The organism is Aeromonas sp. FDAARGOS 1419, assembly GCF_019047045.1.
Taxonomy (GTDB): domain Bacteria; phylum Pseudomonadota; class Gammaproteobacteria; order Enterobacterales; family Aeromonadaceae; genus Aeromonas; species Aeromonas veronii.
This window is the reverse complement of sequence record NZ_CP077209.1, coordinates 2,293,826-2,349,641: the sequence shown is the minus strand read 5'-3', so window position 1 is coordinate 2,349,641 and position 55,816 is coordinate 2,293,826. Positions and strand designations below refer to the sequence as shown.

Sequence of the window (55,816 nt, the reverse complement as noted above, 5' to 3'; positions counted from 1 at the left end):
GCAAAAGCCAGCGTGGTAACCAGGTGCTCCGAGATGGTGGGCCAGGTATGAAACAGTGCGATGGAGGTGCCAAGGTCGACGAGGGTAGCCCCCCCGCCGACAAAACCGAAACGTACCAGCCGCCAGAATTCCTCGCGGGAGATCATTGAGGCGCCTGCTCCTGCTGCTCTTGCGGGTTGCTGTCAGCGCTCTGCGGTTTGCCCGCATCCTGCTTGGCATACTGGCCATAGACCCCTTCAATGAGGTAGACCGGGCGCTGTTTCACTTCCACGAACATGCGGCCGATGTACTCGCCGATGATGCCGAGCGACAGCAGCTGGATACCGCCGAGGAACAGCACTACGGACATCAGGGAGGCGTAACCGGGCACGTCGATGCCGAAGAAGACCACCTGGGTCACGATCTTGAGGATGTAGAGGAAGGCGACGAAGGAGACGCCGACACCCACATAGCTCCAGACCCGGAGCGGCCAGCTGGAGAAGCTGAGCAGACCGTCGAGGGCGAAGTTCCACAGTTTCCAGTAGTTGAATTTGGTTTCACCGGCGTGACGGGCCGGGCGCTCGTAGGGGACGCCAACGGCACGGAAACCGGCCCAGGCAAACAGACCCTTCATGAAACGGTTGCGCTCTGGCAGCAGCTTGATCGCCTCGACCACGCGACGGTCGATCAGGCGGAAGTCACCGGCGTTCTCCGGTAGCTTGGTGCTGGTGGAGAGGGCGTTGAAGAAGCGGTAGAAGCCACCGGCAGTCAGGCGCTTCATCGGGGTATCGGCGCTGCGATCGACGCGGATGCCGTAGACGGTGTCATAGTCACCGGTCTGCCACAGTTTGACGAACTCCAGGATCAGGGCAGGAGGATCTTGCAGATCCACGTCCATCGGCACGATGGCATCCCCTTTGGCCTGATGCAGACCGGCGGTCAAGGCGGCTTCTTTACCGAAGTTGCGTGCCAGGTTGACCAGGGTAACGCGCGGGTCACGGGCGATGGCCTGCTCGACCACTTCACGGGTGCGGTCACGGCTGCCATCGTTGACGAATACAATTTCAAGCTGGTCTTTCAGCGGGGCCAGTTCGTTGTCTATCGCGTTGATGAAGGCATCGATGCTCTCTTCCTCGTTGTAAACGGGAACGACCAGAGAGAGTCGAAAATCTGGATGCGACATAAGAACGTCCTTATTTGGGATAGTTGTTTTTATAAAATGGTATTCGGGGCAAGAATCACTGGGCTACGGTCAAACGTACCGACTGCACATTGATGGGAGTTGGTGCCGAGAGCGCCAGAAAATTGGGGCGCTTGGGATCTGCCGTGAGTGAGTCGCCGGGCAGACTGAGGCGAATTTCGTTGATGCCCGCTTTGGCCAGTTTCACCGTGGTGGTGAAGTCGTGACCCAGCGCCACTTTCAACAGGGCACCGGCTTCCGGGCTGTTGATGCGGGCCTGTACGGTAAGCTGATCCGGATTGGCCGCCTGCTTGGGTAGCACAAAGTAGAGACCGCCCTGACCGCTGAGCAGGGTACCTTCGTCGCTCGGCTTCTTGGCCCAGCCTTCGCTGGATAGAAAGCGGCTTGGCTTGGTCAGATTGAGCTCGTTACCCGGCTGATAGGTCATGCTGGAGTTGTGTTCCCAGAAGCGTGTCTTGCCTTCCAGATAATAGAGTTTGTAGGCCAGGCTCACGTTGGGGTGAGCAGCCAGATAGAGGGTGTAAAGATAAAAACCGCTTAACGCCAGAATGGCAGTCAAAAAACCGAACTTTTTGTACGTCATATCACTCTCTATGCCTGACAGAATGGGTAGGCCGATGTCGCGCATATGCTAATCCAATTGCAAAAAAAGCATAGTGGATCACAAAAAAATATTTGGTCACATATTAACCCCTTTTTACCCCTGTTCCAAACGTTGCTGTTTCCCGGTTAAACAGGTCTGGCGGGGTGCCGGTTGCCAATGGTGCTCCGGCAAGGTATTTGGCAAATAGCAGTGCTTTGCTGCGTCATTTTCTAGCGGATGCGATAGTCATCTGGCTTCTATCGCCATTTTGCAGGGGGCGATTTATGATGACTCACTTATTCGTCAAGGATGACATATGAAGTGGCTCTCTTGCTGTCTGTTGCTTGGATTATGGGCGCCAATGGCATTGGCCAAGGCCCTGTGTCCCGAGCCCATTCAGGTCGGTTACGATAACTGGCCCCCCTACCATTATTACGAAGCCGACTCACCGCAAGAGGTGCGCGGTTATGCCGCCGAGGTGCTGACGGCTGTGCTCACCGCCATGCACTGCAAGGTCCACTATGTGGAGCTGCCCTGGAAGCGGGTACTGCACGAGATGGAGCATGGCGAGATAGACATGGCGATGGAGGCGAATATCAATGATGAGCGCGCTCGTTATGCCTGGTTTTCCGACTCCTACAATCCGGGTCGCACCTTGCTGTGGGTCCGCAAGGGTAGCCACTACCCCGAGCAGGATCTGGCGAGCTGGCTGGCCAGTGGTTACTCCCTCGGTGTCACCAAAGAGTACTTCTATGGTGATGAAGTGATGTCGCTGCTCGCTCGCTATGCCAAACAGGTGAGTGCGGTGAGCGACCAGCAAAATTTTGAGAAGCTGGCCCGCGGGCGGATCGACGGTTTCCTCGGTGACATGCTGGCTACCCCCAGCGCCCTTAACAAGGAGGGGATGAGCGGTCTGTTCACCAGCCACCCCATGGTGGTATCTGAATCGCCAAGCTTCTTTATGTTGGGCAAGCGCAGCTTTTCGCCGCAGTTCTTGCAACAATTTAATCAGGCGTTGGCGCGATTCAAGGAGACAGATGCGTATGACATTATCTGGCAGCGTTATGCCCCCGGGCGCTAGCAAAGTATTGGCCGTTCACGCATCATGAGCGGCCTGAGCATCGGGTCTGCTTGTCAGGCCCGACAGAGTGAACAAACCGTTTTGAGGTACCCATGGGGATGAAGTATTGGCTGGCCCTTGCCAATCTGGTGTGGCTGGGATGTTTGCCCGCTGGTGCGGTACATGCGACCGAAGCACAAGTCGTGGTGGCGGCCAGTGAAACCGGACACGACTGGTATCAGGGCAGTCAGGCCGAACAGGCCCGTGTCGAGCTGGAGCAGCAGTTGCAAGAGGCTGTGCTTGCCCAGCTGCATCCCGATTTTTTCACGCTGTGGAAGCGCCTGCAGGCCACCCCTGCAGACAAGCGTGGTGCCATCTATGACGACATTTTTACCAAGCTGAGCCGTTTCCAGCACGCCTGGCGGGGGATGGATCTGGTCTCGCGCGAGCAGATGAAGACTCTCAAGCTCGATTTGAACCGCCTTGTAGTGACCCAACCCAGCGATGATGACCTGCTCACCCAGGTGAAATCCCTGCGCCCCCAGGTGGCGGAATACGAGGCGGTGCGGGCCAAGGTGCACAAACTGCTGGCGATGCCGATGGCCAGCAAGTGGCCAACCCTCGATATGCCGACCCTGCGTGCCGGAGAGAGCTCCGCCGAGCTCGGCCAAATCCGCGCCATGCTCAACGAGCTGGGCGACAGCGCCCCGAGCCATGGTGATCAGATTTACGATGGTGATACCGAGCAGGCCATCAAGCAGTTCCAGCGTCGTCATGGTCTCACCGCGGACGGCATTATCGGTCGTCAGACCCGCTCCTGGCTCAATACCGGCCCGCAAGTGCGCGCCAGCCTGCTGCTGCGCAACCTGTGGCGTCGTGATCTGGTGGATCAGCTCGCCGGTGGCCGGTACGTGCTGGTCAATATTCCCGACTACCGTCTGAGCGTGGTGGAGTCCGGCAACGAGGTGTTTACCAGCCGGGTCATCGTCGGCAAGGAGCAGCGCGCCACGCCCATTCTGGCCAGCGAAATTCGCTCCATCGTGCTCAATCCCTCCTGGCATGTGCCGCGCTCCATCCTGAGCAAGGACATCCTGCCCAAGCTGGGTCGCGATCCCGCCTACCTGAGTCGCGAGCAGTTCGAGGTGATCGACAGCGAGGGCAATCCGGTCCAGTTCACCGAAGAGGGGTGGCATCAGGCGCTGGCCGCCGGTTTCCCCTATCGCCTGCGGCAAAAGCCGGGTGATCACAATGCCCTGGGGCGCTACAAGTTCTACCTGCCCAACAATGACGCCATCTATCTGCACTCCACTCCGCGCAAGGCGCTGTTCGAACAGGGGGCGCGCGCCTTCAGCTCGGGCTGCATCCGGGTGGAACATGCGGACGATCTGGCCGAACTGTTGCTGGCGGACTCCCGCTATCAGCCGGACAAGGTGGCCAATATCCTCAAGGAGAGCCAGACCAAATGGTTGCCGCTCACCACGCCGATCCCGGTCTTTACTGTCTACTGGAGCAGCTGGCTCGACGAAAATGGTCGCCAGCAATTGCGTAACGATATCTACGGATTTGATCGGGTCAGCTTCCAGAGCCGCCTGCTGTGATCCCTGCCACAGAGTGAAAAGCCCGGCCTGTGCCGGGCTTTTCTATGGGCGATTGAGGTTTGACAGGGCCCCCCGCCGGAGGGTAGTTTCAAGCGCCTGTATCACATTCAATCAGTGATCTAATTCAACTGTTTTCGCTTGAATCTGCGATGGACGAACCCCTTATGCTGGAACAAGAGATAAGTCGACGTCGCCTGTTGCTGGGAGCCGGTTGCCTGCTGGGCAGCTCGCTGATCTCCTTCCCTGCACTGGCCAGCCGCAGTACCACCGGGCGTGAACTCAGTTTCTTCAATCTCAATACCGGCGAGCGGGTGCGCGCCAGCTATTGGGAAAATGGCCACTATCTGAGCGACGGGTTAGCCGAGCTCAACCACATCTTCCGCGATTACCGGCGCAATGAAGTGTTCAACATCGACAAGAAGCTGTTTGATCAGCTGTTCCTGTTGCAGCACAAGCTGGGTCGGCGCAGTGAAATTCAGCTGATCTCCGGCTATCGCGCCCCGGCGACCAATCGTCAGAAGCGCCACAAGAGCCGCGGCGTGGCCAAGCACAGCTACCACACCCTGGGGCAGGCGGTGGATGTGCGGATCCCCGGCGTACAGCTGGCCCATCTGCGCAAGGCGGCGCTCCAGCTCAAGGTGGGTGGGGTCGGTTACTATCCCCGTGATAACTTCGTTCACCTCGATACCGGCCCGGTGCGCAGCTGGTAAAGGGGTTGGCAAGCTGCCAAGCTCTTCCCACCAGAGAGGAGATAGCGATGAAAAAGATAGTGATTGGCGGCCTGATCGCCCTGTTGTTGACCGGTTGCAGCAAGCTCAACCGTGAAAATTACGACCAGTTGAAGATGGGGATGAGTTACGCCGAGGCCAGCACCATTCTGGGCAAGGCGGAGCGTTGTGATGATGCCTTGGGCACTACCAGCTGCCTCTGGGGCGGGGAAGGGAAGAACATCAAGATCCGCTTTATCGCCGATAAGGCGACCTTCTTCAGCTCGGAAGGGATTAACTGAGTCGCAGACCGTCCATGAAAAAAGCGCCGCTCGGGCGCTTTTTTGTTGCTCGCAATCCAACCCGCCTCGCCAGAAGCTGGCGTACTCAGTGGGTCGCGTACTGGTAGTTGAAGGTGGGCAGACCCCACTTGAAGCGTACCGCCAGCAGCCGCAGGACAAAGCCGATCCCGATGGAACCGAACGCGGCCCAGTTGGTCGGCAAGCCCTGATCCAGCGCCAGACAGTAGAGGGCTGCGGTGATCAGCGAAATGGCTGCATAGAGCTCGCGACGAAATACCAGTGGAATGCGCTGGCAGAGCAGATCCCGCAGCACCCCGCCAAAGACCCCGGTCACTACCGCCATGATGCAGGCAATACCGGCGCCGTGGCCCATATCCAGCGCTCGGGCCGCACCAAAGATGGAGAAGACCACCAGCCCCAGGGCATCAAGGGCCATGAACAGCTTGCCGAGATAGCGCATCAGGGGGGCGGAGACCACACCCGCCATCGCGGCGGCGGCAACCAGCAGCACGTATTCCGGATGCTCAATCCAGAGCAGCGGATAGTGGCCGAGCAGCACATCGCGGATGGTGCCACCACCGATGGCCGTCGCCGAGGCGATGATCACCACACCAAACAGATCCATCCGTCGCCGACCCGCGGCCAGCGCGCCGGTCATCCCTTCGGCCACCAGGCCCACCAAGAAGAGTGCATGTAACATGAGATATCCCAGGGAATGAGAAAGGCCAGAATCCTACCAACTCGTGTCATATGGGACAAGCTATCGAATGCATGCATTAATTTAATTCATGCTAAATACGAAAAAGGCACCGTTTCGGGTGCCTTTTTCTAATCAATGTTCAAGAGTTAGCGCCCCAGCTGCTCCTGCCGGTAGTGATCGACCCACATGGCGGTGGCGCCACAGATGGCGACCGGCATGACAAAGAGGTTCACCACCGGAATGGCGGAGAAGAGGGTCACCAAAGCGCCGAAGCTGAGGCACTTGCTGCGGCGTTGCTTCAAGGCATCGCGCATGGTGATGAAGTCGATCTTGTGGTTGTCGAACGGATAATCCACATACTGGATCGCCATCATCCAGGCGCTGAACAGGAACCAGAGCACTGGCGCCAGGGTCTGGCCCACCACAGGGATCAGGAACAGGATCAGGCAGCCAATGGCCTTGGGCAGGTAATACTTCAGCTTGGTCCATTCGCGGCCGAAGGTGCGTGGCACATCCTTGACGATATCCAGCACACCGCTGTCATTGGCGGGCTGGCCGGTGAGGATCTGCTCCACCTTCTCCGCCAGCAGGCCGTTGAAGGGGGCGGCTACCCAGTTGGCAACCGAGCTGAAGATAAAGGAGAAGACCACCAGTATGGTGATGAGGGCGATGGGCCAGAGCAGGTAGTCCAGCCAGTCGAGCCAGGCGGGGATCTGCTGGTGGAGCCAGGCGAACAGGCCGTCCAGTTGTAGCAACAGGGCATAGAAGGCCCCGGCAAACAGCACGAAGTTGACCAGCAGGGGGATCAGCACAAAGGTGCGGATGCCCGGTTGGCGAATGAGGGAAAAACCGCGCAGAAAGTAGTCTGCACCGCTGATTGAATCTTTGACCATATGGGGTGATTGGCTCATGTGAGCTCCATCTATGCATGGGAGAACTGCCAGCATATTACAAACAAGCCTTTGATTTGGTAAAGTCGCCGACTATTCCTTATTTCGTGCCATGGCGACCAAAAATCGGGCATTGAATGGGGATGATGCCTGCATATTACAAACAAAGCCGGGTCTGGATTTGGTAAAATCGCCTGCCCGCCTCCTCTTTATTTAGCCACTGATACAGGTCGCCATGCGTCTGAAACTGATCAAACTCGCCGGCTTCAAGTCGTTCGTCGAGCCGACCCGCATCGAACTGTCGGCAGACATGACCGCCGTGGTGGGCCCCAATGGCTGTGGCAAATCCAACGTCATCGACGCGGTGCGCTGGGTGCTGGGGGAGAGCTCCGCCCGCCATCTTCGCGGCGAGAACATGACCGATGTCATCTTCAACGGCTCAATCAACCGCAGTGCGCACGGGCGCGCCTCGGTGGAGCTGGTGTTCGACAATCCCCACAACCGGGTGCCCGGCGAGTTCGGTCGCTTTACCGAGATTTCGGTGCGCCGCGAAGTGCTGCGCGATGGCTCCAACCACTATCAGATCAACGGCCAGAAGTGCCGCCGCAAGGATGTGACCGACCTCTTCCTCGGCACCGGTCTTGGCCCTCGAAGCTACGCCATCATCGAACAGGGCACCGTCAGCCGACTGGTGGAGTCACGTCCGGCCGATCTCAAGCTCTTTATGGAAGAGGCCGCCGGGGTTTCCCGCTACAAGGAGCGGCGCCGCGAGACCGAGCAGCGCATTCGCCACACTCAGGAGAATCTGGAGCGCCTCGGCGATATTCGCGGCGAGCTGGGCTCGCGCCTCGACCACCTCAAAGCCCAGGCCGAAACGGCCGAGCGCTACAAACAGCTCAAGAGTCGTTCGCGCGCAGCTCGCGCCGAGCTGATTGGCTCCGAGTTGTGGGCGTTGGAGACGCGCCTTGGCGAGGCCAAAACCGAACTGGCGCAGGCCGAGCAGGCGCTGGCGGCGCTCGATGCCAAGCGCACCGCCGATGAGGGGCGCCACGTCACCCTGTCGGTCGCCAGACAAGAGGCGCAAGCCGAGCAGGCGAGCCGTCAGCAACAGATTTTTCTCGGTGGGCAAGCCATCGCCCGCCTCGAACAACAGCAACTGCACCAGAGTGAACTGGGGCGCGACTGGCAGGCCCGTGCAGAGGCGCTGGGCGAGCGGATCGCCACTCGCAAGGCGCAGCTTGCCAGCCAGCAGGATCAACTGACCGAAGGGGTATTGCGCGCCGAGCAGGAGAGTGCCCGGCTGGAGCAGTGTGAGCAGTTGCTCACCGAGCAGCAGGAGGCCCGCCAGCACGCCAGCGAGCAGTTGGAACAGGCCCGCTTGCGCCAGCAGCAGTGGCAGCAACAGTTGGCCGGGTTGCAGGGGCAGCTCAACCAGACCCGTACCCGGTTGGGTGGCCTGCAGGAGCTGCAAGCCAAGACCCGGCTGGCCCGCCTCAAGCTGGAAGATGAACGCGCTGGCCCCCTCGGTACAGAGGCCGACGATCTGCAACCGGACCTCGATGCCCTGAGTGGTGAGCTGGAGCTGACGCGGGCGGCCAATGGCGAGCTGACCGAGCAGCTGGCGCAGGCGGTCGACACCCATGAACAACTCAAGCAGCAGCATGGCCAGCAGTTGAGCCTGCAACGGGAGCTGGAGGCGCGGCTGGCGACCCTGGATCAGATCCTCGGCGAACAGATGGAGGGGGCGACTCTGGCCGACCGGTTGCAGGTTGCCCCCGAATGGGCACAGGCGCTCGATAAAGTGCTGGGTCGCTGGCTCACCGCAACGCCGGCGGACGAGTGCGATCTGATGCAAGAGGGGCTCTGGATTGGCCCGGCGCAACCGGCGGTTGCCGGTACGCTGGCGGCGCAACTGGGTGGTGAGCACATTCCCGCCTTCCTCAATGCCATCTGGCTGGTGGAGAGCCGGGAGGCCGCATTGGCCCGCCAGCCAAGCCTTGCGGCCGGTGAGTCGGTACTGACTCCTGCTGGCGACTGGCTGGGGCCAAACTGGGCAGATTTGGGACAGGGCGCGGCGCTTGGCACCATGGCGTTGCTGGGTGAGCGTGAGCGGTTGCATACCGAGCAGGAGAGGGTTGCCGCGGGGCTGGCACAGCTGAGCGAGCAACTTGTCTCAGCCGATGCCCGGCGCGCCCAGCTTGCCAGTGCGCAGGAGTTGTCGCAGCGAACCTTGCGCGAGCAAGAGCAGAAATGGCAACAACTGCGCGAAGCCTGGAGCCTGCAACAGGGTCAGCGGCAGGAGCGGTTGCAGCGGCTCGGTCAGCTCGGTGAAGAGCTGATCCGGCTAGATCAGGAGCAGGCCGAAGAGGCAGAGCGGCTGGCCAGCGCCCGTGAACAACTGGAACTCGATGAGGCGCGCCTTGCCGAGTTGCAGGAGCAGGGGGAGCCGCTGACACAAGCGCTGCAGGTCGCTCAGGATCAGCTGACCCGCTGCGAGCGGACGGTCGACGAGGCCCGTGTGCGCCGCGAGCAGCAGCAAGCGGCCTGCCAGCGTTTGCAACTGGAGTTGGGCAATCTGCGCCAACTCATTACCCTGGGCGAAGAGGAGTTGGCGAGGCTCGGGCTGGAGCTGGCCGGGCTGAAAGGGCCGGATAGCAAGGCCGTGCCGGATCTGGCGCCCCTGCTGGCTGAGCAGCGCAATCTGGAGGCGCAGCAGCTCGCCTGCCATCAACGGCTTGCGGAGCTGGAGCGCCAGTTGGGTGAGCTGGAACAGGCCAGAAGTGCCGATCACAAGCAGCTGGTGACGTTGCAGGAGAAGCTGGCAACCTTGCGCCTTGAGCGCGAACGCAACCTCACCCGTCGACAAGGCCTGCACGAGCAGTTCGAAGAGTTGGGGGTTCGACTAGTGGATCTCGATCAGGCGGTGCTGATCGCCGCTGATCGCGGCAAGCTGCGGCAGGAGATCCAGACCCTGGAGGCGCAAGTGGAGGCGCTCGGCGCCATCAACCTGGCGGCGCTGGAGGAGTACGAAGAGGCGAAAAAACGGGCAACCTATCTTGAAAATCAGTGCCAGGATCTCGAGCAAGCGCTGGAAACCTTGAGCCAAGCCATTAAAAGAATTGATAAAGAGACACAAATACGGTTCCGGGACACTTTCGATAAGGTCAACGAAGATTTAAAATCCCTGTTTCCAAAAGTGTTCGGTGGGGGCAGTGCCTGGCTTGAGCTCACCTCCGATGATCTTTTGGAGGCCGGAGTGAGCATCATGGCGAGACCTCCGGGTAAGAAGAATGCTACCATTGCCCTGCTTTCCGGGGGGGAGAAGGCGTTAACCGCGCTTGCGCTGGTTTTTGCCATCTTCAGACTCAACCCAGCACCTTTTTGTCTGCTGGATGAGGTGGATGCACCGCTCGATGAAGTGAACGTCGGTCGCTTCTGTTCTCTTGTCAAAGAGATGTCGAGCACAGTACAGTTCGTTTACATCAGTCATAATAAGGTCTCCATGGAGATGGCTGAGCAGCTGGTTGGCGTCACGATGCAAGAGCCCGGGGTTTCTCGCATTGTGTCGGTCGATATCGGTGAAGCCGTCGCTTTGGCTGAGCAAAACTAGAAAGAGAAGCAGCTAATGCAGGAATTGCGTTACATCTTGGTTGCCCTGGGCGGTATTGCTATTGCGGCATTGCTCATTCACGGGTTGTGGAGCAACAAAAAGAATCGTCAGGCACCGATCAAAGAGAAACCGATTGGACGGATGGACTCCAAGTCGCGGGATCGTGATAACGATGCCTTCGACAGCGATGGCATCGGCCAGGTACGCGTGGTCAGTGGTGGTCGTCGTGCCGAGCCCAAGCTGCGCAGTGAAGAGAGCCGCCAGCCGGAACTCGGTCGTCGCCCTGCCGTCCCCGCCTTTGATGATGAAGATGACGAGGACGATCTGCCGCCGCCCGTAGTGCGCAAGCCTGCTGCCCGCCCGGTTCCGCCGCCTCCTGTCTATGAAGAGGAGGAAGCGTTCGACGAACCGCTGCCCGAGGAGATCGACGAGGCGCCCGCCGCGCCGGTGCGCAAACCTGCTCAGGTCAATCGTCGTACCCCGGTCTACCGTTCCCGTCCCCAGCGCGAGCCCATGATGCAGTCGCTGGATGACGAGCCGCTGGTCGAGCCCGCTTACGCGACCGCCCCGACTTTTGGTGCCCGTGCAGAGACAGTCCGTACCGCCGACACCGTTCGTGCCGAGCCGGTGCGTGCTCCCGAGCCGGAATATCAGCCGCAGCCCCGTCATGTGGCTCCCGAGCCTGTTTATGAAGAGCCGGCCTATGTGGCACCTGCACCTGTGGTTGAAGAGCCGCGCATGGCGCCCCAGCCGGTCGAGAAGATCTGGCAGGATGTCTATGTCATCAACCTGATGGGCCGTCCGGGTCACGACTTGCAAGGTGCAACCCTGCTCTCATCCCTGATGGCGCTGGGCTTCAAGTTTGGCGAGATGGATATTTTCCACCGTCACGAAGATCCCAACGGCAAGGGTGAAGTGCTCTTCTCCATGATCAACATGGTCAAGCCAGGCACCTTCAATCCGTACCGGATGGAACAGTTCACCACGCCGGGTGTCTCCCTGTTCATGCAACTGCCGCTGCGCAGCAATGCCGCGTTTGCCTTCGAGGATATGCTGCAGGCTGCCGATCAGCTGGCCAGCGATCTCGATGCCATGCTGACAGATATGGATCGCAGCCCGCTGAGCGACGAGACCATTGCCCGTTACCGTCACGAGCTGGCTGCCTACGAGGCCAGTCGCGACTAATACGCCATGCGGGTCGAGTGAAGAAAAAGTGCGGTACCCTGGTACCGCATTTTTGTTTCTACCCCGGCCGTATGTTCAATCACACTTCGAGACTTTTTCATGAGCGACACCCTCTCCCGCCACCGTCAATTGTGTGAACTGCTTACCGAATATGGTCACCAGTACTATGTGCTGGATGACCCTACAGTGCCGGATGCCGAATACGATCGCCTGATGCGCGAACTGATTGCGCTGGAGGCCGAGAATCCCGAGCTGAAAACACCGGCGTCACCCAGCGTGCGGGTCGGCGGTCAGCCGCTGACCGCCTTCAAACAGGTGCGTCACGAGATCCCCATGCTGAGTCTGGACAACGTCTTTAGCAGCGAAGAGTTGCAGGCGTTCGAACAACGGATGAGCGATCGCCTCAAGCGTGAAGTGCGTTTCACCTTCTGCTGCGAGCCCAAGCTCGATGGCCTGGCGGTGAGCCTGCTCTATGTAAATGGTCAGCTGGTGCAGGCTGCGACCCGGGGCGATGGCGCTACCGGTGAGGAGATCACCGAGAACGTGCGTACCATCAAGACCATTCCGCTCGCATTGCGGGGCTCTGGTTGGCCCGAGCGGTTGGAAGTGCGTGGTGAAGTCTTTATGCCCAAAGCCGGTTTCGAGGCGATGAACGCCAAGGCGCTGGCCGCAGGCGAGAAGGTGTTCGTCAACCCGCGTAACGCCGCCGCCGGCAGTCTGCGTCAGCTCGATTCACGTATCACTGCCAGCCGTCCCCTGAGCTTTTACGCCTACGGCGTCGGTGTCGGCGGCGAGCAGCTCGGTGGCTCTCACTTCGGTCGTCTCAATCAGCTCAAAGAGTGGGGGTTGCCACTTAGTCCCGAGGTGAAACTCAAAGAGGGGGCCGCCGGTTGTCAGTCGTTCCACGACGACATTCTGGCCCGCCGTGGTGAGCTCCCTTACGAGATCGACGGCGTGGTCTACAAGGTGGATGCCATCGCCCTGCAGGATGAGCTCGGCTTTGTGGCCCGCGCCCCGCGCTGGGCGACCGCCCACAAGTTTCCAGCGCAGGAGGAGATGACTCTGCTTGAGAACGTCGAGTTCCAGGTCGGCCGCACCGGCGCCGTGACCCCGGTAGCCAAGCTCAAGCCGGTGTTTGTCGGCGGCGTGACTGTCTCCAACGCCACCTTGCACAACGCCGACGAGATTGAGCGCCTTGGCGTCATGATTGGCGATACCGTGATCGTGCGCCGGGCAGGGGATGTGATCCCGCAGATCGTCGCCGTGGTGGAGGCGCAGCGCCCAAGCGATGCCCGCGCGATCCTCTTCCCGACCGAGTGTCCTGTCTGTGGTTCTGCGGTGGAGCGGCTGGAAGGGGAATCGGTTGCCCGCTGCTCCGGCGGCCTGTTCTGCGAGGCGCAGCGCAAGGAGGCGATCAAGCACTTCGCCGCCCGTCGCGCCATGGATGTGGACGGCCTTGGCGACAAGATTGTCGAGCAGCTGGTGGACAAGGGGCTGGTGAAGACCCCCGCCGATCTCTTCAGCCTCAATGCCATCCAGCTGGCCGGTCTTGAGCGGATGGGGCAAAAATCGGCCCTCAATCTGGTAGCCGCCATCGATGCGGCGCGCAGCACCACCCTGCCGCGTTTCCTGTTTGCTCTGGGGATCCGCGAAGTGGGGGAGGCGACTGCGCTCAACCTTGCCAACCACTTCCTCACCCTGGATGCCCTGCGCGCGGCCTCGGTGGAGCAACTGCTCGAAGTGGCTGACGTGGGCGATGTGGTGGCCAAGCATGTCTACTACTTCTTGCGTCAGCCCCACAACGTGGAGGTGCTGGAGGCCTTGCTGGCTGCCGGCATCCAGTGGCCGGCCATCGAGAAGAAAGAGGCCGCGGAGCAACCCTTTGCCGGCAAGACCTTCGTGCTGACCGGCACCCTGACCACCCTGTCGCGCAACGACGCCAAGGCTGCATTGCAGACGCTGGGGGCCAAGGTGGCGGGTTCGGTATCTGCCAAGACCGATGTGCTGGTCGCGGGGGAAGCTGCCGGTTCCAAGCTGATCAAGGCGCAGGAGCTCGGCATTACCATTTGGACCGAAGAGGAGCTGCAACAGGCGTTGCAGGGCTGATAGCCCTCACCAAGCCTGCTAACCGCAACACCCGATAAAAGAGAACCCGGCATGGCCGGGTTCTCTTTTTTGTTTCGGCGGTTACTCACGCCAGAGGATCTTGTGGCGCCATTTGTCGGGCACGGTGAGCTGCCAGCGGGCCAGCTCGCTCTTGCTGAAGACATATTCGCCGCGCAGGGCCGCGCGCGGGGAGATGGTACGGGGCAGCGTGCCCGCCAGTATGGTGTTGATGAGGCTGGCTGCCTGTATCCCCTGATCGTGGCCGTCCAGCACCAGTCCGCCGATGGCCATCCCCTTGCCGACGGTAAATTCCCAGAAACAGAAGAGCGGCACCGGCGTGTTGGCACTGGTCCACTCCAACACCGTCTTTTCGCTCACATGCTTGCCATTGTCATCGACCAGCGTGTGGTAGAGGCCGAGGAAGATTGCCTGATAGCCGTTCTTTTTGGCGTTGAGCACCGCCTCTTGCCAGAGGCTGTAATCCCCCATCAGCTGGCTGTTGACCCGGGTCTGGCCGACCCGCAGCTCGGTCTGGGTCTTGAATTCATCCTCGATGGCGGTGAGGGCCACATTGCTGGAATCAAACAGTACCAGCGCCTTGTCGAGCCCTCCCATCATCTGGCTTATTTCGCTGATGTTGCGCTTGAGCAGGGGACGCTCCAGCACGCCGGTGATCTTGGGGTGGCCGACAAAGCCCTTGAGGCGGGGGTTCTCGTTCATGCCGAGAAAGACCACTGGAGTGCCCAGCGAGGCGATCTCGTTGGCCAGATAGTTGATGGCATTGTCATCCCCCAGTACTACCAGATCCGGTTTGCTCTTCAGATAAAAGGCGATGGCTTGCTGGGCGATCTCGTCGAACTTCTCCCGTGGATGGCGTTTGGTGTCCATATAGAAGTGGGTGATCTTGTGCTCCCCCTGCAAGCCATCGAGCAGCCCTTTGTTGTAGCTTTGGTCCCACAGGTATTCGGGATGGTAGCTGCTGATCACCAGAATGTTGGCGGCCCAGAGCGGCAGAGAGAGGGTGGATAACAGTAGCAACAGCAGAGAGGTGCGCATGGGTTGTCCCTTGTCGAGGGGGAGAGAGTTCTTGTTCAGTATGGGCGGTTTTGGTTGGCGCTGTCATCTCGAAACCTGTGCGGCGGGGGGCGATTTTTTCGGGTGGGTGGATCGGACGCCAGCCCGCACCCTGCTTGAGGTTGGATTTGAACGGGGCTCTTTTGGGTTGGTCGTGAACTGTCCCGCTCGCTGAAAAACCTGTTCTGGATCAAGAAATGAGGCTGCGCTTTGGTGCCTAATAGACACCACATATAGGGACGCATTCGTTTTTAATCCCTATATGTTGTGTTATTAAGCTGTGTATAAGCTGTTCCCCTCCTATCTTCAGCCCAGGCTTGTCAAGCCTCGGCTGAATTTATTTGCGTCCAGGACGAGATGCCGAGAGGGGGGCCCAACAAGGGTGAGCCAGAGGCAAATGCCTGGCCTTTTAACGGGGAAAATTCATGAAACCGGTTGTGATCAAACGTGACGGATGTCGCGCACCATTCAATGCCCAGCTGATTGCAGAGGCGGTCAGCCGTGCGGCGGAAGCGGTCAATCAGGCCAATCCGGCTCTCGCCTCCCGCATTGCCAATGCGGTGAGTCAGGAGCTGGAAGGGCGTGGTGAAGTTGATATCCACGAGATCCAGAACCGGGTCGAAAACCACCTGATGGCTTCCGACGACAAGGCCATCGCCCGTGCCTATATCGAATATCGCCACGACAGGGATCAGGCTCGCGAGGCGCGCGGCCGTCTGGCGCAGGAAATCCGCGGTCTGGTCGAGCAGACCAACGCCGCCCTGCTCAACGAGAATGCCAACAAAGACTCCAAGGTGATCCCGACCCAGCGCGACCTGCTGGCCGGTATCGTCGCCAAGCACTATGCCACCAGCCACATGCTGCCCCGTGATGTGGTTCAGGCTCATGAGAGCGGTGATCTGCACTTCCACGATCTCGACTACTCGCCTTTCTTCCCGATGTTCAACTGCATGTTGATCGATCTGAAAGGGATGCTGACCCACGGCTTCAAGATGGGCAATGCGGAGATCGATACCCCGAAATCCATCAGCACCGCCACGGCGGTGACCGCCCAGATCATCGCCCAGGTGGCGAGCCATATCTATGGCGGCACCACCATCAACCGCATCGACGAAGTGCTGGCCCCCTATGTGACCATCAGCTGGCAGAAACACCGTGAAGTGGCCGAAGAGTGGGGCATTGCCGATGTGGAAGCCTATGCCATGGCCCGCACCGAAAAAGAGTGCTATGACGCCTTCCAGTCGCTGGAGTACGAGGTCAACACTCTGCACACCGCCAACGGTCAGACGCCGTTCGTCACCTTCGGCTTTGGCTTGGGGGACAGCTGGGAGTCGCGGATGATCCAGCGTGCCATCCTCAGCAACCGTATCGCTGGTCTTGGCAAGAACAAGAAGACCGCTGTGTTCCCGAAACTGGTGTTCGCCATCAAGGATGGCCTTAACCACAAGCAGGGCGATCCCAACTACGACATCAAGCAGCTGGCGCTGGAGTGTGCCTCCAAGCGGATGTATCCGGACATCCTCAACTACGACCAGGTCGTGAAAGTGACCGGCTCCTTCAAGACCCCCATGGGTTGCCGCTCCTTCCTCGGTGCCTACGAGGAGAATGGCGAGCTGATCCACGAAGGTCGCAACAACCTGGGTGTGGTGAGCCTCAACCTGCCGCGCATTGCCCTGAAATCCCGTGATGAAGCGGACTTCTGGGATCGTCTCGATGCCTCCCTGCGGGTCGCCAAGAAGGCTTTGATGTACCGCATCACCCGTCTGGACGGGGTGAAAGCACGGGTTGCTCCGATCCTCTATATGGAAGGGGCTTGCGGCGTGCGCCTGAAGGCGGACGACAACGTCAGCGAGATCTTCAAGAACGGTCGTGCCTCCATTTCCCTCGGTTATATCGGGGTTCACGAGACCATCAACGCCCTGTTTGGTGACAAGGTGCACCTGTTTGACAGCGCCGAACTGCAACAGAAGGCTATCGCCATCATCGCCCGCCTCAAGGCGGCCATCGATGAGTGGAAAGAGGAGACTGGCTACGGTTTCAGCCTCTACTCCACCCCGAGCGAGAACCTCTGCACCCGTTTCTGCCGCATCGATGCCAAGGAGTTTGGCGTGGTATCCGGCGTGACTGACAAGGGCTACTACACCAACAGCTTCCACCTTGATGTGGAGAAGCAGGTCAACCCGTACGACAAGCTGGACTTCGAGGCGCCCTATCCGCCCATCGCCAGCGGCGGCTTCATCTGCTACGGCGAGTACCCCAACATCCAGCACAATCTGGAAGCGCTCGAAAACGTCTGGGATTACAGCTATGACAAGGTGCCCTACTACGGTACCAACACTCCCATCGACGAGTGCTACGACTGCGGCTTTACCGGCGAGTTCGAGTGTACCTCCAAGGGCTTCACCTGCCCGCGCTGCGGCAACCACGACCCGGCCAAAGTGTCGGTGACCCGCCGTGTCTGCGGCTACCTCGGCAGCCCCGATGCGCGCCCCTTCAATGCGGGCAAGCAGGAAGAAGTAAAGCGCCGCGTCAAACATATGTAAGCGCACAGGCGATGAAGAGCTGGCCCCTGACTCAAGGGGCCATTTTCATTGGAGGGCGGCAGTTATGCCGCTGTCCCGTGAACGAGGCAGGAAACAAGCGATGCACTACCACCAATACTACCCGGTCGATGTGATTAACGGCCCCGGCACCCGTGCCACCCTGTTTGTCTCGGGCTGCGAGCACCAGTGCCCGGGTTGCTACAACCAGAGCACCTGGCGGCTCGATGGCGGCAAGCCGTTCGATGAGGCGATGAGCGATCGCGTCATTGCGGATCTCAACGACAGCCGCATCAAACGGCGAGGTCTGTCGCTTTCCGGTGGCGATCCGCTCCACCCTGCCAACGTGCCCCACGTGCTGGCGCTGGTGAAACGGGTGCGCACCGAGTGTCCGGGCAAGGATATCTGGTGCTGGACCGGTTATCTGCTCGGCGAACTGTCAGAGGCCCAGCGCGAGCTGGTGGCCTTGCTGGATGTGCTGGTGGATGGCAAGTTTGAAAAGGAGTTGGCAGATCCGGGCCTGCTATGGCGTGGCAGCAGTAATCAGCAGATCCACGACCTCAACGCCTGGCGTGATGCGGGTGAGCGAATTCCCTGTCTGGTTTGCAGTTGAAGTCCGGGATGTTTATGGTTAGCCCATTCCAATCCTGACGACATTTTTGAAAAGGAGAGCCGAGATGAACAATCTGCTCAAGATCCTGCTGGCCATTTTCCTGCCCCCTGTGTGCGCGTTTATCCAGGTGGGCTTTAGCCTGCACTTTTTAATCAACATAGTGCTGACCCTGCTGGGCGGTCTGCCGGGCATGGTGCATGCGCTCTGGTTGGTGGTGAGCGACAAGCGTGGCTGATCCCATCGGCTGGTTAGTGAGCTTATTGACGATAAAAGGGCCAACCTCTCGGGGTTGGCCCTTTTGTTAATGTTCATACGAATACTTTTTCGTTAGGATGGGTGACTGACCAAGCGGGCCGCGTTGAGCGCCCTGCAGTCCGGCAACAAGCACCGGCAGAGAACAAGGAGCGTTACATGAAGTGGAAAGTCGCAGTATGGTCAGGTCTGGCAGTGACACTGTTGCTGGGGTGCTCATCCCATCAGGAGGTAGCGCACGAGCGCGCTCCGATCGCTATCCCTCTCGAGCAGTTGTCCAGCTACTGGGTTCAGGAGAAGCAGTGGTCATGGCTTGGCAATGACGAGCCCGCCCTGCCGGCCAAACCGGTCAAGGGGTATGTGGAAGTGCGCTATCAAATTGACGCCAGCGGCACGCCGGTCAAGCCGGAAGTGGTGGCGGCCGAGCCCCCCGGCGAGCTGGAGCAGAGCGCGCTGGCGACCCTCTCGCGGATCCGCTACAGCCCGGCAGAGGGCAACCCGGATGCTATTCCGGTCGAGGTGACCAACCGCTTCGAGATCGAGATCAACTGATCCCCCATCACTCTGATGCCAGAGAAAGAGAGACCCCGGCCAGGCCGGGGTCACGTTTATTGCTGTTTGCAGTCGTTGTAGGCGGTCTGCCACTCGCCATCCTGATCCCGCAGCTCGACAAAGCCCTCATCCCCCTTGTTCCACCAGACGGCCTCGTGTTCGTCCGTGTAGCGGGCACCGGAGGCCGAAATGGCCTGGGGCAGGGTGTAATCCTTGCCGTCCGGCAGAGACAGCTTGATAAAGTTGAGGCTCTCGTCAGAGAGGGAGAAGTAGCGCACCTGCACCTTCTTGCCCTGTTCGCACTGGTAACTGACCGGTTCGCCACCAGTGACTGAGAGGGTATTGCCCTGATTGCAGCCGGCGAGCAGGCCGAGGGCCAGCGCACCAGCGGCCATCATATGTGCCTTATTCATGATTACAGCTCCATTGGTGTCATACGGGCGTGAGCCTAACAGGTTGCCGTTATTGTGCAATCAGCGGGGCCATTCGGTGCGTCGCTGGCTGTCCGGCATACCGCGCGAGTATGAGGGGGCGCAATCAGGAAGGCATCGTCAATCAGTAGAGGCCAAGTCTGGTTTCAAACTGGCGGATCAGCGTCTCATAGATGCCGTTGTTCTTGATCTTTTGCAGCCCCTGCTCGAACTGTTTGGCCAGCGCTTCCCCTTGCGGGTGGTGGCGGGAGAAGGCGAGCCAGAAGCCATCAGTGGAGAGCTTGCCAACCTTGACCACCTTGCCGGTCAGCTGTTTTTGCTGGATCTTGAGGTAGCCCGGCATGCCGTTCATCAGGATGTAGTCGACCCGGCCACGTACCAGCATCTCGAGGATCTGGGCATCGGATTTGGCCTGAAAGCGGGTGATCCTGGGGTTCTCCATAAAATCGGTAGGGTAGGTGTAGCCGAGGGTGATGCCCACCCGCTTGCCTTCCAGCGAGGTGAGCTTGAGATCCCGTTGCGGGTCGCTGGCAAGGGCGAAGATGGCAAGATCCTCCTCGAACATGGGGGTATCGTGCCAATGGTACTGGTAGCGGTTCTCTTCGGTGATGGTGGCGTTGAAGCACCCCGCAAGTTTGCCGCTTTTCGCATCGTGCATGCAGCGGGCGAAGGGGAGGGTGCGAAAGACAATCTCGATCCCTTCGGCGGCGAACACCGCCTTGACCAGCTCAGGCGCCAGTCCGTGGGGCTGGTCATCCTCATTGTCCTTGTCGCGCTCGCAGTAGGGGGCCCAGTCATCTTCGGCACCAATGACAAGCGGGGTGGCCCCGAGCGGGCTGGTAGCCAACAGCATCAGACAAACCAGCCATTTTTTTAACAACGCGACCATAGGTACACCTCATCGACAGCAGCCTTACAAGCATAGCCACTCTTCTGCGCTGACTTGTAGTGGCAGGATTATTGGTGAGGGAGGTAAACGAGGGCGAGAAAAAACGCCCCGGCAGGCGATGGGGCAAAACGAGCTCATCCATGGGCTGACAACAGTGCTTACAACAGGAAATCAATAACCGAAGCGGGTCGCCTCGAAGCGATTGAGCAGCCGATGGACGAGGTAGCAGGCCAGCAGGGTGACCACGATGGCAAACAGTATGCTGCTCACCCGGTAGAGGGCGCTGAACACCAGATCGTTGCCCGGGGTGAGGTACTGGCCAAACAGGATGCCGAGGGTGGTGAGGGCGCCAAAGCCGACCCCGGAGCCGCCTGCCTCCTTGACGTGGGCATGGCTGAACAGCATGGCGCCGAGCCACAGTAACGGGGCGACAAGCAGCAGTTGCCCTGACCAGTCATAGAGCAGCAGTTGGCCGAGCAAGCCGAAGGTGACCCCCAGCAAGGTGCCCATCGCCCGTTTGCGGGCATAACTGAGGGCGCCGTTCCAGTGCATGGGGAACAGCACCAGCAGGGTCGTAGCCTGGGCAGACATGGAGTCGCGCAGGTCAAACACCTGAAATACCAGAAACGACAGGGTGGCCACAGTGGCCCCCAGCAGAGCTTCATGGCGCATCCGGTGCGGCGCCTTGGGGGCCGAGGCTGGCTTGGGTCTGGCTTCCACATCCGGGATCAGCATGGTCATCAGGTAAGCGATCAGCACCGACAGCACGCTCGCCCAGATATTGTTGAGGATCAGGTCGTTGAGGTCGGTCTGCGGATAGCTGGCAAAGTGCAGCATGATGCTGAGGCTCAGCACCCCGTTGGCCCCGAACAGAAACAGGCTGCCCCGCGACATGGCGGCGAAACGGTAGAGAAACAGCATGAAGGCGATAGGGGTCATCAGCGCCGGATGGCTGCCAAACAGTCCCCCCAGCAGCCCGACCTCCACCCCACAGACCACCGCAGCCGCGATCAGCTGGCGTGCTGCATGGCCATTCATCACCGGCACCATTCCCAGCAGCAGTACCGGTGTGACCGTATAGAAGACCCCGTAACTCCAGCCAAACAGCTTGCAGAGCAGAAAGCCCGTGGTGCAGCCAAAGGCGATGCGCAAGCACTGGCGCAGCTCGTTGCCGGTGAGGGGCCGATACCAGAGGTGGGTGGCAGCACCACCGGCGGGGTGGGCTGGGGCGGTATTGGCCGACGGGTGAGTGGCGTGGTTAGTAGACATAATGGAGCAGGCTGAGCAGGTGGATCTGGCCCCGTGCCAGCATGGCGGTCAGGGCATTGTCCGGCAGCAGTTGTACCGTGGCCCGCGCCCCGGCTGGCAGATGGTCGGGGAGCTGCTTCAGCTCGAGGTGCAGTCGCATCCGCTGGGCATCCCGTACCCAGCGATCCGACTCCACCGGCGCCGCCAGTCGACCGTTGGCATCAAATTGACCGGCACTCACCCCGGCATCCAGACTGCTCACCCGAGCAGGATATAGCTGACCCGGCTCGCCATCGAAGGCCACCAGTGCGCGGGTTTGCTCGCCAACATGGCGCAGGCTCTTCTCCCGAAAATCGGCAATGACGTCCACCTGTTCCGACACCAGCGCCAGCAGCGGGCTGCCCGCGCTGGCGATACTGCCTGGCTTGAGCTGCAGGTTGGTGATGGTGCCATCCTGATCCGCGTGGACACGGCTGTAAGAGAGGGCCAGCTGCGCTTGTGCCAGCTTGTTGCGGGCCTGGCGCAGCAACAGATTATCCTCACCGGTCACGCCACGACTGGCCTTGATCTGGGCCAGTTTGGCCTGACTGGCGCGCAGGTTGGCCTGGGCGCTGCGCAGGGCGCTGTCAGCCTCATCTTTTTGTTGCAGCGAAACCATGTGACGTTGGTAAAGCGCATCGATCCGCTCAGCCTCGCGCCACTTCTGGCTGGCCAGGGTCTCCTTGGCGTTGATCTCGGCAACGGCGGCGGTCAGGGCGGCATCCAGTTCACTGTTCTGCTGCTCTGCCTGCGCCAGCGCAAGGCGGGCCTGCTCCACTGCCAGTTCAAAAGGGGCCGGATCCAGCCTGAACAGCAGCTCTCCTTTCTTGACCTGCTGGTTGTTGTGAACGGCGACCTCGATCACCTTTCCGCTCACCTGGGGGGCCAGCTTGGTGACCACCCGGGTCGCCATCGCCTGAGGGGTGAGGGGCATCAGCAGGTCGGCTATCAGAAAATAGGCAAACAGGGTGGCAAAGCCAGCCATGGACCATTTGATCCAGCGGGTAAATTGTTGATCCGGTGTCATTTTATTCTCTCTCTGTGTCGGCCTCGGGAGGGCTTGTATCGCCTCCGGCTTGTCGGTCGTGGTGTTGTTCAATTTTGCTGAGGGCGTTGGCCGAGATCCGCTGCACCGTTGCTTCAAACAGCTGCAGGGTCTGCTCGTCAATGCCCCCCAGCAGCTCGCGGCGGATATTCATGATGCGGTCGGCGATCTGATCGAGCAGGGTCTGGCCAGCCGGGGTCACGCAGACGATGCGGGCCCGCTTGTCCTGACTGCAACAGTGACGCTCAATCAGTCCCTGCTCTTCCAGCTGGCCCAGGGTGCGCATCAGGGAGGGGAGCTCTATCTCGAGGGCTTCGGCCAGGGTCTTCTGGCTGACATGGTTCCCCATGCGGGAGAGCTTCCACAACGCGGTCCAGCGGGGATGGGTGAGGCCAAGGGGAGCCAGCTCCAGATCGGCGGCAGTACGCCATAGCCGGTGCATCCGCGCTATCTGCTCGGCGAGCGACAGCTCGCGTAACCTTTCCAGATCCGTCATCTTCTCATCCTCAATGTACTTAGCCTGCTAAGTATCATACTTGTTTAGCAGGCTAAGTAAATGGTGTGATGCGGATCATGTTTCTGGTCGGATTTTTCGCTGGTGCGAGTTAGCATCGTTCGAGCCCCTGATATTATTCTCGGGGCTGATCCACTCGAGGCTCTCTTGCCGATTCGGATATTGCGCCGTGAATGGAGGATATCCGGCGATTATTTTCATGAAATTTTCAGCTTCAGCGAGCAGCTCTTTTTTTATCCGCTAATATTGATGGGGTTATAAAACAAGGGGGAAACGGGTTGTGGATGGATATGACAGTGGATGTGTGTATCTGGCAATTGAAGCGCTGTTGAGTGATGGGGAATATGGTGCAGAGTCACACCATGGCGTGAATCGGGAAGGCGCTATCAGAAGTACCGATATCAGTCATGATTTTGACCCCGCCAATATTCCATTGCTGTTGGCAGAATAGACCTTACCGTGTGTGATCCTTGTGAGTTCAAGCCAGTGCTCTGGTATTCGCTGGCTTGACTCATCACTATTTCAATCTCCCCTTTTTGCATCTTTATCCTCACCATTTTTCATCGTGCGTGCTTCCTGCACGCCGACTCAAACCCTGATGTGGCAAGCCGTGGCACTCGCATCATGGTGATGACATTGCCCGCAGATTATCACTCACAGGAGCTGTGACGATAAATGGTCGCAGAGCTTGTCATCTGGCTCTGTTATTTCCCCGAAGGGGGAGAGATCATCGCATCGTTATTACTGCTGATCACCCAAATATCCGCCATTGGGCTCGCTCGTTTTATCGCCCTATTTCCTGACTTGGTCGGGTATCGGATGTCTGGTGTTCTATTGTGCAGCACGCGTTGGTGGCACCATGATGTTTAAGTTTTTAATGTTTTTATATGGCTTTGCAGTCTGGCTAACCGACAGAGGCGAGGGGGATCAATAAAGTGTCGGTCACAATCACACGCAGAGTACATAACAATGAAAAACCTCTCACCCCTACAAACCACACAAGAAAAGGCCGCCTTGATGGGCGGCCAACAAATTGCCGGTATGCCGCTCTTTATATTTCTCGGGTTGGCAACCTGTGTTCTCTTTTCCGGCTGGAACGGCTCGCTGCCGCTGGGCATGGTCGGTGCGCTGGCACTGATGTTTGTGCTGGGCACCCTGCTGACCGAGCTGGGCGAGCGGATCATGCCGATCCGCGAATATCTGGGGGGCGGCACCATCCTCGCCATCTTTGGCGGCGCCGCCCTGTTCGAATACCAGTTGCTGCCGGTGCAGGCGGGGCAGGTCATCACCAACTTCATGAAGGAGGGAGGGTTTCTCAACTTCTTTATCGCCAGTCTGGTGACAGGGTCCGTGTTCGGCATGAGCGGCGCTTTGCTGAAAAATGCTGCCATGCGCTATCTGCCGGTCATTCTTGGCGGCGTAGCGCTGGCACTGCTGAGCGTGGGGCTGGTCGGCTCCCTGATGGGGTATGGCTTCAAGAATGCGGTGCTGCTGATCGGCCTGCCCATCATGGGCGGTGGCATGGGCGCCGGTGCGGTGCCGTTGGTGGAGATCCTCTCCGGCCCGATGCAGATGTCCAGTGCGGATCTATTGTCACGCATGGTACCGGCGGTGGTGATCGCCAATACCCTGGCCATTCTGGTGGGCTCACTGCTGGCGCGGCTCGGTCGCCGTTACCCCTCCCTGACCGGCAACGGCAAGCTGATGGTCAAAGAGAATAGCCATAGCATTGCTGACGAGCAGGCCGAAGCGCCGACCCTGCAGAGTCTGGGTATGGGGCTTTTTATCAGCTCCAGCATGTTTGTGCTGGGTTCCCTGCTTGGCAACTTTATCCCCATGCACCCCTTCGCCCTGATGATTTTGGCGGTCGCCTTTATCAAGGTGAGCGGCCTGCTGCCGCGCCGTTATGAGCAGGCGGCGGCCGACTGGTATCAGTTTGTGGTGAGCAACCTCACTCCCTCCCTGCTGGTGGGGATCGGCGTCGCCTATACCAGTATTCCCGAGCTGATCAGCGCCTTCTCCGTCAGCTACTTCGTGCTGGTCATGGTCACCGTAATCGGTGGCGCCCTCGGTGCGGCGCTGGTTGGCAAGCTGATCGGCTTCTATCCCATCGAGGCGGCCATCACAGGCGGGCTCTGCATGGCCAACATGGGCGGCACCGGCGACGTAGCCGTGCTCTCGGCGGCCCAGCGGATGAAGTTGATGCCCTTTGCCCAGATCTCCTCTCGCCTTGGCGGCGCCGTGATGCTGATCTTGGCCACCGCCCTTATCTCCCTGCTCGCCTGATACCGGATTGAGGAACAAACAAGATGAACGACATCATGATGGGCACCAGCCTGCCCTATGCAGAACGCAAGCGTCAGGGCGTGCGCGGCCGTATGCCCCACAAGGAGGAGTCCCTCTCCCAGCAGCGGCGCCGGATCTACCGATTGGTCAGCGCCATGCAGAGTCCGTTTGACCAGCATTTGCTGCTGCGCCAGTTGCAGGAGGACAACCCGGTGCTGTTCTACGATCTGGTGCGCCACCACCTGCCGGAGCTGCTGCCGATCATCTACACCCCGGTGGTGGGAGAGGCGTGTCAGCGCCACAGCGATCTCTATCTGCGCAGCCACGGTCTCTATCTCTCCTGGCATGACAGGGACGATCTCGACGACATCCTCGAGTCGGTGGAGCAGGAGGTGGACGTGATCGTCATCTCCGACGGCGAGCGGGTGCTGGGGCTTGGCGATCTCGGTATCGGCGGCATGGGGATCTGTATCGGCAAGCTGGCGCTCTACTCCGCCGCGGGTGGCATCAACCCGGCGCGTACCCTGCCGCTCTGTGTCGATATGGGCACCAACAACCCCGAGCTGCTGGAGGATGACTCCTACCTCGGCTGGCAATCCCCGCGCATTGACGGCGAGAGCTATTACCACTTCATGGACAAGGTGGTGGCCGCCATTCGCAAGCGCTGGCCGCAGGTGGTGCTGCAGTTTGAAGACTTTGCCGGCAAGCATGCCGCCAACTTGCTGACCCGTTATCGCGATGAGCTCTGCATGTTCAACGACGACATTCAGGGCACGGCGGCAGTGGCTTCTGCCTGCGTGCTGGCCGGGTTGCAGCAGGCGGGTACCGCCCTGTGCGATGCCCCGGTGCTGATCGTCGGCGCGGGTTCTGCCGGTTGCGGCATCGCCGCCATGTTGGCTCAGCTTGCGGGGAGCCACGATGGCGTCTGGCTGTTTGATCAGGACGGGGTGGTCTGCGCCGATCGTCCCAACCTGACCCGCGCCCAGCAGCCCTTTGCTCGCGCCGTGAACGAGGAGAACAGTTCGCTGCTGGAGACCATCCGGCAGGTGCGCCCGACGGTGCTGATCGGGGTGAGCGGTCAGGGCGGCCTCTTTACTGACGAGGTGTTGCAGGCGATGGGGGATGTGTGTGCGCAGCCGGTGATCCTGCCACTCTCCAACCCGACCCGCAGCGCCGAGGCTACCCCCGAGCAGGTGTGGGCCGCCACAGATGGCCGCGCCTTGCTGGCCACCGGCAGCCCCTTTGTGCCGGTGATGGTGGCAGGGGAGCGGCGGGTAGTATCCCAGTGCAATAACGTCTATGTCTTCCCGGGGATTGGTCTCGGAGCCTGCGCTGTCAAGGCGCGCCGCATCAGCGATGGCATGTTGCTGGCCGCGGTGCGGGCGGTCGGTGCCTATCCGCTGGTGGCGGGCCGGCTGCTGCCCCCCATCGAACAGGTGGGAGAGGTGGCCCGAGCCGTCGCCAGAGCGGTGGCGCTCTGTGCCCGCGAGGAAGGATTGGCCGATTTTGTCGGCGATCCGGCACCTTTGATTGACCAGACCTGGTGGCATCCGCACTATTGGGCAGCGTCCTGACGTTTTAAGGTATGTGCATGAAACTTCGCCACCAGTTGGTCACCCTCTCTCTTGGGCTCTCCCTGCTGCTGATCCTCATTCTGGGCAGCCTGCTGGCCCTCTTTATCCGTCATCTGCTGGAGAGCAATCTGCAGGATAAGGGAAGCGATCTGGCACGGGTGATGGCGGCGGATACCCGAGTGGTCGAAGCTCTGCGTCAGGGGAGTGATCCTACCCTGCGCGACTACGTGGAGGCGGTCTGCAACCGCACCGATGCCACCTATATGGTGGTGACCGATGAGCATGGTCGCCGCCTCAGCCACCCCAACCCCGAGCTGGTGGGGCAGAAGTTCCGCGGCGAGGATATCTGGCCCGCGCTGCAGGAGCGGCGAAGCTATTGCTCCAAGGATCGGGGCACCATGGGGCCGGCGATCCGCTGCTTCTCCCCGGTGGTTGGCGGGGATGGGCGCGTCATGGGGGCCGTGGTGGTGGGTTACCTGATGCAGCAGGTGGAGGGCATCTATATGGAGCGGGTGGCCCTGCTCATCAGCGCCATAGTAGCGGTGCTGGGGTGTGGTCTGCTGCTGGCGCTCTGGGTGCAATACCTGCTGCGCAAGACCCTGCTCGATCTGGAGCCGGAGGCGATCGTGCGCCGCTTTACCCTGCAGGATCTGGTACTTGAGCACATCACCGAAGGGGTGATTGCCCTCGATGGTCGCGGCAATATCAACATGATCAACAGCACCGCCAGCTATCAGCTGCGGCTGCCGGTCACCGGGCGCCATGCCCTGCAGGGGCAGTCGCTGGCGGAGCTGGTGCCACCCCTTGCCCCCTGTCTGGAGCAGGAGGGTGGGGAAGTGAGCTTCACCATTCAGGGGGAGTCCTTTGTCGGCCGCTGGCAGGCGGTGCAGGGAAAGGCACCGGGGCGACTGCTGATCTTCAGCCGCCCAGAGGTGGCTGCCAGTCTGGGGGTGCAGGTGACCCACCTGCGCCAGTATGCCGAGATGCTGCGGATGCAGAGCCACGAGTTCGCCAACAAGCTGAGCAGCCTCTCCGGCCTGTTGCAGCTGGGCCATGTGGATCAGGCGGTGGAGCTGATCCAGCAGGAGAACGAAGCGTGCCAGACCATGCTGCAGGAGCTGCTGCGGCTGATCGACAACAAGCCGGTGGCGGGGCTTATTCTCGGCAAGTTCAGCCGGGCCCGCGAGCTCGGGGTGACCCTGGAGCTCGATCCCGATTCGGCGCTGGCGGAGTATCCGGCCTCGGTCTCGGCAGATCTCATCACCCTCATTGGCAACCTGCTGGACAACGGCTTGCAGGCGGCTTGGCGCAACCGCCAGCAGCGGCCGCCGCGGGTGCTGCTCTCTCTGTGCGATGTGGGGCGGCGACTGGTGATCGAGGTGGAGGATAGCGGCGAGGGGGTCGACGAGGAGTTGGCCGACCATCTGTTCGATTACGGGGTGAGTCGCCAGAGCGGCGATCACGGGGTGGGTCTGTTCCTGGTCAAGGAGACCGTGGGTCGGCACGAGGGTGTGATAGAATGGCGGCGAACCGCCGAGCAGACCACCCTGTTTGGTATCTACTTGAATAAAAACCAATTAATGTGAGCCATGGACCCAATAATCACGCTTGTTATTGAAGATGACGATCGGATCGGTGCCATCTTGTCAGAACTGGTGGCGGCGACACCCGGTTTCTCCCTGCTGGGGCGGGCTGGCACCCTGGCCCAGGCCGATGCCATGATGGCCGGTGTGGTGCCCCAACTGCTGCTGGTGGATGTCTCCCTGCCCGATGGCTCCGGCCTTGAGTGGGTGAGCCGCCTGCGCAGTCACAACCGCGAAGCCTATGTCATCATGGTGACTGCCTCGCGGGATGTGGAGACCATCCAGCAGGCCCTCAATCTTGGGGTTCATGACTACGTCATCAAACCATTGCGGCTGTTTCGCATTCAGCAGAGTCTGGATGAGATCCTGCAACTGCATAGCCGTCTGTGCGAGCGGGGTCGGCTGGAGCAGGAAGATCTCGACAAGCTGCTGGGCAAGGGAGGGCGCTCCCAGATCAAGGAGATGCGCGTCACTCCCAAGGGGATCGACAGCATCACCCTGCGTCAGGTGCTGGATCTGCTGGCGGGTGAGCCGGAGAGTGTCTTCTCCACCGACACGGTGGCGTTGCGACTCTCCCTCAGCCGCACCACGGCGCGCCGCTATCTGGAGTATCTGGAGTCGGAAGACCGGGTAGATGTGGATCTCAATTACGGCCAGCGGGGGCGACCGGAGCGGCGCTACCGCTGGCGCCGGGCGGGTTGAGATGCGCACTGGTGTACATTGCAGAAACAACAAGGGAGCCATGGGCTCCCTTGTTGTTTCCGGACGATGTTGGTTCTCAGGCGGCTTCCCGTTCGGCTACCGGCGCACGCCCCTTCAGCTGGGAGGCCATCACCCCGCCCAGGATCAGCCCGCCACCCAGCAGGTGATAGCCGTGGATTGGCTCGCCCAGGCCGACGACGGCGATCAGCGCCGTACAGAGCGGCATCAGGTTCATAAAGACCGAGGTGCGCTCGGCGCCCATGCAGGCGAGGCCGCGCATCCAGCAGTAGGCTGCCAGCAGAGAGGAGGCGAGCCCGGCGAAGAGCACCAGCCCCCACCCTTCGGTCGGCACCGCCATCGAGTCGGCGCTGAGAGCGAGCGGTACCAGCAGCAGTACCGCCAGCAGGATCTGCATGTAGAGGTTTAGCCAGGGGCCAAACGGCAGGTGCCAGCGGCGGATCAAGAGGCCGTAAAGGGCGTAGCTGGCGGAGCCGAGCAGCATCATGCCATCCCCCGGGTTGATGCCGTTGTGCAGCAGGGCCAGTGGTTCGCCCTTGCCAAGCAGCCAGAGCACCCCGAACAGGGAGAGACTCATGCCGAGCAGTGCCTGTTTGCCGGGACGCTGGCCGAAGAAGAGCGCCCCTTGCAGCAGGGTGAGCAGCGGAATGAGAGAGCCGATCACCCCCATGTTGGTGGCGGAGGTGCTGTGAGCGGCGTAGTAGGCCAGACACTGGTAGAGCACCATACCGAGCGCCGCCAGCACCAGCAGCTTGCCGAGCCAGGGGCGAACCTCGCTGCGTCGCCGCCAGAGGGGGGGCAGACAGAAGGGGGTCAGCGCCAGGGCGGCGATCACCCAGCGATAGAAGGAGATAGCCGCGGGGTCGAGCACGCTGGCGGCCGCCTTGGACACCACGGTATTGGTAGCCCAGATCAGCACTGCCATCAGCGGAAAGAGAAGAGGGGAAAAGATTCGCATCAGAGGCTCCTTATTAACAGGGGGCCAAGTCTACCCTTGTCTTTATATTATCAAGTAGCGTAAAACAGACAGATGACCCAGCAGAAAAGACAACTCTTTCTGATGCACCTTATTCCGGCCCACACGGGCAGCGTCTGCCCGCAACTGATGGCTGCTTTTGGCCTGTGCCGGAGACCGAGCCAACAGGGTGTTGCATCACGCCTGTTCCTCTTTTTCGCTGACAAGGGGCGCTGATGGCCACTCACCAGTTTCAGCCGGTAGATGTCGTTCTGCCCGCTCCCAATCCGCTCTATTTCAGTTACCAGCAGATGCTGGCCGACAGTGCGACCGTGCTGCACTCCCACCCCTGGGGCCAGCTCAACATGATCAGCCTGGGGATCATGGAGATAGAGCTGGGGGATCAGCGACTGGTGGCCCCTACCGACTACCTTATCTGGGTGCCGGCGGATCTCGAGCACACCTCCTACAACGAGCAGACCCTCGACTACACCTCTATCTACGTCAGCCACGAGATGGCGGCCAAGCTGCCGCCAGAGCCCAGATTGCTGCTGCTCACCCCGCTGATCCGCGCCCTGCTGAGCGACTTTTGCGAACGGCGGGTAAGCCATATGGCGGATGAGTGGGATCAGCGTCAGGCCGAGTTGCTGGTGGAGCGACTTGCGCGCACCCGTTGTCAGGAGAGCTACCTGCCGATGAGTCAGGACAAGCTGCTGGCTCCCATGCTGGCGGCGTTGCACAGCGATCCTGCCGATCCCCGTACTCTGGCCCAGTGGGCCGGACAACTGCACACCACAGAGCGCACCCTGGCGCGGCGCTGCCTGCGGGAGTTGGGGATGAGCTTCGGTCAGTGGCGGGCGCGGCTGCGGTTGCTCAAGGCGCTGGCCTGGCTCAAGGGCGACATGCCCATTCAGGAGATCAGCTGGCGGCTCGGTTACGGCTCCACCTCGGCCTTTATCGCCATGTTCAACCGGGAGCTGGGTTGCTCCCCCCAGCGTTATCGCCAGCAGTCGGGCAGATAACAAATCGCCGGACATGTCATCTGGTGAAGCAAAACAAGAAGGGCGCCCACAGGCGCCCTTTCTGATGACATTCGCTTGCGCTAGAAGAAGCCGAGCGGGTTGATGTCGTGGCTCACCAGCAGGTTCTTGGTGTTCTGGTAGTGGTCCAGCATCATCTTGTGGGTCTCGCGGCCGATCCCCGACTTTTTGTAGCCGCCAAAGGCGGCGTGTGCCGGGTAGGCGTGGTAGCAGTTGACCCAGACCCGGCCAGCCTGAATGCCACGCCCCATGCGCCAAGCCAGATTGCTGTCGCGGGTCCACAGGCCTGCCCCCAACCCGTACTGGGTGTCGTTGGCAATGGCCAGAGCATCGGCCTCGTCCTTGAAGGTGGTGACCCCGAGTGCCGGCCCGAAGATCTCCTCCTGGAACACCCGCATCTTGTTCTGGCCGGAGAAGATGGTGGGCTGGATGTAGAATCCCCCCTCCAGTCCGCTCACCTTGGCCGGGCCGCCGCCGATCAGCATCTTGGCCCCTTCGCCGCGGCCGATCTCCATGTAGCCCAGGATCTTGTCGAACTGTTCGCGGGACGCCTGCGCCCCCACCTGAGTGGCGGTATCGAGGGGGTTGCCCTGAACAATGGTGCGGGCGCGGGCCAGCACCCTGTCCATGAAGTCGTCATAGATGCTGGCCTGCACCAGCGCGCGGGAGGGACAGGTACACACTTCTCCCTGGTTGAAGAAGGTCATCAGCATCCCTTCTACCGCCTTGTCGATGTAGCTGCTCTCGTGCTGCATCACGTCGGCGAAGTAGATATTGGGGGACTTGCCCCCCAGCTCCACGGTGGAGGGGATCAGCTTGTCGGCGGCGCAGCGCAGGATATGGGCGCCCACTTCGGTCGAACCGGTAAAGGCCAGTTTCTGGATCCGGTTGCTGGTGGCCAGCGCCTGACCTGCCTCGGCGCCGAAGCCGTTGACCACGTTGACTACGCCGGGGGGCAGGATGTCCTTGATGAGATCCATCATCAGCATGATGGTGACCGGGGTCTGCTCGGCGGGCTTGAGCACGCTGCAGCAACCGGCCGCCAGCACAGGGGCCAGCTTCCAGGCGGCCATCAGCAGCGGGAAGTTCCACGGGATGATCTGGCCGACCACGCCGATGGGCTCCTTGAAGTGGTAGCTGACGGTGTTCTGATCCAGCTCGGCGGCCGAGCCCTCCTGAGCGCGAATGCAGCCAGCGAAGTAGCGGAAGTGATCCACCACCAGCGGCAGGTCGGCGGCTAGAGTTTCGCGCACCGCCTTGCCGTTCTCCCAGGTTTCGGCGATGGCGAGCCGTTCGATGTTCTGCTCGATGCGATCGGCGATGCGCAGTAGCAGGTTGCTGCGCTCGGTGACGCTGGTTTTGCTCCAGCTGGTGAACGCCTTGTGGGCGGCATCAAGCGCCAGCTCGATATCGGCGGCGTCGGAGCGAGCGACCTCGCAGAATACTTTGCCATCCACCGGCGAGATGTTTTCAAAGTAGCGGCCGGCGCGAGGAGCCACCCACTCACCACCGATGAAGTTGTCGTAACGGGACTTGAAGCTGACCAGGGCACCTGCCTGACCGGGAGCGGTATAAATCATCTCATCATCCTTTATGTGTGTGATCCTGACCGGACTGGCTGACAGACCGGTTGCCAGCTGATATCGCAAGGGGCGTGCCAAAGGGTCTGACCAGCAGACAGAAGGTTACAAAAACGTTACCAAATGGGGTGTGGCAGCGTATCTTGGTTAACCAATGTCCACGGCTATTGCGATAAAACTGTACCGTTTCTGGACAGTGGCCGAGACAGTCGTGCTGTTTGTGAACAGGAGGCGTGATGAGTGAGTCACTTCAACCCGGTCCCGGTCCGATCCAGCGTTCCTGGCAGCGTTGCCTGCATCAGGGGCTGAGCCGCCAGCAGAGCGCCGATCTGGACTTGCTGCCCCAGGGGGAGCTGTCGGCCCGTCAGGATCAGCACAGGGCGCTGATTGCCTGCTTCCAGCGCTTCGTGCTGCCGCTGTTTGCCCAGCTGCTGGCGGGTCGCCCCTGTCGCCTGTTGTTGTGTGACGGTGAGGGGGCCATTCTGGCCGCCAGTGGTGATGAGGGTTTCGCCCGTCATGCCGAGCGTATCTTTTTGCGCAGTGGTGCCCGCTGGGGTGAGGCGAGCAAGGGTACCAACGCCATCGGTACCGCGCTGGCCGAGCAGAGCGAAGTGCAGGTACTCGGCAATCAGCACTTCTTCGCCCAGCACAGTTTCCTTAGTTGCAGCGCTTGCCCGTTGCTCGGGCCGGATGGGCAATTGCTGGGGGTGCTCGATATCTCCACCGATGCGGCTCACCACGATGGCGACATGCTGGGCACGGTGCGGCTGCTGGCCATGACCCTCGAAAACGCACTGCTGGCGCGTCAGCCGGGCTGGCTGGTGGATCTCGATCCCCAGAGCCTCTGGTCCGCTCGCCTGTTGCTGGGAGAGGAGGGGGAACTGCTCGGCGCCAACCGGGCAGGCCGACTCTGGCTCGGCCAGCACCCTTTCGATGGCAGGCAACTGCTGCGCGAGGGGCGTGGCTTGCGGTTGGTGCCAGAAGCGGACGCGACATCTTCCTGCACCGCGCTGCCGGGTCACTCAAGCCCGGTGCCACATCCGCAGCAGGTGCCGCTCAAGATGCTGGAGCGCGGCATTTCGCTGCTTATCGAGGGGGAGACCGGCAGCGGCAAGGAGCATCTGGTGCGGGCCCTGCACCGAGCGTCCAGTCGGCGGGATCAGCCACTGGTGTGTGTCAACTGTGGCGCGTTACCAGCAGATCTGGTGGAAGCCGAGCTGTTTGGGTATGTGGGCGGGGCCTTCAGCGGTGCCCGCAGCCAGGGTAGTCAGGGTTATCTGCGTGCAGCCCATGGCGGCATGTTGATGCTCGATGAAATTGGCGAACTGCCGCTGCAGGCTCAAACCCGACTGCTGCGGGTATTGCAGGAGCGCAGCGTGACGCCGGTTGGCAGTCACAAGCCGGAGGCGGTGGATTTCTGGCTGGTCAGTGCCAGCCACCGGGATCTGGCGGCCATGGTGCAGAGTGGCGCATTTCGCGAAGACCTCTATTACCGGATCTGCGGCTGGCGCCAGCAGCTGATGCCGCTGCGCCGTTGGCCTGCCGCTGAGCGTCTGGAGCTGATCCAGCGACTGTTGGCGGAGATGGACCCGACCCTGCGTCTGACCCGCGATGCGGAGCAACAGCTGCTGGCCCATCCGCTGCCCGGCAACGTGCGCCAGCTCAAACAGGCACTGGAAGTGGCCTGTGTGCTGGCAGAGGGGTTGGGTTGGATAGAACCCGCCCACCTGCATCTGCCCAGTGTGGCCACAGAGCCCGGCGCCTTGCCGATGGGGGAGGCGACCAGCTTGCGTGAACAAACCCGGCGGCAGGTGCAGCAAACGCTGGCGGCATGCGGCGGCAATGTGAGCGAGGCCGCGCGCCAGCTGGGGATCAGCCGCACCACCCTCTACCGGACGCTGCGCGAAGCCCCTTGAGTGCTCACTCCCCCTCATCGGTCGTTTCAAGACGCACATGACGGCTGGAGCACTGCCCATCCAGCCGCTATGATGCGCCCTGGCCGGGGCATTGCGCCCGTTGACTCATCCGTTGAGGATTTTCTGCCATGTCACAACACATAGGGGCGCTGACCCTGCTGGTGGCTGATTACGATCAGGCCATTCGCTTTTTTACCGAGGGACTTGGCTTTGCGCTCTTGGAAGACACCCGGCTCGATGAACCGGGCAAACCGGGCAAGCGTTGGGTACGGGTTGCCCCCAAAGGTGCCTCCGGTTCCGCGTTGCTGCTGGCACAAGGGGCCAATGCGCAGCAGCAGACCGCCATCGGTCAGCAGGGCGGTGGCCGGGTATTTCTGTTCCTCGAGACCACTGATTTCTGGGGGGATTACCAGCGCATGCAGGCGTACGGTGTTCATTTTTGTGAACAACCCCGCGACGAGCCTTATGGCACTGTGGTCGTGTTTGAAGATATCAGCGGCAACCGGTGGGACTTGTTGCAACGTACTGCTGCCAACTGAATCTGAAAACGTTTATCATCCCGCCTGTCATAAAGTCATAAAAGTGTCACAGAAAATTCTAATAATTGGCGCACCCATCTTCACAGAGGAGAGAGAAGGGAATGGCTAAGCGAATTCTGGTGGTCGAGGACGAAGCACCGATCCGCGAAATGCTCTGCTTCGTGTTGGAGCAGAAGGGATATGAGACGATTGAAGCGGAAGATTACGCCGATGGACTGGCGAAGGTGCGCGAACCCTACCCCGAACTCATCGTGCTCGACTGGATGATGCCGGGCGGCAGTGGCATCCAGTTTATCAAGCAGCTCAAGCAGGATGAGGTGACGCGCCAGATCCCGGTGGTGATGCTCACCGCTCGTGGTGAAGAGGAGGACAAGGTGCGTGGTCTGGAGGCCGGTGCCGACGACTATATCACCAAGCCGTTCTCGCCCAAGGAGCTGACCGCTCGCCTCCATGCTGTGATGCGCCGCGTGTCGCCCACCTCGGTAGACGAGGTGATCGAGGTGCAAGGGCTGAAACTCGATCCTGTCTCCCACCGAGTCAGTGCCGAAGAGAAGGCACTCGACATGGGGCCGACCGAATTCAAGCTGCTTCACTTCTTTATGACTCACCCCGAGCGGGTCTACAGCCGTGAACAGCTGCTCAATAATGTCTGGGGTACCAATGTGTACGTCGAGGACAGAACCGTGGATGTGCATATTCGTCGCCTGCGCAAGGCGATTGAAGAGACAGGGCACGACAGATTGATCCAGACGGTGCGTGGAGCCGGATACCGCTTCTCAACCCGTCTCTAGAGGCAGTTATGTTGCAACCTTACGCCTGGCGGCGACAGTTGTGGCGAATGGCGTTTTTTTACGCCCCCTTCGCATTGGTTGGCTGGTTGATTGATCATCTTGCCCTCTGCCTGCTGGTGGCGGCCGTGTTGCATCTGGGCTGGCACTATCGCTTCCAGAAGCGGCTCTCTGACTGGCTGTGGCACGACCGCAGCCTGGTGCCCCCCAGCGGCAGTGGCAGCTGGGAGTACATCTTCAACGGTATCTACAAGCTGCAGCAGCGTCACCGCGCCCGGCGCCGCGAGCTGGCGGGGCTGATCCGCCGCTTCCGGGAGGGGGCCGAGGCGCTGCCCGATGCCGCCGTGGTGTTTCGCACCGATGGCAGCATCCTCTGGTGCAACCGGCTGGCGGAGCAACTGCTCGGTTTTCGCTGGCCGGAGGATGCTGGCCAGCATATCGGCAACCTCATTCGCAATCCGGCCTTTAACGCCTATCTGGGCAAGGGAGCGTATGACGAGCCCCTCGAGATGCACTCCCCGGTCAACGAGGAGAAGTTTCTCGAGTTTCGCATCATGCCCTACGCCTCGGATCAGGCGATGCTGGTGGTGCGGGATGTCACCCGCTTGCGCAGTCTCGAGAAGACCCGCAAGCACTTCGTTTCCAACGTCTCCCACGAGCTGCGCACCCCGCTGACCGTGCTCAAGGGCTATCTGGAGATGACCGAGGAGCCGCCCCCGCCCGCCATGTGGGCCAAGGCCCATCGGGTGATGATGGAGCAGACCATCCGGATGGATAATCTGGTCAATCAGCTGCTCACCCTCTCCCGTATCGAGGCGGCCCCGACCGTGGATCTCTCCCACTTGGTGGACATGCCTGCCATGCTGGGGCTGCTGGAGCAGGAGGCGCGGGCGCTCTCGGGCGATCGGGCCCACCAGATCGAATTTGTGGTGCAGCCCAATCTGCTGGTGCGCGGGGATCAGGAGCAGCTGCGCAGTGCCGTCTCCAACCTGGTCTATAACGCCATCCACTACACCCCGGCGGGGCGAAAAATTACCGTGGAGTGGCGCAACCAGGGGGCGATGGCGCTGTTTGCCGTGAGCGATGAAGGGGAGGGGATTGCCCCCGAGCATCTGGCGCGGCTGACCGAGCGGTTCTATCGGGTGGACAAGGCACGCTCGCGCCACACCGGTGGCTCCGGCCTCGGCCTTGCCATCGTCAAGCATGCCCTCAGTCATCATGACTGCCAGCTCGATATCGAGAGCCGGGTCGGCCTTGGCAGCCGCTTCAGCTTTCTCATTCCGAGCCGGATGGTGGTGATTAAATAGTCTTTTATGGCAATGGGTTAGCTGCAAAAAGAGGGCCTTTGAACGGGCCCTCTTTTCATTTGTTCAAATCTGTCGCCATGTCATTAAAGTGTCACATTAAATCCATAAATTTGTCACTGCCAGGTCAGATACTGGCGCCGTCTTAAGAACGGACCTTCTGTAACTTTGGAGAGATTGGATGAAACTCAACAAACTGGCTGGTGTAATCGGATTCACCGCAGCAACCCTGTTTTCTGTCAGCGCCCTGGCTGCCGGTGTGGATAAAGACCTGCCGGATTACACACCGACCAGCGGCATTTCGGGCAACCTGTCCTCTGTCGGCTCGGACACCCTGGCCAACATGATGACCCTGTGGGCCGAAGAATTTAAGCGCTTGTACCCCAACGTCAACGTGCAGATCCAGGCCGCCGGTTCTTCTACCGCACCGACTGCCCTGACCGAAGGTGTTGCCCAGTTCGGTCCTATGAGCCGTGCCATGAAGGCCGGTGAAGAGGAAGCATTCGAGAAGCGTTACGGCTACAAGCCGACTGCCATCCGCGTTGCAGTCGATGCCCTGGCGGTGTTCGTCAACAAGGACAACCCCATCAAGGGGCTGACCATGCCGCAGATCGACGCCATCTTCTCCAGCACCCTCAAGTGCGGCGAAGCCAAGGCTGCCACCAAGTGGTCTGATCTGGGTCTGGATGGCAACTGGTCCTCTAAGGATCTGCAACTGTTCGGTCGCAACTCCGTATCCGGTACCTACGGTTACTTCAAGGAGCACGCCCTGTGTAACGGCGACTTCAAGAGCGGCGTGAACGAGCAGCCGGGTTCTGCCTCCGTGGTGCAGTCTGTCTCTGCCTCCCTGAACGGCATCGGCTACTCCGGTATCGGTTATGTCACCTCCGGCGTGCGTGCAGTACCGCTCTCCAAAGATGGCAAGACCTTCATCGAAGCGACCTCCGATAACGCCATCACCGGCAAGTATCCGCTGTCACGCTTCCTGTACGTTTACGTGAACAAGCATCCGAACAAGCCGCTCTCCCCGATGGAGCAAGAGTTCGTCAAGATGATGCTCTCCAAAGCAGGCCAGAACATCGTTGCCAAAGATGGCTACGTGCCGGTGCCGGCCAAGGTGGTACAGGCTGACCTGAAAAAGCTGGGTATCATGTAACTGCCCGCAGTCAGCATGCCCTGATAAAACGAGCCCCAAGCGGGCTCGTTTTGTTTTTGGCGGCTGTCAGTTTTGTTAATAGCGCAGGATGGATATTTTTCCGCCAGCCGGGGGCTGGCTCCCTTGCGCAGCAGGGCGGCATTTCCGAGAATAGGGCAACGTTATGGCAAAGGATCCCTTCATGATTGCGTCCCTCACCAAGTTTGGCCTGGTAGCCCTCTGTAGTTCCCTGCTGGTCGCCTGCGCCCAGTCGCCGACCGGCCGCAGCCAGATGCTGCTCTACTCTCCCCAGCAGATGAACCAGCTGGGCGCCGACTCCTTCGAGCAGATGAAGAAGCAGGAGAAGGTGAGCAAGGATGCCAAACTCAACGCCTATGTCTCCTGTGTCGCCAAGGCGGTGACCGCCCAGGTGCCGGCCAGCTATGGCATCACCAACTGGGAAGTGGTGGTGTTTGACTCCAAACAGGTCAACGCCTTCGCCCTGCCCGGCGGCAAGATCGGGGTCTACAGCGGCCTGCTCAAGGTGGCCAAGAATCAGGATCAGCTGGCGACCGTCATCGGCCACGAGCTGACTCACGTACTGGCCCAGCACTCCAACGAGCGACTCTCGCGCAGCCAGCTGGCGGGGATCGGTCTGGCGGCTGCGGACATTGCCATGGGCACCAGCGAGTATCGCGGCGCCACCATGGCCGCCCTTGGCCTCGGGGTCGAGGTGGGGGTGATGTTGCCCTATGGCCGAACTCAGGAGAGCGAAGCGGATCGGCTCGGACTTGAGCTGATGGCGCGTGCCGGGTTCAATCCGGCCGAGGCAATCCCCCTGTGGCAAAACATGAGTGCCGCCGCCGGTGGCAACACGCCGCCGCAACTGCTCTCCACCCACCCGAGCAACGAGAACCGGATCGCCGAGTTGCAGGCGCAACAGGCGCAAGTGCTGCCGCTCTATGAGCAGGCCCGCGCCAATGGTCTGGTGCCCCAATGCAAGGCATAAGCCTGCGCATGGCGCGCAGCGACGATGCCGCCGCCATGACGGTGATGCAGCGAGCCAGCTGGCTCGCTGCCTATGGCCAGGTGCTCGGTGCCGACCTGCTGGAGCAGCTGGACGTCACCGCCCATCTGCAGATTTGGCAGAGCCGTCTGGCCGAGCCGGGCCCAAGGCCCATGCTGCTTTGTCTCGATGAGGTGGTGATTGGCCTGCTCTACTGGCAACCACAGCAGGAAGCGGGACAGAGTCATGCCCTGATCCGCGCTTTTTACCTCCATCCCGACCACTGGCGACAAGGTTATGGTAAACGGCTGTGGCAGGCGGTGGCGATGCAGATGCGCCGAGCCGGTTGCCATAGCGTCAAATTGTGGCTGCTCGATGGCAACCACATCGGCGAGGGGTTCTACCTGCGCCGCGGCTTTGTCTTTGATGGCGAGGAGCGCACCCTGATAAGCCTCGGGCAGCCCTGCCTGCAGCGACAAATGAGCCGTTTGCTCTGATCACTCTCCCGTTTTTCGCCTTCGGTCACTTTATTTTTTTTGCGAATTAATACAATGTCCCCCTTGAAACAGAGTTGGATAAACACGGGCTGACAAGGGAGTGCTGGCATGTATTACGGCTTTGATATCGGTGGCACCAAGATCGCCTTTGCGGTCTATGACGGTGCATTGAACCTCTGCCACGAGGAGCGAATGAGCACCCCGGGCAACGATTACGAGGGGTTGCAGCAGCTGATCCGCTCCCGGGTCGAGCAGGCGGATGCCCGCTTCGGCGCACGGGGCTCGGTCGGTATCGGTTTTCCCGGTGTCATCAACAGCCAGGATCACAGCATAGTGGCGGCCAATCTGCCCTCCATCAATGGTCGCCATCTGGGCGCAGATCTGGCCGAACTGCTGGAGCGGCCGGTCAAAGTGGATAACGACGCCAACTGCTTCCTCTGGTCCGAAGTGCATCAGGGTGCCGCCGACGGCGCAGGCAGTGCGCTCGGCGTCACCATCGGCACCGGCATCGGCGGCGCCGTCTATCTGGCGGGCAAGCTTATTCAGGGGCGCAACTGGCTGGCTGGCGAGATTGGTCACTACCCATTGCCCGCGACCATGCTGATGAAGTACCCCGAGTTGCCCCGTCCCCGTTGCGGCTGCGGCCGTCTGGTCTGTTTTGAAACCTATGCCTCCGGCACCGGTCTGGAGCGTCTCTATCACCATTTCCATGGCCAGCGCGCCACGGGTCACCAGATTGTGGGGCGCTTCGAGGCCCATGAACCCCATGCGGTCGAGACGGTCGACTGCTGGCTGGAGATCATGGCCGCCGGGCTTGCCACCGCCATTTCGGTGATTGATCCCGAGGTGGTGGTATTGGGGGGCGGCCTGAGCGGCCTGCCCGCCCTCTATGAACAGCTGCCGCTGCGTCTGCCCGGCCACTTGCTGCCCGGGGTCGCCCTGCCCGAGATCCGCCAGGCCCGCTTCGGCGGTGCCGGTGGTGTGCGCGGCGCAGCCTTGCTCAATCTATGAGATCAGATGTGGGGTCTGATCTCCACGAAAAAGGAGTCCTCATGACCCGTCTTGAAATCTGTATCGACAACCTGGAATCCCTGTTTACTGCCCAGCAATCCGGGGCGGATCGCATTGAGCTCTGCTCTGCGCTGGGTCTGGGCGGCCTGACCCCCTCCTACGGTTTTATGCAGCATGCAGCCCGCCATGCCACCGTGCCGGTTTATGCCATGATCCGCCCGCGTGCCGGGGATTTTTGCTTCAATGACGGCGAGTTCGAGATGATGCTGCAAGATATTGCGGCCGCACGTGCTGCGGGGCTGCAAGGGGTGGTGGTCGGTTTGCTGGATGAGGAGGGGCGGGTGCCTGCCGCCAGGCTCAAACAGCTGGTGGATGCAGCAGGATCGTTGGGGGTCACCTTCCATCGCGCCATCGACCTCTCTTCCGACTGGCGCCTCGATCTGGAGACCATAGTCGCTGCCGGTTGCGAGCGTATTCTGAGCTCGGGCCATGCGCCGACCGCGTTGGCGGGGCTGGAAACCCTGCAGGAGATGCAACAAGCGCTGGCGGGACGTGCCAGCCTGATGCCGGGGGCCGGGGTCAATGCCGACAACGTGCGTACCATCATCGAGTTCACCGGGGTGAGCGAAGTGCATATGTCCGGCATGGGCTGGCGCGGTGGCATGGTACCCCATGGCGTCAATATGGGCACTTCGGACGATGGTCGGGTCAATATCACCGATGGCGCCAAGGTGGCTGCGGTCAGAGCCTTGCTGGATCGTGGTTAAGCAGATCGCCGCCGTTGGGCGGCGTTCATCCGCATCTTGTGTGAAGTTCCTCCCACTGACGGGGAAATCAGGGGCGCCCCCGGCAGCACCCCGGCCAAAAGTCTGATATTATCCCGCCTCTTTACTACATGGATCTGGAGCAACATCTCAATGTCCCAATACGACTCTATCGAACAGAAGGCCAGCTATGGCATCGGCCGCAACATGGGTGATCAGCTGGCGCAGCAAGCCTTCGCCGGTCTGGATATCCCGGCCCTGCAACAAGGTCTGGCAGATGCCCTGAATGGTCTGGAGTTCGCGGTCAGCCGTGACGATATCAATGATGCCTTCCAGGTGATCACTGCGCGTATGCAAGAAGAGCAGGAAGCCGCCGCCAAGGCCGCTGCTGCTGACGGCGAAGCCTTCTTGGCTGATAACGCCAAGCGCGCTGAAGTGAAGGTGACCGACTCCGGTCTGCAGTACGAAGTGCTGGTAGAAGGCAACGGTGCCGTTCCGGTAGCCGGTCAGTCCGTGCGTGTGCACTACCACGGTACCTTCACCCACGGTGGCGTATTCGACAGCTCCGTCGCTCGCGGCCAGCCGGCTGAATTCCCGGTGACCGGCGTGATCGCTGGCTGGGTTGAAGCGCTGCAGCTGATGCCGGTTGGTTCCAAGTGGAAGCTCTACATCCCCCACGATCTGGCCTACGGTGCCCGTGGCGCGGGCTCCATCCCGCCTTACTCTGCACTGGTATTTGAAGTCGAGCTGCTGGACATCCTGTGATCCTGCTGGCTTGATGCAAACGGCGACCCTCGGGTCGCCGTTTGTTTTTGGGTTATGTGATAGACAGCATTTGTCGCGCCCAGCGGGCTGGAGAGCAGAAAAGGGCGGCACTTTTGCGCTTTTGACTGGTTTTTTCAGAAACGGGAACAGGCATACTGCGACTCATTAGAGAGGATAAGGAGAACCCGATGAGCAAGAAGATGAAGAAAGTAGCGGGGCTGGCCCTGTTGCTGCTGAGCATTCCGGCCAGTGCCGATGCCATGCGCTGCAAGAACGCCCTGATCACCGAGGGAGACACCACCGCCGAGATGCTGCTCAAGTGCGGTGAGCCGATGTTGCGTGAAGAGCTCAACCGCAACGAGGAGAACCAGTTTGGCAACATGGTACAGGTCAAATATGGTGAACGCTGGACCTACAACTTCGGCAAGAACGAGTTCATGCGCTTTGTGACGGTGCGCAACGGCATCATTACCGATATCGAAAACGGCCCGCGCGGCCAGTAGCCGGCGGGCAAAGCATGGATGCACAACAGACAGTAGGGCAAGACCCTTTGACTCACATGTCCGGCAAGGGGTCGCGGTGACCAAGTTGTCTGACAGCCAGATTGATCTGGCGAGCCAGTCTTAGCCGCTGGCGGCAGGTCAGGCCATGGAGGCTGATCCTGCCCGCGTTGAATTCAAATGTCCCCAGCGACTCGATGGCAAAATAGCCTCGATGAAAGCTCTTGATGTAGCGAGCGATCTGCCGTAGGGATAACTGCTTGAATACCTTCATCACACGGTTCCCTGATTGCCTGGACAGGGCACACTATGGTGTCGGTCGATGACACTGATATGACGGTTTATAAAGATTTGCATGAATCCTTATTTTGCCAGTGAGTTCGGCAAATTGACGGCGTCATCGAAAAAGTTGTGCCATGACAAACCACCGCACCGATATACTGCGGGCTTGAATGGAACAAATAAAAGGGCCTGTGCGTGGAATGGGTTGATGTGGTGGACGGGAACAACCGGGTGATTGGCGTGGCCGAGCGAGCCAAGGTGCGGCGGGAGAATCTCTGCCATCGTGCTAGCTATATTCTGGTGCTCGACGACGCGGATCGGATCCTGGTGCAGCGACGCACCCTCAGCAAGGATTTCTGCCCCGGCATGCTGGATGCCTGCGCTGGTGGCGTGGTCACCACCGGTGAGGAGATGGAGCGCTCCGCTCGCCGCGAGTTGGCCGAAGAGCTGGGGATTATGGATGTTCCACTGCAGAGCTTTGGCAGCTTTTATGCGGAAGGGGAGGGCTACCGGGTCTGGGGTGGCCTCTTCAGTTGCCGTTATCAGGGGCCGCTGCAGTTGCAGGCCGAAGAGGTGAGCGCGGTGCACTGGATGAGCCTGGCCGAGATCGCCGAGCGCGCCAGTGAATTTACCCCCGACTCCCTGCTCGCCATCGCCACCTGGCAGGCAAGGCGCTGACCAACTTCATATATTCTCTTCTCCAGAGACAAGACGGGCAGCCTGATGGCTGCCCGTCTGCCTTTGTGCATTTACTTGGTCTGCTACACCAGCTTGAGGCGCCGGTTGGTGCGCCCGCAAGCGCTCGGCTTGGCGAGCCAGTGCCCTTGCCAGTCGGTGGCCAGACGCAACAATGGATATTCCAGATCGAGCCGGGTCACCACCAGCTGGCCCGTTTCATCTCCACTCACGGGATTGCCGCTGGCGGGATCGATGATCTCGACGATGCAGCTCTCGTTGACGATAAAGCCCTGACCGGGCTGACTCTCGTAGGCCACCACCCCCACATCCTGCCACACCAGACAGTTGAGGGCCGCAATGCCATGAATGGCGCGCAGTGGTGCCGTTTCAGGATGGGTGGCTTCGCACAGTAGGGCGCGGCGCAGCGAGTCGCTCGGGATCTCCGCCGCTTCGGCCGCTTCCAGCAGGTCGAGCAGGGTCACCAGCGGGCCGACATAGCCGGTGGGTTGATAGCGCAGCAGTGCCTCCAGCTGGCGCTGGGTATCGTGGGGGCCGCAGGGTACCACTGGAGCCCCCAGCTGGCGGGCGCCGTTATCGAAGATAAAGGCGGTGGGGCCAGCATGATAGTCGTGGCCGTTGAGCATCACTTCCCCCGCCTTGAAACCGGCGGCAAACAGTGCTCGGGCGGCCCCCCACCAGTCAGCCCCAGCATACTCGGGGATGGCCAGCTGGCCCGGACAGGAGAAGACCCGCAACGCCTGACTGGCGGGGCGGCCGGTAAGACCGGCAAAGGGGGGATGAGCCTGCTGGGCGGCAAAGAGCTCTTTGCTGTCGAGCAGTGGCAGGGTGGCCAGCTCTGCCAGATCCTCGAGGCGGCACTGGCGATAGGCGCTGGAGTAACCGGCGCAATATTGACTGACATGGGTAAGCTGATGATTGAGCTGGTCCAGTTGCTGCTGCTCGCGCATGGCGGGGGGACGAATTTCCAGACCATCGTAATAGTGTTGCATGGGGCCTCCTGGCGCCGTGAAACCAGCTCAAGAGTAGTCTGCCCAAGGGGAAAATGCCTGCCGCTATCCATGGTCAGGCTCAGAGCCGCTGTTAGGCGGCATCGTCACTCTGGGATAAACTGGCGACTTTCCATCACGACTCAGGACGAGAAATCATGATTGCTGTAGGACACCCCCTGCCTGCGGGCGAATTTACCTTTATCACCGCCGAGGGCAAGCAGCTGCGGGATAGCCAGACGCTGTTCGCTGGTAAAAAAGTAGTGCTGTTTGCGGTACCCGGCGCCTTTACTCCCACCTGCTCCAATGCCCATCTGCCCGGTTATGTGGTGTTGGCCGATCAGTTCATGGCCAAAGGGGTGGATGCCATCTGTTGCCTCTCGGTCAACGACGCTTTCGTGATGCGGGCCTGGCAGACGGCCCAGAATGCCGAGGCGATCACCATGCTGGCAGATGGCGATGGCAGCTGGACCCGGGCGCTGGGCCTGGCCAAGGATACCGGCGCCTTTGGCGGCATCCGCGCCCAGCGCTTTGCGTTGATCGCCAACGATGGTGTTGTAGAGCAGCTGTTTTTGGAGGCGCCGGGCAAGTTCGAGGTCTCCGATGCCGCGAGCCTGCTGGCTGCACTGTGAAATGTTAATCACGGTTTGATTTCCCCTTGAAATGGGAGGTGGCACAGCTACACTGGCGCCACTTTCCCATGGTGCCTGCCCGTTTGGGCTGGCGCTTCGTTGCAGATAACAAGAGATGAAGATCCTATGACCCTGGCTTTTGTTGCCCTGATTGCCGGACTGGCGCTGCTGGTCTGGAGTGCAGACAAGTTTGTCGATGGCGCTGCCGCCACCGCCCGTTATGCGGGGATGCCGCCGCTGCTGATCGGCATGGTGATCATCGGTTTTGGTACCTCGGCCCCGGAGATGGTGGTCTCGGCACTGGCGGCGTCCCAGGGCAATCCCGGGTTGGCGCTTGGTAATGCCTATGGCTCCAACATCACCAATATCGCGCTGATCCTGGGTCTGACGGCACTGATCAGCCCTATCGCGGTGGCCTCTCAGGTAGTACGCAAGGAGATCCCGATCCTGCTCGGTATTACCCTGCTCTCCGGCGCCTTGCTGATCGATGGCCATCTGGGCCGGATGGATGCGGTCATTCTGGGGGCCGTCTTCGTTGCCCTGATGGGCTGGTCCATCTGGGCTGGCATGAATGGCAAGGGAGATGCGCTGGATACCGAGACCGCCGAGGATATCGAGAGCGAGGGGATGTCCCTCAAGAGCGCCATCTTCTGGCTGGTGGTCGGGCTGGTGCTGCTGATCGGCGCTTCCCGTCTGTTGGTCTGGGGGGCGGTGACCATCGCCCAGGCGCTCGGCATCAGCGATCTGGTGATTGGCCTCACCATCGTCGCGATCGGTACTTCGCTGCCGGAGCTGGCCTCGTCGCTGATCGCCATTCGCAAGAACGAGCATGATCTGGCCCTTGGCAACGTGCTCGGCTCCAACCTGTTCAACACCCTGGCGGTGGTGGGGATTGCGGCGGGCATCCACCCGCTCGATGTGGCGCCGGAGGTGCTCACCCGTGACTGGAGCATCATGATGGGGCTGACTCTGCTGCTGCTGGTGATGTGTCTGGGCCGCAAGGGACAGGGCCGTATCAACCGGTTGGAGGGGGGCGTGTTGCTCACCTGCTTCGTCGCCTACACCGGCTGGCTGCTGACCAGTCAGTTTATCTGATAGGGGTTGGTGAAATGAGAGAGGGGGAAGCGCAAGCTTCCCCCTCTTGTTTTTGCCCAGTGAATCTGTTGGCGAGCGGTGTGCTCAGGCTACTGCTACCAGCTTCTGCCCCTTCTGGCTGCTGTCCAGAATGAGGATGCTGGCCTTGGGGAAGAAGTTGAAGGTGGAGGCGGAGGCCCAGGTGTAGGCGCCCATCACCTTGCCAACCACCAACTCGCCGATAGCCAAGTCCGGCAGCATGATGCCATCGCGGATCACATCCACGCTGTCGCAGGTCGGGCCGGAGAGCACCGAGTTGTGTTGCTCGCCGCTGGCATAAGGCGTGCTCACCGGATAGGTAACGTGGTCGTAGAGCTGGCCGTTGTAGCTGCCGTAGAGACCGTCATCCAGGTAGTACCAGATCTTGTCGCCGCGGTGGGCCTTGCCCATCACGCTGGATACCGAAGTCATGGCCGGCGCGCTGATAAAGCGGCCCGGTTCGGCAATCTTCTGCACGGTAGCGGGCAACTTGGCCAGCGCTTCGCGGATCGGCGCGCAGAAGCCGTCGATATCGAACTCGCCCCCCTCATAATCCACCGGGAAACCGCCGCCGATATCCAGCACCCAAGGCTTGAGCCCGAGCGCCCAAGCCTGCTCCATGATCTCGCGGCAGGCGTCGATGGCCTGCACATGGCGATGGGCATGAGGCACTTGCGAGCCGACGTGGAACGACAGCCCCATCACCTTGATCCCCTTGGCGTGGGCCAGTTGCAGCAGCGGCAGCGCCTGCTCCGGAGTGCAGCCGAACTTCTTGGAGAGATCGACCTTGGTCTCGGGGTTCGGGAAGCTGACCCGCAGCAACAGTTTCACTTCGTCCTTGTAGGGAATGAACTTTTCCAGCTCCAGCGGGTTGTCGTAGACAAACACGGTGCAGCCAAACTCCAGCGCATAACGGATATCGCTGTCGCGCTTGATGGGATGGGTATGAATGCAACGTCCTGGGCGAACTCCCTGACTGCGCACCAGATCCACTTCGCCATTGGTGGCCAGATCGAAACAGGCCCCCTCTTCCTTCAAGACAGAGACCACCGCCTCATGGGGCAGGGGTTTGAGTGCATAGTGCAATCGTACATCGGGCAGGGCGGCGGCCAGGGCCCGATACTGTTTGCGGACGGCTGCCTTGTCGAGCAGCAGCAGGGGGGAGCCGAATTGTTCAACCAGCTGACGGTAATCTTGTGCGACCACATCTTTTGCAACCAGGGTCTCGTTCATTCTCTTTTGGTCATCCTTAGGGGGCGTGATATGCCCAAGCCATATGCGATTGAACCGGCGACGGCCGGGTCAGGCGAGCGGTCCGGTGGGACCAACCGAACACAGTGCATAAATTGATGGCAAAGTGCTTGGTTATGCGTCGGATTATCTGCTTATTGACTCTGTGTGTAAGCTATTTGATTGGATATGTTGGCAAGTTTTTCTGGCCGAAACGATTGAGAGGATTGCTATCAATCCAGCCACTTTCCTTATCGAACCGTTTCGCTGCCGTTCGGGCTTAACTTGTTGATAGTTAACTAACATTTAACATGTTGGCGAGGGTTTGAGCGCAGGGCAAAAAAGTGCGGCAGCGGGGTTCCAAGTGCGAGACAGCTCACATTTTTTGGATTAACATGCCCGCTTCCTAATCCAAATTAGTTCGGATGAAGGTAGCAGGAGAGCGATGGGCAACCATCCACCGAAGAAGTGAATCTTTCAGGTACCGGGCAACCGGTGTGGACTGCTACTGGACGATACTCTGGAGAGACCCGTTTAATCGGGCGCCGAAGGAGCAAGGCACCATGATTGCATCGCAATCTGGCGCCGGAAACTCTCAGGCAAAAGGACAGAGGGGATGGGATGGTTGTACCTGGGCTTGGCCCGCATCCGATCGCCTCTGGGGATCGCGACACCTATGGGAAGATCATCCTTCTCCTCCTTAATTTTTGTTTCTTAAGGAGGATGCATGTCATCAATTCAATCGGCGTTAACCGCCATCGATAGCTTTATCTGGGGGCCACCCCTGCTGATCCTGCTGGTCGGGACCGGTATCTACCTAACTTTGCGTCTGGGTCTGCTTCAGGTGGTGCGCTTGCCGCTCGCTCTGCGTCTGGTCTTTGGCCGCGATCAGGGCCAGGGCAAGCAGGGGGATGTCTCCAGCTTCGGCGCCCTCTGTACCGCGCTTTCGGCAACGATCGGCACCGGCAACATCGTCGGGGTTGCCACCGCCATCAAGCTCGGCGGCCCGGGTGCCCTGTTCTGGATGTGGATGGCAGCGCTGTTTGGCATGGCTACCAAGTACGCCGAGTGCCTGCTGGCGGTCAAATATCGCGAGCAGGACGCCAACGGCCAGATGGCTGGCGGCCCCATGTACTATCTGGAGAAGGGGCTCGGCTCCAGGCCGCTCGCCAAGCTGTTTGCCCTGTTCGGTATCGGCGTGGCCTTCTTCGGCATCGGCACCTTCCCGCAGGTTAACGCCATCAGTGATGCCATGAGCCTCTCCTTCTCGGTGCCCCGTGAAGCGACTGCCGTGGTGCTGACCCTGATCGTGGCGCTGGTGACTTTGGGGGGCATCCAGTCCATCTCCAGCGTGTCGAGCAAGGTGGTCCCCTTCATGGCCATCTTCTACATCGTCGCCTGTCTGGGTGTGCTGGTGAACAATGCCAGTGCCCTGCCGGAGGCGATCGCGCTGGTGATCGAGAGTGCCTTCACCGGCCATGCAGCGACCGGTGGCTTCGTCGGTGCCAGCATCATGCTGGCCATTCAGTCCGGGGTGGCGCGCGGGGTCTTCTCCAACGAGTCGGGACTGGGCTCAGCGCCCATCGCGGCAGCGGCGGCCAAGACCGATTCGTGCGTGGAGCAGGGGCTGGTCTCTATGACCGGTACCTTCATCGACACCATCATAATCTGCACCATGACCGGCCTGACTCTGGTGGTCACCGGGGTGTGGAGCGGCGATGCGAGCGGCGCTGCCATGACCAGTCTGGCCTTTGCCCAGGGGCTGGATGCCCATATCGGCCAGTATCTGGTGAGCATTGGCCTCTTGTTCTTCGCCTTTACCACCATCCTTGGCTGGAACTACTACGGCGAGCGCTGCACCGAGTACCTGTTCGGGGTGAAGGCGATCAAACCTTACCGCCTCATCTATCTGGTGCTGGTGGCGAGTGGTGCCTTCCTGCATCTGGACATGATTTGGCTGTTGGCCGACATCGTCAACGGCCTGATGGCGGTGCCCAACCTCATCGGCCTGATTGGCCTGCGCCATGTGGTGATCGCCGAGACCCGCGCCTACTTTAGCCGGGATTTGGATAGCGAAGCCGAGCCGGAGCCGCAGACGGCCTGAACGCCTCAGCCCGTTTCACGTTCCCCTTGAAATGAACAGGCCACGACTCCGGTCGTGGCTTTTTTGTGCCTGCGCTATCTCCATCGACGGGCGTTTTCCCTCTCCCTTCGGAATAAGGTCAGGATGGGGGGGATAGCCCCTCGCTCAGCAGGCTATCCAGATGTGCTCGCACTTTCTCTACCAGTGCCTGATCGCTACCGTGCCAATCGATGCTGCTTGCCAGCGTGGTGGAGGTTCCCGCCATAAAACGCAGTTCGCCGCCCGCCAGCTCGTAGAAGCGGCTCGCCATCCTGGTTCCCTCATCCACATCACCCGCCACCAGCAGCATGGCTTGTGCCAGCACGGCGCCCTGGTGATCCTGCCCCGGCGCCAGCCAGCGCTGGGCAGTACCGGTGATCTTGCGTCCCCCGATCACCAGATTGTACTGACCATCGCAAAAGGATCCGGGCACGAAGTCATAGCTTCCCTCAAGGCCGTACTCCGCCAGCAGGGTCAGCAGCGGGGCCCCCAGCAGCCGGTAGTAGTGGGCGAGATCTGTAGTGGTGCGGGGCAGCAGTAAGGAGAGGTTGAGAATGCCCGCCCCGTGGGGCACGGCGGTACCGCCACTGTCGCGCACATGCACCGGCCAGCCTTCGTCTGCCAGCTGTTTGCAGGCGGCTTCGTAATGGGGGAGGCGGGTATCCTTGCGAGTGACAATCAGGCATTGGGGCGCCTGCCAGAGGTGAGCGCGGGGCTGGCCGTCATGGGCACAGTCGCGCAGCCAGCGCTGCTCTTGCGCCAGTATTTGTGCGGGTGAAGCGGTATCGGGGAGGGGAGAGAGCAGGCGATAGGGCATGGCGGCATCCTCAAAAAAGGCTGCCCAGCACACTACCCGTGGCGACTGGCAAGGTAAAGCCCCGCAGTGCGGGGCTTGGGTTGGCTATCGGTGGACGATGTCTCAGGAGTGACGCGCTTCGCGCTTGGGCAGCAGCAGGTTGAGCACGATGGCGGTAATGCCACCGGTGGCGACGCCGTAGGAGAGCACGCTCTTGGCCAGCTCCGGCAGGTGTTGCAGCACTTCCGGCACCTGCGCGACCCCCAGCCCCATGGCCAGCGACACCGCCAGGATCATCAGGGCGCGGCGATCCAGCTCCTCGCGGGCAATGATGCGCACGCCAGCGGCGGCGATGGTGCCGAACATCACGATGGTGGCACCCCCCAGCACGGGCTCGGGGATCTGCTGTACCAGACTGGCGACCGCCGGGAACAGGCCGAGCAGGGCCAGCATGGTGGCGATAAAGAGCCCGACATGGCGGCTGGCGACGCCGGTCAGCTGAATGACGCCGTTATTCTGGGCGAAGGTGGACATGGGGAAGGTGGAGAAAACTGCCGCCAGCATGGAGTTGGCACCATCGGCCAGCACGCCGCCTTTGATCCGCTCCATATAGACAGGCCCTTCCAGTGGCTCGCCGGAGATATCCGAGGTGGCGGTCATGTCGCCGATCGCTTCGAGCGCCGTCACCACGAAGATGATGGCGAGCGGCACGAACAGCTGCCAGTCAAAGCCGAGACCGTAGTGGAGCGGAATGGGCACCATCACCAGCGGGCCGTCGAAGGTGGGGGCGCTCACTTTGCCCAACAGCAGGGCCACGGCATAGCCCGCCAGCATGGCGATCATGATGGCGGAGAGACGCAGCCAGGGGTTGCGACTGCGTTGCAGCAACACGATCAGGCCGAGCACCAGCAGTGAGAGGAAGAGGTTGGTGTGACTGGCGAAGCTGCCATCAGAGAGGGCTGCATAGCCGCCGCCCATGCTGATCAGGCCCACTTTGATCAGGGTCAGGCCGATCAGCAGCACCACTATGCCGGTGACCAGCGGGGTGATGATCCGTTTCACCAGATGGAGGAAGCGGCTCATCACCACGATAGTGAGTGCGGCAACCATCATGGTGCCAAACAATGTGCCCAACAGATCCTCGGTGGGCATGGCGGCCTGCTTGAGGGCGAGACCTGAGGCGATGATGGGGCCGAGGAAGTTGAAGCTGGTGCCCTGTACCGAGAGCAGGCCGGAACCGATGGGGCCGAAGCGACGGGTTTGAATGAAGGAGGCGATGCCGGACATGACCAGCGACATGGAGACGATATAACGGGTGTCGGCGGCAGGGAGGCCGAGGGCATTAGCGATAATCAGGGGCGGGGTAATGATGGCGACAAACATGGCGAGCATATGCTGCAGGGCGGCGAACAGCGTCTGGGGCAGAGGCGGGACATCCTCTATGCCATAGACCAGTTCGCTATGGGCTCGCCTGGGTGGATGTGCCTCTCGATTGGCGCGTGTGACAGCAGCCTGTTCCATAAGTACCTCGAATTGTGTGGGGAGGGGGAGAAAATTGGGCGCTATTGTAGTGATTGAAATGAGGCTGACCAGCGCTAATTATGCAAAAAAAGGTTTATTTTTTGATGGGTTGAAACGTTTGCGCGCTGCGATTATCATCTGTCGGTTTGTGTGACCGACCTCTCCTTTTTATTCTCCCCGCTAATGACATTTTTACCACTTTGTAGGTGTAGAATGAGCCCTCAGTATTCATCGTGGAGACTCTGGATGCTCAAGTTGTCAGAGTTCTGGAGTGCGAGGGTTCACTCCGAAGACTTTACTCGTACTCGCATGGGGTTTATGACGGTGCGTTTGCGCCTGCTGACCTGCTTGCTGATGCTCGGATTGCCCGCCTGGGCCGTGGTGGATTGGTTGACCTTGCCCGCCGTTCATTTCGAGCAGCTGTTTCAGGCCAGGATCTTCTGCACCCTGGCGCTCTCGCCACTTATTCCGCTCTCGTACCTCATCCACTTCAAGCGGGAACGGATGAAGCTGGCCCTTGGCTACCTGATGGCCGTGATGATGCTCTTCTCCCTCTTTTGCCTGAACAGCTTTGGCGCCGGACAGGAGTTGCAGGCGGGTTATGCGGCCTTTCCCTATCTGCTGATCACCCTGTTTGCCATCTTCCCCATCCCCCTCTCCCTCGGCTTGCAACTGGCAGGCGTGGTACTGGTGACCATGCTGCTGGGCCACTGGCTGCTGGTGGGCCAGAGCATCTGGAGTCAGGCCACCCTGAATCAGGTGTGGGTGCTCGGCATGTTTACCATGGCCAGTTGCTGGGTGCAGTGCGGTCAACTCAACATGCTGCTGCGGCTCTATCGGGAATCGACCACCGATGAGCTGACCGGCATGATGAACCGCCGCCTGCTGATGAAGCAGCTGGAGCAGGCCAGAATCCGGCTGCAACTCAAGAAGAAGCCCTTTGCGGTGATGCTGCTGGATCTCGATCGCTTCAAGCGGATCAACGATATCTACGGCCATCTGGCGGGGGATGCGGTGCTCAAGGAGGTGGCGACCACCCTGGGCGAGCAGCTGGAGCCTGATATGGTGCTGGGGCGCTATGGAGGCGAAGAGTTTGCCATCCTGATGCACAACTGCGCCGATCCGGCGCTGGCGAGCAAAATGGCCGAGCGGCTGCGCATTGCCGTCGAGGCGAGGCTGGTGAAGAGTCCCACCTCGGACGAATTGCTGGAGGTGACGGTGAGTATCGGGATTGCCATGGCTCGTGCCGATGACACCATCGATATTCTGATCAACCGTGCCGACGAGTGTCTCTATCAGGCCAAGATGGCGGGACGCAACTGCGTGGTGGTCGAGGGGCAGAACCGCGCAAAAACAGATGCCGCCTGAGGGCGGCATCCTGCTGGCAATGAGCTGGCGAGATCAGGCCAGCTTGTACTTGCCGGAGAGCTGCTGGGCCAGCAGCTTGAACATGTTGAACACTGCCATGGTCTTGCCGGTCGGGGTGCCATCTTCGGCCAGGAAATACTCCCCCTTGAACACCAGAATATCCCCCTTCTGCTCCACCGAATCGGCGCGCATACCGTGGATGAAGTCTTCATGCTCTTTGATGATCTTGTTGGCCATCTCAAGCAGGGCCGTCTCGGTGATCAGCTCTTTCTGTGGTTGCATGCTCGTCTCCTTAAACGACTACTGGGCAGGGGCATTGAGCCATTGGATGTGGCGGCGCCCTGCCTCTGATTGAAGAGACGCCCAGCATACTGCAAACAGGGTTTTTCTGTCATTGATATGACCCCGATTTGTGGCTGTTTATCCGATCACCAGATTCTTCAACCAGCAGCGTTGGCGAATACGGCGCTGCACCAGCAACACCTTGCTGAGCTCCTCCAGCAAGACCACCGCCACCACCCAGGAGAGGGGCCAGCCGAGCAGCGTGACCGCCACCCAGGCGAGCGGGATGCCGATGCACCACATGCCGACGATGTCGATAAAGATGCTGTAGTTCACATCACCGCCAGAGCGCAGCACCCCGATGATCCCCACCATGTTGAACACCTTGAGCAGCATCCCGAGACACATGATGCCGAGCACCTGACCCGCTTCCGTCATCAGATCGGGGGGCAGGTTGCCGACCCACTGCAACAGGTTGGCTTGCAGCAGCCAGACGATGATCCCCACCAGCAGCGCGCCAATCGGTGCCAGCAGCAGGAACAGCTGGGAGTGCTGCCAGGCAATCTCGTACTCCTCGGCCCCGAGCCGGTGGCCGAGCAGGGTGGAGCAGGCCACCGCCAGTCCGAAGAAGAGGGAGATAAGGATGCTCTCAAGGGTGCCGAGTGTGGTCATGATGGCCAGCGAATCGGTGCCAAGATGGGCGTAGAGAAAGCCGTAAATCAGCATGCCGAAGGCCCAGAGGCCGTCATGGAACAGCAGCGGCAGGGCGATCAGGGTAAAGCGCACCACCTCCTTGCGCTTGAAGGCGGCCAGCCAGTCTGGTGCGCGCGGGATCAGGCGCGCCTCATAACGCTTTACGTAGAGCAGCAGCAGGGCTGTCTGCAGCAGCCGTGAAATGGTGGTGCCCCAGGCCGAACCGGCGACCCCCATCGCCTCGAAGCCGAAGTGACCGAAGATGAGGGCGTAGTTGAGGATGACGTTGGCGATGATGGCGATAATGCCGATGCGGGTCGGCGCGGCGGCATTGCCGACCGAGCGCAGGGCTGACTCCAGCGGCACTACGATGGCAGTACAGAGGATGGTGGCGCCGGTGATCATCAAGAATTGATCCGCCAGCTCGCGCAGTGCCGGATCCTGACTGGCAAAACCCAGCACGCTGCCCGGTGATAACACATAGATGAAGGCAAAGGGCAGGGTGACCAGCAGGGCGCCCACTATGGCCAGCGCCAGGGAGCGGCGCACCCCGGCCATCTCCCCGCGCCCGAAGTATTGTGCTGCCAATACCGAGACCCCGCCTGCGAGGCCCGCTATCACCAGCAGATTGAAGAAGAAGACCCGGTTACCCAAGCCGACCGCCGCCACAGCCGTGGTGCCAAGCTGGCTCACCATCATGATATCGATGAGGCCGAGCAGGGAGAACATCATGGATTGCAGCGAGACAGGCAGGGCCAGCCGCCACAATCGGGTCATGAACTCGCGATCGGTGGTTTGTTTTAAAATCGCTTGCCAATAATTCATAGTTGTTAACCGGGTATGAGAAAAGCAAGGTTTGTCAGGGGTATGATAGGGGCTGATGAGGCTCTTCTCACTGTGAGTAGCTCTCGATTTTCTTGTGTAAAACTATCCTGTTGAGGTGTTATGCCATTTGCCAGCGAGTGTCTGGAGATAGCGCCAGCCTGTGAAGAGCAGATGCTGGGACGTGAA

General features: G+C 60.6%; 53 protein-coding genes and 1 riboswitch (2 of these 54 cut by a window edge). Of the genes, 33 read left to right on the top strand and 20 right to left on the bottom strand.

What is annotated here, in order from left to right; genetic code table 11:
* The 3 genes in view from I6L49_RS10430 to I6L49_RS10420 are tightly spaced (at most 55 nt apart) and all read right to left on the bottom strand, a layout consistent with a single transcriptional unit that may run on beyond the window.
* Positions 1 to 146, bottom strand: partial view of a GtrA family protein gene (locus I6L49_RS10430; protein WP_005338463.1) — the start only. It extends 226 nt beyond the left edge of the window; only the first 146 of its 372 coding nucleotides appear in the window; the start codon lies at positions 144 to 146; the stop codon falls past the left edge of the window.
* On the bottom strand, positions 143 to 1,162 hold the full coding sequence (locus I6L49_RS10425) for a glycosyltransferase family 2 protein (protein ID WP_040066661.1): 1,020 nt from the start codon (positions 1,160 to 1,162) through the stop codon (positions 143 to 145). Before I6L49_RS10425 ends, I6L49_RS10430 begins: the two co-directional genes overlap by 4 nt.
* 55 nt (positions 1,163 to 1,217) lie before the next feature.
* Positions 1,218 to 1,763, bottom strand: coding sequence for a hypothetical protein (locus tag I6L49_RS10420; protein WP_041202288.1), 546 nt, complete (start codon positions 1,761 to 1,763; stop codon positions 1,218 to 1,220).
* A 316-nt stretch (positions 1,764 to 2,079) separates the two neighbouring features.
* Between I6L49_RS10420 and I6L49_RS10415 the strand changes: the two genes are divergently transcribed.
* From I6L49_RS10415 to I6L49_RS10400, 4 genes are all read left to right on the top strand, one after another.
* Positions 2,080 to 2,844, top strand: coding sequence for an ABC transporter substrate-binding protein (locus I6L49_RS10415; RefSeq protein ID WP_216949489.1), 765 nt, complete (start codon positions 2,080 to 2,082; stop codon positions 2,842 to 2,844).
* 92 nt (positions 2,845 to 2,936) lie between these two features.
* A complete protein-coding gene (locus I6L49_RS10410) occupies positions 2,937 to 4,421 on the top strand; it encodes a murein L,D-transpeptidase (protein ID WP_216949488.1) in 1,485 nt (494 codons plus the stop codon).
* A 164-nt stretch (positions 4,422 to 4,585) separates the two neighbouring features.
* Positions 4,586 to 5,131: a DUF882 domain-containing protein gene (locus I6L49_RS10405; RefSeq protein ID WP_005338458.1), complete on the top strand. Its 546-nt coding sequence runs from the start codon at positions 4,586 to 4,588 to the stop codon at positions 5,129 to 5,131.
* Positions 5,132 to 5,178: 47 nt separating this feature from the next.
* Positions 5,179 to 5,430 carry a hypothetical protein gene (locus tag I6L49_RS10400; RefSeq protein WP_005338457.1) on the top strand — a complete coding sequence of 84 codons (252 nt, stop codon included), beginning with the start codon at positions 5,179 to 5,181 and terminating at the stop codon, positions 5,428 to 5,430.
* Positions 5,431 to 5,515: 85 nt separating this feature from the next.
* Here I6L49_RS10400 and I6L49_RS10395 read toward each other — a convergent pair whose 3' ends face one another.
* Both I6L49_RS10395 and cysZ read right to left on the bottom strand, forming a co-directional pair.
* Positions 5,516 to 6,130, bottom strand: coding sequence for a trimeric intracellular cation channel family protein (locus I6L49_RS10395; RefSeq protein WP_005338456.1), 615 nt, complete (start codon positions 6,128 to 6,130; stop codon positions 5,516 to 5,518).
* Between the two features lie 146 nt (positions 6,131 to 6,276).
* Positions 6,277 to 7,041 (bottom strand): sulfate transporter CysZ, encoded by a 765-nt coding sequence (cysZ, locus tag I6L49_RS10390; protein ID WP_216949487.1) that lies wholly within the window; start codon positions 7,039 to 7,041, stop codon positions 6,277 to 6,279.
* A 214-nt stretch (positions 7,042 to 7,255) separates the two neighbouring features.
* Between cysZ and I6L49_RS10385 the strand changes: the two genes are divergently transcribed.
* The 3 genes from I6L49_RS10385 (at position 7,256) to ligA (ending at position 13,921) form a co-directional block, all read left to right on the top strand.
* Complete coding sequence (locus I6L49_RS10385; protein WP_216949486.1) at positions 7,256 to 10,630, top strand: AAA family ATPase; 3,375 nt, start codon at positions 7,256 to 7,258, stop codon at positions 10,628 to 10,630.
* A gap of 15 nt (positions 10,631 to 10,645) precedes the next feature.
* A complete protein-coding gene (zipA, locus tag I6L49_RS10380; protein ID WP_040066671.1) occupies positions 10,646 to 11,815 on the top strand; it encodes a cell division protein ZipA in 1,170 nt (389 codons plus the stop codon).
* Positions 11,816 to 11,914: 99 nt separating this feature from the next.
* Complete coding sequence (ligA, locus tag I6L49_RS10375) at positions 11,915 to 13,921, top strand: NAD-dependent DNA ligase LigA (protein ID WP_216949485.1); 2,007 nt, start codon at positions 11,915 to 11,917, stop codon at positions 13,919 to 13,921.
* A gap of 81 nt (positions 13,922 to 14,002) precedes the next feature.
* Here ligA and I6L49_RS10370 read toward each other — a convergent pair whose 3' ends face one another.
* Complete coding sequence (locus tag I6L49_RS10370) at positions 14,003 to 14,977, bottom strand: ABC transporter substrate-binding protein (protein ID WP_106842422.1); 975 nt, start codon at positions 14,975 to 14,977, stop codon at positions 14,003 to 14,005.
* Between the two features lie 443 nt (positions 14,978 to 15,420).
* Here I6L49_RS10370 and nrdD point away from each other — a divergent pair, with 443 nt between their 5' ends.
* From nrdD to I6L49_RS10350, 4 genes are all read left to right on the top strand, one after another.
* Positions 15,421 to 17,538, top strand: coding sequence for an anaerobic ribonucleoside-triphosphate reductase (gene nrdD / locus I6L49_RS10365; RefSeq protein WP_040066676.1), 2,118 nt, complete (start codon positions 15,421 to 15,423; stop codon positions 17,536 to 17,538).
* Between the two features lie 100 nt (positions 17,539 to 17,638).
* On the top strand, positions 17,639 to 18,148 hold the full coding sequence (nrdG, locus tag I6L49_RS10360) for an anaerobic ribonucleoside-triphosphate reductase-activating protein (protein WP_216949484.1): 510 nt from the start codon (positions 17,639 to 17,641) through the stop codon (positions 18,146 to 18,148).
* A gap of 64 nt (positions 18,149 to 18,212) precedes the next feature.
* Positions 18,213 to 18,383, top strand: coding sequence for a YqaE/Pmp3 family membrane protein (locus I6L49_RS10355; RefSeq protein ID WP_005343870.1), 171 nt, complete (start codon positions 18,213 to 18,215; stop codon positions 18,381 to 18,383).
* A gap of 176 nt (positions 18,384 to 18,559) precedes the next feature.
* Positions 18,560 to 18,952: a TonB family protein gene (locus I6L49_RS10350; protein WP_158112091.1), complete on the top strand. Its 393-nt coding sequence runs from the start codon at positions 18,560 to 18,562 to the stop codon at positions 18,950 to 18,952.
* A 56-nt stretch (positions 18,953 to 19,008) separates the two neighbouring features.
* Here I6L49_RS10350 and I6L49_RS10345 read toward each other — a convergent pair whose 3' ends face one another.
* The 5 genes from I6L49_RS10345 to I6L49_RS10325 all read right to left on the bottom strand — a co-directional run bounded on the left by I6L49_RS10345 (position 19,009) and on the right by I6L49_RS10325 (position 23,100).
* On the bottom strand, positions 19,009 to 19,365 hold the full coding sequence (locus I6L49_RS10345; RefSeq protein WP_042055249.1) for an MliC family protein: 357 nt from the start codon (positions 19,363 to 19,365) through the stop codon (positions 19,009 to 19,011).
* A gap of 142 nt (positions 19,366 to 19,507) precedes the next feature.
* A complete protein-coding gene (locus I6L49_RS10340; RefSeq protein ID WP_223849344.1) occupies positions 19,508 to 20,236 on the bottom strand; it encodes an ABC transporter substrate-binding protein in 729 nt (242 codons plus the stop codon).
* 207 nt (positions 20,237 to 20,443) lie between these two features.
* Entirely contained in the window at positions 20,444 to 21,541 is a 1,098-nt protein-coding gene (locus I6L49_RS10335) for a DUF2955 domain-containing protein (protein ID WP_216949483.1), read from the bottom strand.
* On the bottom strand, positions 21,531 to 22,586 hold the full coding sequence (locus tag I6L49_RS10330) for an HlyD family secretion protein (RefSeq protein WP_058059148.1): 1,056 nt from the start codon (positions 22,584 to 22,586) through the stop codon (positions 21,531 to 21,533). Before I6L49_RS10330 ends, I6L49_RS10335 begins: the two co-directional genes overlap by 11 nt.
* Before the next feature lies 1 nt (position 22,587).
* Positions 22,588 to 23,100 carry a MarR family transcriptional regulator gene (locus tag I6L49_RS10325; protein WP_058059149.1) on the bottom strand — a complete coding sequence of 171 codons (513 nt, stop codon included), beginning with the start codon at positions 23,098 to 23,100 and terminating at the stop codon, positions 22,588 to 22,590.
* A 987-nt stretch (positions 23,101 to 24,087) separates the two neighbouring features.
* Between I6L49_RS10325 and I6L49_RS10320 the strand changes: the two genes are divergently transcribed.
* The 4 genes from I6L49_RS10320 to I6L49_RS10305 are packed head-to-tail and all read left to right on the top strand — an operon-like array spanning position 24,088 to position 29,263.
* Positions 24,088 to 25,404 (top strand): 2-hydroxycarboxylate transporter family protein, encoded by a 1,317-nt coding sequence (locus I6L49_RS10320; protein ID WP_058059151.1) that lies wholly within the window; start codon positions 24,088 to 24,090, stop codon positions 25,402 to 25,404.
* Positions 25,405 to 25,427: 23 nt separating this feature from the next.
* Positions 25,428 to 26,978 (top strand): NAD-dependent malic enzyme, encoded by a 1,551-nt coding sequence (locus I6L49_RS10315; RefSeq protein WP_075115717.1) that lies wholly within the window; start codon positions 25,428 to 25,430, stop codon positions 26,976 to 26,978.
* Between the two features lie 17 nt (positions 26,979 to 26,995).
* A complete protein-coding gene (locus I6L49_RS10310; protein ID WP_021229142.1) occupies positions 26,996 to 28,564 on the top strand; it encodes a sensor histidine kinase in 1,569 nt (522 codons plus the stop codon).
* Between the two features lie 3 nt (positions 28,565 to 28,567).
* Entirely contained in the window at positions 28,568 to 29,263 is a 696-nt protein-coding gene (locus I6L49_RS10305; RefSeq protein WP_075115718.1) for a response regulator, read from the top strand.
* A 76-nt stretch (positions 29,264 to 29,339) separates the two neighbouring features.
* On the opposite strand, the gene I6L49_RS10300 is transcribed toward I6L49_RS10305, so the two are convergent.
* A complete protein-coding gene (locus I6L49_RS10300; RefSeq protein WP_216949482.1) occupies positions 29,340 to 30,239 on the bottom strand; it encodes a DMT family transporter in 900 nt (299 codons plus the stop codon).
* Positions 30,240 to 30,472: 233 nt separating this feature from the next.
* Here I6L49_RS10300 and I6L49_RS10295 point away from each other — a divergent pair, with 233 nt between their 5' ends.
* Positions 30,473 to 31,258: a helix-turn-helix domain-containing protein gene (locus tag I6L49_RS10295; protein ID WP_216949481.1), complete on the top strand. Its 786-nt coding sequence runs from the start codon at positions 30,473 to 30,475 to the stop codon at positions 31,256 to 31,258.
* Between the two features lie 80 nt (positions 31,259 to 31,338).
* Here I6L49_RS10295 and I6L49_RS10290 read toward each other — a convergent pair whose 3' ends face one another.
* On the bottom strand, positions 31,339 to 32,856 hold the full coding sequence (locus I6L49_RS10290; RefSeq protein WP_042079825.1) for an aldehyde dehydrogenase family protein: 1,518 nt from the start codon (positions 32,854 to 32,856) through the stop codon (positions 31,339 to 31,341).
* A 236-nt stretch (positions 32,857 to 33,092) separates the two neighbouring features.
* Between I6L49_RS10290 and I6L49_RS10285 the strand changes: the two genes are divergently transcribed.
* The 11 genes from I6L49_RS10285 (at position 33,093) to I6L49_RS10235 (ending at position 43,084) form a co-directional block, all read left to right on the top strand.
* Positions 33,093 to 34,772, top strand: a complete 1,680-nt coding sequence (locus I6L49_RS10285; protein ID WP_216949480.1) for a sigma-54-dependent Fis family transcriptional regulator — start codon at positions 33,093 to 33,095, stop codon at positions 34,770 to 34,772.
* Between the two features lie 128 nt (positions 34,773 to 34,900).
* On the top strand, positions 34,901 to 35,311 hold the full coding sequence (locus I6L49_RS10280) for a VOC family protein (RefSeq protein WP_216949479.1): 411 nt from the start codon (positions 34,901 to 34,903) through the stop codon (positions 35,309 to 35,311).
* A 101-nt stretch (positions 35,312 to 35,412) separates the two neighbouring features.
* Positions 35,413 to 36,102, top strand: a complete 690-nt coding sequence (gene phoB / locus I6L49_RS10275; protein ID WP_005338414.1) for a phosphate regulon transcriptional regulator PhoB — start codon at positions 35,413 to 35,415, stop codon at positions 36,100 to 36,102.
* A gap of 8 nt (positions 36,103 to 36,110) precedes the next feature.
* On the top strand, positions 36,111 to 37,406 hold the full coding sequence (phoR, locus tag I6L49_RS10270; RefSeq protein WP_216949478.1) for a phosphate regulon sensor histidine kinase PhoR: 1,296 nt from the start codon (positions 36,111 to 36,113) through the stop codon (positions 37,404 to 37,406).
* A gap of 178 nt (positions 37,407 to 37,584) precedes the next feature.
* Positions 37,585 to 38,559, top strand: coding sequence for a PstS family phosphate ABC transporter substrate-binding protein (locus tag I6L49_RS10265; protein WP_005338411.1), 975 nt, complete (start codon positions 37,585 to 37,587; stop codon positions 38,557 to 38,559).
* 181 nt (positions 38,560 to 38,740) lie between these two features.
* Positions 38,741 to 39,547: a M48 family metallopeptidase gene (locus I6L49_RS10260; RefSeq protein WP_005358873.1), complete on the top strand. Its 807-nt coding sequence runs from the start codon at positions 38,741 to 38,743 to the stop codon at positions 39,545 to 39,547.
* Positions 39,535 to 40,041, top strand: coding sequence for a GNAT family N-acetyltransferase (locus tag I6L49_RS10255; protein WP_005338408.1), 507 nt, complete (start codon positions 39,535 to 39,537; stop codon positions 40,039 to 40,041). Before I6L49_RS10260 ends, I6L49_RS10255 begins: the two co-directional genes overlap by 13 nt.
* A gap of 108 nt (positions 40,042 to 40,149) precedes the next feature.
* Complete coding sequence (locus I6L49_RS10250) at positions 40,150 to 41,052, top strand: ROK family protein (RefSeq protein WP_005343908.1); 903 nt, start codon at positions 40,150 to 40,152, stop codon at positions 41,050 to 41,052.
* A gap of 41 nt (positions 41,053 to 41,093) precedes the next feature.
* Positions 41,094 to 41,819 (top strand): copper homeostasis protein CutC, encoded by a 726-nt coding sequence (locus I6L49_RS10245; RefSeq protein WP_216949477.1) that lies wholly within the window; start codon positions 41,094 to 41,096, stop codon positions 41,817 to 41,819.
* A 150-nt stretch (positions 41,820 to 41,969) separates the two neighbouring features.
* Positions 41,970 to 42,581 (top strand): FKBP-type peptidyl-prolyl cis-trans isomerase, encoded by a 612-nt coding sequence (locus tag I6L49_RS10240; RefSeq protein WP_005338405.1) that lies wholly within the window; start codon positions 41,970 to 41,972, stop codon positions 42,579 to 42,581.
* A gap of 188 nt (positions 42,582 to 42,769) precedes the next feature.
* A complete protein-coding gene (locus tag I6L49_RS10235; protein ID WP_005338404.1) occupies positions 42,770 to 43,084 on the top strand; it encodes a DUF2845 domain-containing protein in 315 nt (104 codons plus the stop codon).
* A 52-nt stretch (positions 43,085 to 43,136) separates the two neighbouring features.
* Here I6L49_RS10235 and I6L49_RS10230 read toward each other — a convergent pair whose 3' ends face one another.
* A complete protein-coding gene (locus I6L49_RS10230; RefSeq protein WP_216949476.1) occupies positions 43,137 to 43,355 on the bottom strand; it encodes a DUF1107 family protein in 219 nt (72 codons plus the stop codon).
* Positions 43,356 to 43,558: 203 nt separating this feature from the next.
* Between I6L49_RS10230 and yfcD the strand changes: the two genes are divergently transcribed.
* Positions 43,559 to 44,041, top strand: a complete 483-nt coding sequence (gene yfcD, locus I6L49_RS10225) for an NUDIX hydrolase YfcD (RefSeq protein WP_216949475.1) — start codon at positions 43,559 to 43,561, stop codon at positions 44,039 to 44,041.
* A gap of 83 nt (positions 44,042 to 44,124) precedes the next feature.
* Here yfcD and I6L49_RS10220 read toward each other — a convergent pair whose 3' ends face one another.
* Positions 44,125 to 45,051: a phenylacetate--CoA ligase family protein gene (locus tag I6L49_RS10220; protein WP_058056707.1), complete on the bottom strand. Its 927-nt coding sequence runs from the start codon at positions 45,049 to 45,051 to the stop codon at positions 44,125 to 44,127.
* A gap of 155 nt (positions 45,052 to 45,206) precedes the next feature.
* On the opposite strand from I6L49_RS10220, the gene I6L49_RS10215 reads away from it, so the two are divergent.
* The gene (locus I6L49_RS10215; protein ID WP_216949474.1) at positions 45,207 to 45,680 is read left to right on the top strand and encodes a peroxiredoxin; all 474 of its coding nucleotides are present in this window, start codon (positions 45,207 to 45,209) and stop codon (positions 45,678 to 45,680) included.
* Positions 45,681 to 45,806: 126 nt separating this feature from the next.
* Positions 45,807 to 46,775, top strand: a complete 969-nt coding sequence (locus I6L49_RS10210; RefSeq protein ID WP_216949473.1) for a calcium/sodium antiporter — start codon at positions 45,807 to 45,809, stop codon at positions 46,773 to 46,775.
* 84 nt (positions 46,776 to 46,859) lie between these two features.
* On the opposite strand, the gene I6L49_RS10205 is transcribed toward I6L49_RS10210, so the two are convergent.
* Positions 46,860 to 48,026, bottom strand: a complete 1,167-nt coding sequence (locus I6L49_RS10205; RefSeq protein WP_201986912.1) for a type III PLP-dependent enzyme — start codon at positions 48,024 to 48,026, stop codon at positions 46,860 to 46,862.
* 507 nt (positions 48,027 to 48,533) lie between these two features.
* Positions 48,534 to 48,644, top strand: a riboswitch (glycine riboswitch).
* Positions 48,645 to 48,750: 106 nt separating this feature from the next.
* Here I6L49_RS10205 and I6L49_RS10200 point away from each other — a divergent pair.
* A complete protein-coding gene (locus tag I6L49_RS10200; protein ID WP_216949472.1) occupies positions 48,751 to 50,127 on the top strand; it encodes a sodium:alanine symporter family protein in 1,377 nt (458 codons plus the stop codon).
* A gap of 118 nt (positions 50,128 to 50,245) precedes the next feature.
* On the opposite strand, the gene I6L49_RS10195 is transcribed toward I6L49_RS10200, so the two are convergent.
* Positions 50,246 to 50,962, bottom strand: coding sequence for a protein ligase (locus I6L49_RS10195; protein WP_216949471.1), 717 nt, complete (start codon positions 50,960 to 50,962; stop codon positions 50,246 to 50,248).
* 102 nt (positions 50,963 to 51,064) lie between these two features.
* The gene (locus tag I6L49_RS10190) at positions 51,065 to 52,462 is read right to left on the bottom strand and encodes a nucleobase:cation symporter-2 family protein (RefSeq protein ID WP_216949470.1); all 1,398 of its coding nucleotides are present in this window, start codon (positions 52,460 to 52,462) and stop codon (positions 51,065 to 51,067) included.
* 246 nt (positions 52,463 to 52,708) lie between these two features.
* Between I6L49_RS10190 and I6L49_RS10185 the strand changes: the two genes are divergently transcribed.
* Positions 52,709 to 53,830 (top strand): GGDEF domain-containing protein, encoded by a 1,122-nt coding sequence (locus tag I6L49_RS10185; protein ID WP_005338383.1) that lies wholly within the window; start codon positions 52,709 to 52,711, stop codon positions 53,828 to 53,830.
* A 33-nt stretch (positions 53,831 to 53,863) separates the two neighbouring features.
* On the opposite strand, the gene I6L49_RS10180 is transcribed toward I6L49_RS10185, so the two are convergent.
* Together I6L49_RS10180 and I6L49_RS10175 are read right to left on the bottom strand one after the other, a co-directional pair.
* Complete coding sequence (locus I6L49_RS10180; RefSeq protein WP_005338382.1) at positions 53,864 to 54,112, bottom strand: YciN family protein; 249 nt, start codon at positions 54,110 to 54,112, stop codon at positions 53,864 to 53,866.
* A gap of 138 nt (positions 54,113 to 54,250) precedes the next feature.
* Entirely contained in the window at positions 54,251 to 55,630 is a 1,380-nt protein-coding gene (locus tag I6L49_RS10175; protein WP_216951559.1) for an MATE family efflux transporter, read from the bottom strand.
* A gap of 120 nt (positions 55,631 to 55,750) precedes the next feature.
* Between I6L49_RS10175 and I6L49_RS10170 the strand changes: the two genes are divergently transcribed.
* Positions 55,751 to 55,816 carry the beginning of an AraC family transcriptional regulator gene (locus I6L49_RS10170; RefSeq protein WP_005338380.1) on the top strand. 792 nt of this gene lie beyond the right edge of the window, so 66 of the gene's 858 nt are visible here — the first part of the coding sequence; its start codon is at positions 55,751 to 55,753; the stop codon falls past the right edge of the window.

Bases quoted from the DNA above. Each gene is read 5' to 3' on its own strand.
- I6L49_RS10180 (WP_005338382.1), bottom strand. From the start codon at position 54,112: ATGCAACCACAGAAAGAGCTGATCACCGAGACGGCCCTGCTTGAGATG.
- I6L49_RS10330 (WP_058059148.1), bottom strand. From the start codon at position 22,586: ATGACACCGGATCAACAATTTACCCGCTGGATCAAATGGTCCATGGCT.
- I6L49_RS10370 (WP_106842422.1), bottom strand. From the start codon at position 14,977: ATGCGCACCTCTCTGCTGTTGCTACTGTTATCCACCCTCTCTCTGCCG.
- I6L49_RS10260 (WP_005358873.1), top strand. From the start codon at position 38,741: ATGATTGCGTCCCTCACCAAGTTTGGCCTGGTAGCCCTCTGTAGTTCC.
- I6L49_RS10235 (WP_005338404.1), top strand. From the start codon at position 42,770: ATGAGCAAGAAGATGAAGAAAGTAGCGGGGCTGGCCCTGTTGCTGCTG.
- I6L49_RS10335 (WP_216949483.1), bottom strand. From the start codon at position 21,541: ATGTCTACTAACCACGCCACTCACCCGTCGGCCAATACCGCCCCAGCC.
- I6L49_RS10245 (WP_216949477.1), top strand. From the start codon at position 41,094: ATGACCCGTCTTGAAATCTGTATCGACAACCTGGAATCCCTGTTTACT.
- I6L49_RS10355 (WP_005343870.1), top strand. From the start codon at position 18,213: ATGAACAATCTGCTCAAGATCCTGCTGGCCATTTTCCTGCCCCCTGTG.
- I6L49_RS10285 (WP_216949480.1), top strand. From the start codon at position 33,093: ATGAGTGAGTCACTTCAACCCGGTCCCGGTCCGATCCAGCGTTCCTGG.
- I6L49_RS10420 (WP_041202288.1), bottom strand. From the start codon at position 1,763: ATGACGTACAAAAAGTTCGGTTTTTTGACTGCCATTCTGGCGTTAAGC.
- cysZ (WP_216949487.1), bottom strand. From the start codon at position 7,041: ATGAGCCAATCACCCCATATGGTCAAAGATTCAATCAGCGGTGCAGAC.
- I6L49_RS10400 (WP_005338457.1), top strand. From the start codon at position 5,179: ATGAAAAAGATAGTGATTGGCGGCCTGATCGCCCTGTTGTTGACCGGT.
- I6L49_RS10290 (WP_042079825.1), bottom strand. From the start codon at position 32,856: ATGATTTATACCGCTCCCGGTCAGGCAGGTGCCCTGGTCAGCTTCAAG.
- phoB (WP_005338414.1), top strand. From the start codon at position 35,413: ATGGCTAAGCGAATTCTGGTGGTCGAGGACGAAGCACCGATCCGCGAA.
- nrdD (WP_040066676.1), top strand. From the start codon at position 15,421: ATGAAACCGGTTGTGATCAAACGTGACGGATGTCGCGCACCATTCAAT.
- I6L49_RS10350 (WP_158112091.1), top strand. From the start codon at position 18,560: ATGAAGTGGAAAGTCGCAGTATGGTCAGGTCTGGCAGTGACACTGTTG.
- I6L49_RS10385 (WP_216949486.1), top strand. From the start codon at position 7,256: ATGCGTCTGAAACTGATCAAACTCGCCGGCTTCAAGTCGTTCGTCGAG.
- phoR (WP_216949478.1), top strand. From the start codon at position 36,111: ATGTTGCAACCTTACGCCTGGCGGCGACAGTTGTGGCGAATGGCGTTT.
- I6L49_RS10185 (WP_005338383.1), top strand. From the start codon at position 52,709: ATGCTCAAGTTGTCAGAGTTCTGGAGTGCGAGGGTTCACTCCGAAGAC.
- I6L49_RS10255 (WP_005338408.1), top strand. From the start codon at position 39,535: ATGCAAGGCATAAGCCTGCGCATGGCGCGCAGCGACGATGCCGCCGCC.
- I6L49_RS10215 (WP_216949474.1), top strand. From the start codon at position 45,207: ATGATTGCTGTAGGACACCCCCTGCCTGCGGGCGAATTTACCTTTATC.
- I6L49_RS10190 (WP_216949470.1), bottom strand. From the start codon at position 52,462: ATGGAACAGGCTGCTGTCACACGCGCCAATCGAGAGGCACATCCACCC.
- I6L49_RS10295 (WP_216949481.1), top strand. From the start codon at position 30,473: ATGGCCACTCACCAGTTTCAGCCGGTAGATGTCGTTCTGCCCGCTCCC.
- I6L49_RS10265 (WP_005338411.1), top strand. From the start codon at position 37,585: ATGAAACTCAACAAACTGGCTGGTGTAATCGGATTCACCGCAGCAACC.
- I6L49_RS10340 (WP_223849344.1), bottom strand. From the start codon at position 20,236: ATGCTGTTGGCTACCAGCCCGCTCGGGGCCACCCCGCTTGTCATTGGT.
- I6L49_RS10250 (WP_005343908.1), top strand. From the start codon at position 40,150: ATGTATTACGGCTTTGATATCGGTGGCACCAAGATCGCCTTTGCGGTC.
- zipA (WP_040066671.1), top strand. From the start codon at position 10,646: ATGCAGGAATTGCGTTACATCTTGGTTGCCCTGGGCGGTATTGCTATT.
- I6L49_RS10280 (WP_216949479.1), top strand. From the start codon at position 34,901: ATGTCACAACACATAGGGGCGCTGACCCTGCTGGTGGCTGATTACGAT.
- I6L49_RS10175 (WP_216951559.1), bottom strand. From the start codon at position 55,630: ATGAATTATTGGCAAGCGATTTTAAAACAAACCACCGATCGCGAGTTC.
- I6L49_RS10195 (WP_216949471.1), bottom strand. From the start codon at position 50,962: ATGCCCTATCGCCTGCTCTCTCCCCTCCCCGATACCGCTTCACCCGCA.
- I6L49_RS10220 (WP_058056707.1), bottom strand. From the start codon at position 45,051: ATGCAACACTATTACGATGGTCTGGAAATTCGTCCCCCCGCCATGCGC.
- I6L49_RS10310 (WP_021229142.1), top strand. From the start codon at position 26,996: ATGAAACTTCGCCACCAGTTGGTCACCCTCTCTCTTGGGCTCTCCCTG.
- I6L49_RS10395 (WP_005338456.1), bottom strand. From the start codon at position 6,130: ATGTTACATGCACTCTTCTTGGTGGGCCTGGTGGCCGAAGGGATGACC.
- I6L49_RS10415 (WP_216949489.1), top strand. From the start codon at position 2,080: ATGAAGTGGCTCTCTTGCTGTCTGTTGCTTGGATTATGGGCGCCAATG.
- I6L49_RS10425 (WP_040066661.1), bottom strand. From the start codon at position 1,162: ATGTCGCATCCAGATTTTCGACTCTCTCTGGTCGTTCCCGTTTACAAC.
- I6L49_RS10410 (WP_216949488.1), top strand. From the start codon at position 2,937: ATGGGGATGAAGTATTGGCTGGCCCTTGCCAATCTGGTGTGGCTGGGA.
- I6L49_RS10405 (WP_005338458.1), top strand. From the start codon at position 4,586: ATGCTGGAACAAGAGATAAGTCGACGTCGCCTGTTGCTGGGAGCCGGT.
- I6L49_RS10200 (WP_216949472.1), top strand. From the start codon at position 48,751: ATGTCATCAATTCAATCGGCGTTAACCGCCATCGATAGCTTTATCTGG.
- ligA (WP_216949485.1), top strand. From the start codon at position 11,915: ATGAGCGACACCCTCTCCCGCCACCGTCAATTGTGTGAACTGCTTACC.
- I6L49_RS10305 (WP_075115718.1), top strand. From the start codon at position 28,568: ATGGACCCAATAATCACGCTTGTTATTGAAGATGACGATCGGATCGGT.
- I6L49_RS10210 (WP_216949473.1), top strand. From the start codon at position 45,807: ATGACCCTGGCTTTTGTTGCCCTGATTGCCGGACTGGCGCTGCTGGTC.
- I6L49_RS10320 (WP_058059151.1), top strand. From the start codon at position 24,088: ATGAAAAACCTCTCACCCCTACAAACCACACAAGAAAAGGCCGCCTTG.
- I6L49_RS10240 (WP_005338405.1), top strand. From the start codon at position 41,970: ATGTCCCAATACGACTCTATCGAACAGAAGGCCAGCTATGGCATCGGC.
- I6L49_RS10325 (WP_058059149.1), bottom strand. From the start codon at position 23,100: ATGACGGATCTGGAAAGGTTACGCGAGCTGTCGCTCGCCGAGCAGATA.
- I6L49_RS10205 (WP_201986912.1), bottom strand. From the start codon at position 48,026: ATGAACGAGACCCTGGTTGCAAAAGATGTGGTCGCACAAGATTACCGT.
- I6L49_RS10345 (WP_042055249.1), bottom strand. From the start codon at position 19,365: ATGAATAAGGCACATATGATGGCCGCTGGTGCGCTGGCCCTCGGCCTG.
- nrdG (WP_216949484.1), top strand. From the start codon at position 17,639: ATGCACTACCACCAATACTACCCGGTCGATGTGATTAACGGCCCCGGC.
- I6L49_RS10230 (WP_216949476.1), bottom strand. From the start codon at position 43,355: ATGAAGGTATTCAAGCAGTTATCCCTACGGCAGATCGCTCGCTACATC.
- I6L49_RS10315 (WP_075115717.1), top strand. From the start codon at position 25,428: ATGAACGACATCATGATGGGCACCAGCCTGCCCTATGCAGAACGCAAG.
- I6L49_RS10300 (WP_216949482.1), bottom strand. From the start codon at position 30,239: ATGCGAATCTTTTCCCCTCTTCTCTTTCCGCTGATGGCAGTGCTGATC.